Genomic DNA, 56611 nt, shown 5'->3' with positions numbered 1-56611 from the left:
CGCCTCCGCCAGCAGCGCCTTCCGGCCGGCGGCGTCCCGGCGGTCGGCGACGTCCGCGGGTGACGGGAAGAGGAACAGCGCCCGGGCGTCCGGCGCGCCGGCGGTGCGGTAGACGCCGACGCTGCGCCCCGGCGCCGGGTGCATCAGCTCGATCCCCTCCTCGCCGAACTCCCCTGGCACGGTGAAGATCGCGATGTGGTGCCCGAGCGGCCTCAGGTGGGCCGACTCCGGGCCGAAGGCCAGCCGCCGGACGTTCGAGTGCAGCCCGTCCGCGCCGATCACCAGGTCGAACGTCCGGCGCGGACCCCGCTCGAAGCTCACCTCGACCGCGCCGCCGGACGGAGTCAGCGCGGCGATCGAGTCGTCGAAGACGTACTCCACGTCGCGGGTGGCGTCGGCGAGGATCCGGGCCAGGTCGCCGCGCATGATCTCGGCGTCGTCGCCCTCCCGGCCGCCGAAGAGCGCGGCGTCCATGGTGGCGAGCTGCGCGCCGGTCGCGTCCACGAAGCGGGCGGACCGCATCCCGGTGTCATGCCGCTCGACCTGCCCGCGCAGGCCCATCCGGTCGACCACCTCGAGCGCGGCGCCGCGGATGTCCACCTTGTAGCCGCCGGCGCGCAGCGCGGGGGCGCGCTCCACGAGGGTCGGACGGAAGCCGTGGCGGCGTAGCCACCAGGCGAGGGCGGGGCCGGCGACGCTGGCGCCGGAGATCAGGACGGTCGTCATGCCGTTCACTGTACGAACGTGTTAGACAGTTGTGCAAGACATTTGTTTCAGGAGTCGACTAGGCTGTCGGCCATGGGAAACCGGGAAGACCTGCTCGCCGGTGCCAAGCGCTGCCTGATGGAGAAGGGGTACGCGGGCACCACCGCCCGAGACATCGCCGCCGCCTCCGGCACCAGCCTGGCCGCCATCGGCTACCACTTCCGCACCACGAAGGCGCTGCTCAACGAGGCCCTCTTCGAGGCGATGGCGGAGTGGGGCGAGGAGCTGCAACGGGCCCTCGCGGTGGACGCCGGTTCCGACGCCACCCCGGAGCGACGGTTCGAGGTGGCCTGGACCCGGATCATCGAGTCCTTCGCCCGGCTGCGGCCACTCTGGGCCATCCAGTTCGAGCTGATCGCCCAGATGGACCGGGCGCCCGAACTGCGCGAGGCGTTCGCCAACGCCAACCACCTCGCCCGGCTCGGCCTGGCCGAGGTCTTCCACCACCTCGATCCGGACGCCGACGAGGCACAGGCCCTGGCGCTCGGTTCGTTCTACCAGGCGCTGCTCGGCGGCCTGGCGGCCCAGTGGCTGGTCGACCCGGACCGCACGCCGTCCGCGGCGGAGCTGACCCGGGCGCTGCGCACGATCACCGCCGAGTTCAGCGGCTGAGCGGACCGGCGAAGAACGGGGTAGCGCGGGACCGGCGTCGGGTGATCTGATCCCTGCCGATGACGACACCGGACACTCCCGCCGCCGATCCCACCGCCGCCACCGCCGCGCCGCCGCAGGTGCGCCGCATGATCGTGCTCATGCTCGCCAACCTGGCCCTGAGCGCCCTGCTCGCCGGCCTGATGCTGGTCTTCCAGGAGCGGCTGCTGGACTACCAGCTCGCCCACCTCGACCTGCCCGCCGGCACCGACCTGGCCGCCGCCCGGGAGACGCTGCGGTCCTCGGTGTGGTCCCGCGTGCTGCCCGTGGCGCTGGTCGCGCTCGCCTACCTGGTGGTGATCCGCGGACTGCGGCTGGGCCGGCGCAAGGCGTACCGGCAGGTGATCTTCATCTCGGTGATCGTGCTGGTCGGCTCCGGCCCGACCCTGCTCCAGCCGTTCCCCTGGTGGGTGCGGGCCATCAACGTCGCGAAGGCGCTCGTGGTGGTCGCGCTGCTCTACCTGGCCAGCCGTCCCCAGGTCCGCGACCGGTTCGCCGCGACCCGCCGACCCCCCGACCTGGTCAACGGCTTCCCGTCCTGACCTCCCCGGCCGTCGCCGCCCCGCACCCGGCGCGGCGGCCGCTCAGAGCTGGCCGAGGCCGGCCGCCCGGGCCCGGACAGGAAGCTCACCGCCCGGCTGGCGATCACCGGACCAAGCAGCACCTCGCCGTTGGCGACCGCCCGGACCACCTGGCTGCTCGGCCGGCCGGTGGAGCTGGCGTACTGAGCCCGCGGCGCCGGCAGGCGGAGGGGGCCGGCGGGCGCCACGTCGGGATGGTCGGCCCGGCCGGTCGAGGGGGTCGGCCGACGTCCGGCCGGTCGAGGGGGGCAGGGCGGCGCAGGCCGGCAGCCGGTGGTCAGGGGCGACTGCCGGGTGCCGGGCGGCCTGGCTCAGCCGAGCTGCGGGACGACCTCGTGGGCGAAGAGCCGCATGGCCGCCAGGTCGGTCGGCTGGTGGAGGTAGAGGATGAAGTACCGGATGCCGGCCTCGACCAGCCGGCCGAAGACCTCGACCAGCTCGGCGGGGGTGCCGACGGCGCTGCCCGCGGCCACCTCGGCCCGGTCGCGCCCGTTCAGGTGCGGGGCCAGCCGGGCGGTCACCTCGGCGTCGGTTGCCCCGGTGAAGACGGAGAAGGACGCCGTCTTGAGGATGGCGTCGTAGTCGCGGCCCACGTCCGCGCAGTGCCCGGCCAGCACGTCCAGCTTGTGCCGGTAGAAGGCCGGGTCGGTGTGGTCGGTGAGGTTGCAGGCGTCGGCGTACCTGGCCACGGTCTTCAGCGTGCGCTTCTCGCCGCTGCCACCGATCATCAGCGGGATGTGCGGCCGCTGCACGCCGGTCGGGACGTTCTGCGCCGCCCGCACCGAGTGGTAGCGGCCCTCGACCGTGGCGACCGGCTCGCGCAGCATCGCGGTGACCACCGCCGCCGCCTCGTCCAGCCGGGTCAGCCGCTCCCCCGTCGACGGGTACGGCTGCTCGAAGCCGTACGCGTCGTACTCGCGCTGGTCCCAGCCGGCGCCGAGGCCGAGGAAGACCCGGCCGGTGCTCGCCGCGTCCACGGTGGCGGCCATCTTCGCCAGCAGCGCCGGGTTGCGGAAGCTGTTGCAGGTGACGAGCTGACCGAGCCGGACCCGCCGGGTCTCCCGGGCGATCGCCGCCAGGCTGGTCCAGCACTCGAAGGTGGTCTCCGGCGCGCCGGAGACGGCCTGCACGTGGTCGTAGAGCCAGACCGAGTCGTAGCCCAACTCGTCGGCCTCCCGAGCCACCCCGACCATCGCCTCGAACTGGTCCACCGGGTCGCTCAGGTGGGTGAGGTCCGACCGCCAGCCCTGGGGCAGCACCACGCCCCACCGTCCACTCATGCCCGCTCCACTCCCCCGTCGTCGCGGATCATGGTAGGCGGGCGTTGATCATCCCAGGGCGGCGGCCTTTCGACCGGCCGCTCGGCGCGGCCGCCTCGCCGGATGGCGGGGTACGCCGGGCAGGCACCTGCCCAGCGAGCGATATGCCTGAGCGGCATATTTATGACTCTCAGGTATATCGCTCACGGCAGTTGTTCTCCTCCGACGCCGAGCACGGCGGCCCGGCCCGGGTGCAGCGGCGCGGCCGGTCGCATCCGCCGCACCCGGTCGGCGCCGCCGGGACGGTGCCGGTCCGGTCGTCAGGCCACGCGGCGAGACGCGGCCGGTCGCCCGCCGAGGATCGGCGCGGCGGCCCGGCCGACGAAAACGAACGTGTCCCGGGCGGCGGCGACGGCCTGGTCCAGCTCCGGCGGGGACCAGTCGCGGGCGACCAGCGCGGCCCGGAAGTCCCGCCAGTCCCGGCCCGGCGCCATGCCGCTGCGGCGGAAGAACCGGGTCGCCGCGCCCTCGGGCAGGTCCAGGCGGCGTTCCACCACCGGGGTGATGACCCGCCCGCCCAGGGCGCTGCCGAGCAGGACGTACCGGCCGCCGACCGCGCGGGCCAGGCCGTCGAAGCCGGGGGCGTCGGGGCGCTCCAGGGCCGCCTCGCCGTCGTTCGGCTCCGCGCCCAAGGCGCGGAGGTCGGCCCGGAGCAGGTCGGTCGCCTCGCCGAGCCGGGGGTCGAGCCGCAGACCGGTCCAGTCGGCGGCGGCGAGCCGGCGCTCCAGGGGCTGCCACCCGGCGAGCATCGCGGACAGGACGGACGACAGGTCCGTCCGGGACCGGATCCGGCCGGGAAGGTCCAGATCACGCTCCAGGGCGAGATGCTGCTCCCGGGTGCCGGCGCGCAGCGCGGCCAGCATCGGGGAGATCGGCTCCGGGCGTCGGGGTCGGGCCTGCTCGGACATCGGGCAAGTATGCCCCGAGCTGCTACGGAGCCCGATGTGCGGCGCATTGCGCAGCGGAGGACCGCCCGTCAGCCGGCCGGCCTTCCCGTGCGGCGTCGGCGGATCAGCCGGACGCCGACGCTGACCACGGTGGTTCCGACGGCCGTCCCGACCAGGACCAGGACCGCACCCACCGCCCACAGGCCGGTGTCGTCCGTCGAGGCGGCGTGCGCCGCCCAGGCGATGGTGAAGGCGGCCGTCATCACCGGGGCCACCACCCAGGGACCGAGCAGCCACCCGCCGACGGCGGCGATGACGGCCAGGGTCAGGACGCAGCCCACCACCTGCCACGGCGCGTACGGGCCGCTGGTCGCGCCGGTCTCCGGGTCGACCGTGTAGCCGGTATCCCAGCCCAGCCAGGCCCACCACGCCCCGACCGTCGCCGCCGCGAGGATCAGGCCGCCGAGCAGGGTACGCACCGATGTCGTCGTGTTCACGGCCTGATCCTTCCGGCCGTCGGCCGGCCACGGATGAGTACGCCTACTCACGATCCTCGTCGGAGGAGCGCCGAGGTCAGGGCGCCGGTGCCGCAGCTCACTCTGCGGGTTCCGCCGCGGTCAGGCGGGGATTCGGGCCTCGTACTGGTCGTGGCGCGCGTACAGCTCGGTCCATTCCTGCTCGGTGAGCTCGCGACCTTCGCCGACGATTGCGGCGAGCTCCTCGATGGCGTGGATCCCGCCGGGTGGCACGTACAGGACGTCCCCGGCGGTGGCGTCGGTCCAGTTGTCGCCACGGCGGCCATGTCCCAGCGATAGAGGCCGAACTGCCCGTCGGTGGTCGGTCCGGTGGCCAGGTAGCCCACCCTCGTCCTGACCCCGGAGTACCGCGGCTGTGGATAGGACATCGACAACTCACCTCACCAACTTGTCGATCTCGTACGATGCCCACGGTACGGAGCGTTTGGCCCACTGGAGAGAGCCAATCTCACGTAATCCCAATGAGCCACCCCCGGCCGGGACCGGTGGGACGGCCATGACCTGGACGCCGGGCTGTCGTGCGCATCTCGGATCATGTGCCACGATCTTGGCCGTGCGTCTCTCGCTCGGCCTGCTCCTGGCATCCGTCGTGAGCGGTCTGTTCTCCGTTTCGGCGGCGCTGCTCGCCATGCCGGGCGCGGCACTGCAGTACGGCCTGGCCATGCTGATCGCGCTGCTCGGGTACGTGGCGATGGGGGGCCGGGATGTGCGCCGCGTGAGGTGGCCCCTCGTCGCCGGTATCGGGCTGCTCGCGGTGGTGGCGGCGATGAAACTGTTCTGGCACCAGGAGCAGGTCGGTGAAGCGGGCGGGCTGACCTACGGCCAGGTAGGCAGGACGGCCATGCTGGCGCGCTGGCGGGAGATGATCGACCAGGAGCGGCTTGCCACGCTGGGTCTACTGCTTGGCGTTTCCGGTCTCGCGGCCGGTGTGTTGGCGTTGCCGGCGCACGGTAGGCGGTGGCGGGGTATCGCGACGACGGTCCTCGCGCTGCTGCTACTCGCCTGGTTCGGGCTGAGCTTCGCGCGGAGGTTCGGCCGCTACCCGCTGCTCGACCTGCTCGGCGCGGTGTGGCCGGCGCTGCTCGGCGCCCTCCTGGCCATCGGGGCACTCGCGCTGTCCGGATGGCGGGCCGACCGGCATTGGCTGCTCCCGGTCGGGACGCTCCTGCTTTCGCTCTGGGTGACTCGCACCTGCTCGGATCTCGCGACGGCGTGGTCAGGCTGGTGGATGGTGGCCAACCCTGACGACCATGCCTTCCTGGAGGTGGGGGTGAGGGTTAGCACGTCGACGGAAGGCTTCCCGCAGGTGTCGCGGGCTGTAGAGGCGGCGATCACGCTCGCCGGCACGGGACTGGTGGCGGTCGGTGCACTGCGCAGCTCCCATGAGCCTGACGCTGGTTGAGCCGAGGCCGGGAACGTAGACAGGCACCGAGGGCGAGCGGATCTCGTCCTCGGACAAGGGGGCGGTCCTCGGCTGCAGGACTGTCACCGGGGTCGTGCGCCGTTTCTTGCCCGCCACGTCTGCTTCCCGATTTGCTGGGCGTCGGACGCATGACGACCAGTCCGGCGGCCCAGACGCTTCGGTGTAGAGCGTGAGGAGCTTGGCGCGGTAGCCTGACGATCATGGCGGACTGGGAGATTCGGCCGGCTTCGGTGGCGGACGTCGAGGCGGTAGCTGAGTTGCGGGCCGTGGTGCTGCGGGCGGATCTGGAGCGGCTCGGGCGGTACGACGAGCAGCGGGTCCGGCAGCGACTGCGGGACGGGTTCGCGCCGGCGCACACCTGGGTGATCGAGGTGGGCGGCGCGTTCGCCGGCCGCGTGTCGCTGCGGCCGGCCGAGGACGCCCACTAGGTGGCCGCCCACAAAGACGGTTCGACATCGCCGCCCGAGGCGGGGTCAGCTGGAACCGTTGCCGCCGAGGTACATGGGCCGTTCGAAGAAGGTCTCCAGTACGACGATGGTCTGGGTGCCGGTGACGCCGTCGACGGCGAAGACTCGTCGCAGCACGGCCTGCAGCTCCTCGGTGGTCGAGGTGCGGACCTTCACCAGCAACGACGCCGACCCGGCGATGATGTGCGCCTCCTGGATCTCGGGGATGTCCGCCAGCGCGTCGCGGGTCGGCGGGTCGCCCATCCAGGCGCTTCCCTGCAGCATGACGTAGGACAGGACGCCGCGGCTGGCCGCGGCTGGATCGACGTCGACGGTGGTACGCCGGATGACACCGCGCTCGCGCAGCTTGCGCACCCGCTCATGGGCCGACCCCGCCGACAGCCCGACCGCCTGGCCCAGGGACACGTACGACTGCGTGGCGTCGACCTGCAGCTGCGCCAGCAAAGCTCGGTCGATGCTGTCCATACGCGCTCCAAGATGTGAAACGGATAACTTTGCTGTTGACCATATCAGATTTGGCGGTAGAGGCTGCTTGTCGAACATCATCCTGAGGCGAGGAGACTTCGGTGGCTGAGACCATCCCTGCCCAGTTCCAGGTAATCGACGAGCGCTTCCGCTACTGCGACGGCGACTACGTCGTCGAACGCCTGCACACCGGCTCACGCAAATCGGAGGGCCCGGTGTACTTCCCGGCCGGGCGCTACCTCGTCTGGAGCGACATCCCCAACGACCGGCTCATGCGCTGGGACGAAACCACCGGCACCGTCGGCGTCTTCCGGCACTGCTCCGGGTACGCCAACGGCAACACCATCGATCGCCAGGGCCGGCTCATCACCTGCGAACAGGGCAACCGGCGGGTCACCCGCACCGAACACGACGGCACCATCACCGTGCTCGCCGACCGCTACCACGGCAAGCGGCTCAACAGCCCCAACGACGTCGTCGTACGCGCCGACGGCACGATCTGGTTCACCGATCCGATCTACGGCATCCACAGTGACTACGAGGGCAACAAGGGCGACAGCGAGTTCGGTGGCGCCTGCTACGTGTTCCGCCTCGACCCGGCCACCAGCGACCTGCGAGTCGTCGCCGACGACTTCTGCCGGCCAAACGGTCTTGCCTTCTCCCGCGACGAGCAGCGACTCTACATCGCCGACACCCGCCAGGAACCCAGTCACATCCGCGTCTTCGACGTCACCGCCGAAGGCGCCCTGACCGGCGGGAAGATCTTCGCCGAATGCGACTTCGGACGCTTCGACGGTTTACGTCTCGACGACGCCGGCCGGGTCTGGGCCGCAGCCTGGGACGGCGTGCACTGCTTTGACCCCGACGGCACCCTCATCGGCAAGCTGCTGCTGCCCGAGTCCGTCGCCAACCTCACCTTCGGCGGACCCAAACGCAACCACCTGTTCATCACCGCCGCCACGAGCCTGTACACGCTGCGCGTCACCGTCAACGGCGCCCGTTATCCTGAGCCGATCCAGCAGGTGCACCGGTGACCCGCCCGGACTCAGTGCGGACCGACGGCGTTGGCCCGGATCTTGACGCGGCTCGCCCGGGTCGCCGGCAGCATGGCTGACCAGGGCGTTTGCGTGGTGGGGCGGGCGGGACTCGAACCCGCGACCGAGGGATTATGAGTCCCCTGCTCTAACCCGCTGAGCTACCGCCCCGCTACCGGGCCGGATCGTAACCCGCCCGGTCGATCTCCGACCACCACCGAAACGGGCGGTGTCTCAGCGTCTCCGCCGCCGCAACAGCACGATGGGCAACGCGAGGATAACAGTGAGCAGCCAGCCCACCACGACCATGCCCCAGAGCCAGCTCTCGTCGCCGTCGGCCTCGTCGGAGATGAACATGCCGAGGGTGAGCAGCAGGGTGAGCCCGCCGACGCCGAGGGTGGCAAGGCCGCTGAGCACCATCAGCGGGACCTCCCACCAGGAGCGAGTGACCGGCGCGGGGCGCTGCTGCGGGTGCGGCCGGCCGGCGCCCGCGTACGGCTGCGGGATCTTCTCCTGCGGGCGGGCCGGCATGGGGACGCGCCGGTCGACGGCGATCTGCTGGTCGATCACCCCGATGGCACCGGGATGCAGGTCGAACAGGGTCGGCTCGATGTGCATGGAGATGGCGTCGAAGCCGATCAGCCGGCGGGCGCCGTCCGGCCAGGCGAGCAGGGCGGCGCACTCGGCGTAGCGGACGGTGAGCGGGCCGCCGGGGCCGACGTAGCTGACCCCGTCGATGCCGACCCGCAGCTCACCGTCGCCCTCCCGTTCCCGGTAGGCGGTGCCGGGCAGGGTGTGGGTGGAGCGGGTGGGCGCCTCAGCGAAGCCGGCCCAGTCGGCGGTGGTGCCGTCGGGCACCATCAGTAGTGCGCTGGCGGTGACCTCCTGGGCCACCTGGTGCAGGTCGGCGAGGGTGACGGTCTTCAGTTCGGCGCGCAACTCGTCGACGGTGCGGGTGGGTTGGCCGGTGAGCAGGTCCAGCGCCTGGCTGGGCAGCCGGGCGGCGTCCACCTCGGCGGCGGCGAGGGCGTCGTCCCGCTTGGCCACGGTGGCGTCCAGGTCGGCCTGTTCGATCCGGCCGACCCGCAGCTTGGCCAGCACGTCGATGAAGCCGCCGAGCACCGCGTCCTGCTTCTCGGGCAGTGCGTCGGCGAGGGCGCGCAGCGTGGCGTGGCCGTCGCCGCGGGGCTCGTACCCGGTGGTGATGGTGTAGGAGAGTCCGTCCTCCTGGCGCAGCGAGCGGTACATCTCGCGTTCCAGCACGCCGGCGAAGACGCCCGCGGCGGTCCGGCGCCGCACGACCGAGTCCAGCACCACGGCCCGCGAGCCGTTGACGAAGTACGCGGGGGTGCGCGGCAGCGCCGACGACACCGGCGGCACCGGCTGCCGAACGCCGGACGGCAGCGCCAGCCGCAGCCCGGCCGGCACCCGGTCCCCGGCGATCCAGAGCACCGCGTTCTCCCGGGTGAACCAGCGGGCCGCCCAGGCCCGCAGGTCGGGTTCGGTGATCGCGTGCAGCCCGAACTCGGGGTAGCTGGTCAGGCCGTGGTCGCGGGCGCCGTGCCGCCACAGCGGCACCGCGTCGACGGCCGTGTTGCCCCGGCTGCTCCACTCGGTGCGCAGGATCTCCTTCTCCACCTCCAGCCGGGCCATCGGCAGGTCGTGGATGGTGCGGCAGACGGCGGTGAGGAAACCGGCGATGTCGGACTCGGAGCCCTGCATGTAGAAGGAGGTGAAGATCGGCGCGGTGGCACCGTTGAAGTGGTAGTCGGTCAGGCCGAGCGGGGCGAGCGCCAGGTGTTCCAGCAGGTGGGTGATGCCGCTGCGGCCCAGCGTCTCGTCGGCGGTGCCGACCCGGAAGGTCAGCCCGGCCCGCATCGGCCCGGCGGTGGCGGCCATCAGGGTGGGCACCCCGTCCACGTCCAGTTGCCGGATCATCGCAGGACCCCCTTCGCGTACGCCTCGGCACGAATGTTGTCGAGCACCTGGGTGCCGCCCAAGTAGGACCAGGGGTGCTGGCTGCCCAGGTGGCCGAGGGCGGTGAGTTGGGCCGCGGCGGCGGGCCACTGTCCGGTCAGGCCGAACCAGAAGAGGAAGACGGAGCGAGTCGAGACCCAGCCGGGATCGTGCCGGAAGTTCGGGTGCAGCACCGAGCGCTGCCCCGCCGCCCAGATGTCCTGCACCAGCTGCGGATCCTGCAGGTACGCCCCCCGCTCGCCGTCGGTGTCGAAACACACGAACCGCTCCAGGTGTGCCTCGGCGAGCAGGACGGCGTTCTGTGCGCCCTCCGGGGCGGCGTGCATGCACTCCCGTGCGAAGTCGAAGACCTTCTCCCAGCTTCCGCCCCACTTCGGGCAGAGCTGCTGGAGGAGCCGGGACTGGGCCGACCGGTGGTGCGGCGCGTACCGGGCGAGCCGGTCGTAGCGGCGGCGTGCCTCCGCCTGTCCGAGGCTCAGCCCCATCGCGGTGGTGAGCCGCTCCTCCCAGGCGAGGACGTTGCCGGGTTCCCGGGCACACACGTCGATGAGGATCTGTTCGGCCTGCCGCAGGTGCTCGTGGAGCTGGGCGAACTGTTCCCGGCTGACGTCCTTCGCCAGTTTGTCCGTGCGGATCTTCCACCCGGCGTCGATCAGGTGCGCGGCGAGCATGGTGGCGGCGACGGTGTCGCCCGGCTGCCGGGCGAGCACGTGGCGGAGCCACTCGCCGATCCCGGCCTGCTCGTCGGCGAAGCCGGCCAGGAACGCCCGGCCGGCCCAGTCGCGGGGGTCGAGCAGCTGCCGCACCCGTTGCCAGTCGCGCGCGGCGAGCGCCGCGCGCATGTCGTTGACCTCGGGAAAGGCGGCGGCCGGGTCGAAGTCGATCACCGGGAGGGGTGCGGGCATGGCGGCGATCATAGGTGATCACGAGCCGGCCTCGAATCACCCGTCCAGCTCGGACACACCGTCCGGCCTGGGGCGGAGCGCGGCGAGGACGGCCCCGGCGGTGCGCCAGCCGCTGGCGAGCGCACCCTGGATGGAGGGGCTGTCCCGGTGGTCGCCGGCGACGAAGAGCCCGTCGCCGAGTGCGACGGGCTTGCGCAGCCGGCCCTGCGGCGGCGGCGCGGCGGGCAGCGCGTCCGGGATCGACACGGTGGTCAGGTGGGTCCAGTCGGCGGTCGGCCGTCCGTAGAGCCGGTCCAGCTCCCGCCGGATCACCGGCTCGGGCGGGGCCTGCGGGCCGACCACCGAGGTGGCCACCAGGTGCCGCCCGGCCGGCGCGTACGTCGGCGCCGCGTTGCTGAGCACCACCGTGTTGGCGACCAGTTCCCGCCGGTCGCCGTCGACCAGCAGGATCGGCTCGTCCAGCGGCGCGGTGTCGGCGGCGTGGTAGTAGGTGTGGTAGCTGTGCATGCGTACCCGGCCGAGTCGGGGCAGCAGCGTGCCCGCCGCCGGCGGGTCCACCGCGACCACGACGGCGCGGCAGTCGATGTCGCCGGCCTGGGTGCGGACCCGGCCGGGCGCGACCTCGGCGACCGGGGTGTCCAGCTCGATCAGGTCGGCGGGCAGCGGGGCGGCGATGGCGCGGGGCAGCGCGCCCATGCCGTGCGCGGGCAGGCCGATCCGGCCGCGGGCGAAGGAGCGCAGCACCATGGCCAGCACGTGGCTGGAGGTCTCCAGCTCCCGGTCGATGAGGACGCCGGAGAGGAACGGCCGGAGCAGCTCCTCGATGATCGCGTCGGAGAGGCCGGCCCGGCGCAGGGCCGCCTCGCTGGTGGTCTCCGGCGCGGTGAGCAGCCGACCGGCGGGCAGGGTGGCGCAGCCGGTGGCGAGCGCGGCGAAGCGCAGCCGGTCCAGCAGGGACCCGACCCCGGCGGTGGCGGTGCGGGCCGCCCCGGTGGGCTCGCGCAGCGGGTTGACCAGCCGGTCGAGGCGGTCGCCGCGGCGGACCAGCACCCCGGAGGTGAACCAGCCGAGGTCCAGCGTGCCCAGGTCGAGCAGGGCGCCCAGCCGGCGGTAGGCGGTGTTGAGCACCTGGAAGCCGCGGTCGAGCAGGTAGCCGTCGACCCGGTCGGTGGCGACCCGGCCGCCGAGCCGGTCGCCGGCCTCCAGCAGCCGCCAGGGCACGCCGGCACGGTGCAGCCGGCGGGCGGCGGCGAGCCCGGCCAGGCCGCCGCCGACCACGACCACGTCGGTCTCAGCGAGCACGGCCCACCTCCGCGCCGGCCCGGTCCCCCGCGCGGCTCGTCCGCGACAGCCGGCTCGGCCACCAGATCTTCGGCCCGATGTCGTACGCCAGGGCGGGCACCAGCAGCGACCGTACGACGATGGTGTCGAGCAGCACCCCGACGGCGACCGCCACACCCAGCTCGACCAGCACCACCAGCGGCAGCACGGCGAGCGCGGAGAAGGTCGCGGCGAGCACGATGCCGGCGGAGGTGATCACGCCGCCGGTGACGGCGAGGCCGCCGAGCACCCCGGCGCGGGTGCCGCGCTTGAGCGTCTCCTCGCGGACCCGGCTCATCAGGAAGATGTTGTAGTCGATGCCGAGGGCGACCAGGAAGACGAACGCGAAGAGCGGGAAGGACTGGTCGACGCCGGGGAAGCCCAGCAGGTACTTGAAGATCAGCGCGCAGAGCCCCAGCGTGGCCAGGAACGACAGCACCACGGTGGCGATGAGCAGCAGCGGGGCGAGCAGGGCGCGCAGCAGCAGGGCCAGGACGACCGCGATCACCACGAGCACCACCGGGATGATGACATTGCGGTCCCGGGTGGAGGCGTCGGCGGTGTCCACGTTGATGGCGGTGAAGCCGCCGACCACGGAGTCGGAGCCGGGCACCTTGTGCACCGCCTCGCGCAGGCCGCGGATGGTCCGTTCGGCGCCGTTGCTGTCCGGCGGGTCGGCCAGCGTCGCCTGCAGCTCCACCCGGCCGTCGACCACCTTGGGCTGCGCGTTGGGGTCGGGCGGGCCGGCCTGCCCCTGCTGGGTGACCGGGCGGACCGAGGCCACCCCGGGCACGCCCTGGGCCACCTGGGCCACCTGCTGCGCGGTCGCCTGGGTGGTGAAGATGGTGGCCGGGCTGCCGGTGCCCGCCGGGAAGTGTCGGGCGATCACCTCCTGGCCGGCGACCGAGTCGGTGCGGCTGGTGAACAGGTCGGACTGGCCGAGGGTGGTGGCGCCGAGCTGGCTGAGGCCCAGGGTGAGCGCGGCCAGCGCGACGGCGGTGACCAGCCACACGGTCCGGGCCCGGCGGGCGACGAAGCCGGCGATCCGGCTCCAGATGCCGTGCTCGGTCTGCGGGTCCGCCTGGTCCTTTCGGGGGGTACGCGGCCAGAACGCCCACCGTCCGCCGAGCACCAGCAGGGCGGGCAGGAAGGTGAGCATCACCAGCAGCGTGGCGGCGATGCCGAGGGCGGCGACCGGCCCGAGCGCCCGGTTGGAGTTGAGGCTGGACAGCAGCAGGCAGAGCAGGCTGACGATGACCGTGACGCCGGAGGCGACGATGGCCGGTGCGGCGCCCCGCCAAGCGGTCTTCATCGCGTCCCACGGCCGGTGGTGCCGGTGCAGCTCCTCCCGGTAGCGGGCGATGAGCAGCAGGGCGTAGTCGGTGCCGGCGCCGAAGACCAGCACGGTGAGGATGCCCTGCGCCTGCCCGTTGAGCTTGATCACGTCGTGCTTGGCGAGGAAGTAGACGAAGACCGACGCCAGCGAGTACGACATCCCGGCGGCGAGCAGCGGGAAGATCCAGAGCACCGGGCTGCGGTAGACGATCAGCAGGATGATCAGGACGACGACCAGGGTGACCAGCAGCAGTGGCCCGTCGATGGCGGTGAAGACCTCGATCAGGTCGCCGAGCAGGCCGGCGGGGCCGGCCACGTTGACGGTCAGCCCGTCGCGGTCCGGGCCGGCGATGTCGCGCAGTTCGTCGACGACCTTGCGGATCTGCTCGCCCTCGGCGGCGTCGATCGGGACGATCACCTGCACGGCCTGGCGGTCCTGGCTGACGATCGGCGGGGGCAACGGGCCCAGCACGCCGGGCAGCTGGGCGAACCGGGCCGCGTCGGCCCGCACGCGCTGCTCGTCGGCCGGGGTGATGCCGGAGGTCCGTTCGTAGACGACGAGCGCCGGTGTCGTCTCCTTCGCCACGAAGCCGGCGGAGAGGTTCTGGGCCCGGGTGGCCTCCGCGTCGGTGGGCAGGAACGCCGCGTTGTCGTTGGTCGCGACCTCGCCGAGCTTCCCCGAGTACGGCCCGGCGATCCCGCCGATGACCAGCCAGCCGAGCACGACCGCCACGGCGATCAGCGTGGCCGTCCAACGACCCCGTCCTTCGGCCATCTTCGCCCCTTGGAATCGACGCACCAATCGACGCAACGGGAGTTTGGTCGACATCGACCATCCTGCCGGCCGAGAGGTGACTCCGGGCCCAAACCGCCCGTCGAGGGCGCGTACGGGAGAAGGCGGCGCAACGGAAAACGCCCGCCGGCGGGGCCGACGGGCGCGTGCTGGAGCTGAGCTCCCCCGTTTGGACTCGAACCAAAAACCTGCCGGTTAACAGCCGGCTGCTCTGCCAATTGAGCTACGGGGGACCGTGCATCGCCCGGCTCACGGATCTCTCCGCGCCGTGCGACGGGGACAAGAGTACAGGACACCGGGGGGTGGTGCGCCAGGGGGTTACCGCACCGCCTCCCGCTCACCCCTCGGGATGCGGACCCGCCCCAGAATCGGACAAATCGTCATCTGGGCGCATGGAGGCATGAGCACGGAGCAGGATGGGTAGTTAGCCGCCGACAGAGGACGTAGGCGCGAGTGGGTCGTTCCCGGTCGGGGACGACAGCGCGTCAGGTACGAGAGGAGCCGCCATGCGCGGAAAGATCATGTTTCTTGGCGGGCTGGCTGCGGGATTCGTCCTGGGCGCCCGTGCCGGTCGGGAGAAGTACGAGGAGCTGGTGGTCCGGGGCCGCAAGGTGCTCGACCACCCGACCGTCCAGGAGGCGGCGGGTGTCGCGCAGGCTCAGGCGACCCGGCTCTACAGCGAGGGCAAGGACAAGCTCGGCCAGACCAAGCTCGGCGAGAAGCTCGGCGGCAACGGCAACACGTCCGAGCTGACCGCGGCCGACAAGCCGTTCGCCGGCACGCCGGCCACGGTGGGCGCCAAGGCCGGTTCGTCCGGCGCGGGTTCGTCCGCCTCGACCTCCGGGTCGTCGGCCACCACGAACCCTCGCCCCAAGCCGTCGGGGACGGGCACCAACGCCAGCACCCTCTGACCCGCACCGACCACAGCGGGCCGGCCACCTTCGGGTGACCGGCCCGCTGTCGTCCGTCCAGAACGGAACCGTCCGACTTTTGCTGATGGCGAACAAAAGTCCGAGCGGTTTATCTGAAACTTTCGCCTTGAACCTCTTCTCTTTCTTCCCGTGCGCAAATATCGTCCTGCGTAGAACCTGGCCAGGCTCTCGTCACCTCCCCAGCGACCTCCTCAGCCTCGTCCCGGCTGAGGCGGACCCGCCCGACCAGAGCGAGGTTCGATGCGCAGACCATTCGGCCGCAGGGCCGCCATCCACCTGAGCCTGCTCGCCCTCGTCGGCGCGACACTCGTCGCGACGGCGGAGCGGCAGCCGACCCCGGCGCAGGCCGCGCCGGCACTCGCCGCACCGGCGCCCGTCGGCAACGGCATCGAGTACAAGGTGCTCGTCTTTACCCGGTCGGCCACCGGCGGCGACCCCGCCGCCACCGCCGCCGGCGTCCAGGCCATCCAGCAGCTCGGGCGCGAGCGGCGCTTCACCGTCGAGGTCACCGACGACGCGCGCAAGTTCGACGACCCGCACCTGAAGCAGTTCCGCGCGGTGGTCTTCCTGAACACCGCCGGCGACGTGCTGACCGACACCCAGCAGGCCGCCTTCGAGCAGTATTACCGCGACGGCGGTGGCTTCGTCGGCGTCCACTCCGCGATCGAGGCGGAACCGAGCTGGTCCTTCCTCACCAACGTGCTGGGCACCCGGGCCACCGGCGCCGCCTCCGCGGTCAGCAAGGCCACCGTCACCGTCGCCGACCGGGTCCACCCCGCCTCCGAGACGCTGCCGCAGCGGTGGACCACCACCGACAGCTGGTACAACTTCGCGGCCAACGTCCGCGGCGTCTCGCACGTGCTGGCCACGGTGGACGAGAAGACCTACGCCGGCGGCACGATGGGCTACGACCACCCGGTGACCTGGTGCAAGGACTACCAGGGCGGCCGGTCGTTCTACACCGGACTCGGCGCCACCGCGGCGAGCTACGGCAGCACCGACCTGCGCGCCCACCTCGGCGGCGCGATCCAGTGGGCGGCCGGAGTCACCGACGGCGACTGCGGCGCGACCGTCCTGGCCAACTACCAGATGACGGTGATCGGGGCGCAGCCCAACGTCAGCGAGCCGATCGGCTTCGACGTGCTCCCCGACGGCCGGGTGATCCAGACCGACCGGCGCGGCGGCGTACGGCTGCACAACCCGGCGACGAACCAGACCACCGTGCTGGCCCAGATCCCGGTCTACACCAACAGCGAGGACGGGATGTACGGCCCGGCGATCGACCGGGACTTCGCCACCAACAAATGGGTCTACCTGTACTACGCGCCCCCGCTGGACACGCCCACCGGCAGCGCGCCGACCACCAGCACCGACCCGGCCGCCTGGGACGTGTGGAAGGGCTACTTCCAGCTCTCCCGGTTCAAGTTCGTCGACGGGGACACCCCGTCGCTGGACCTGAGCACCGAGCAGAAGATCCTCCAGGTGCCGGTGGACCGGGGGGCCTGCTGCCACGTGGCCGGTGACATCGCGTTCGACTCGAAGAACAACCTCTGGCTGGTCACCGGGGACGACACCCCGGCCGGCGGCGGCGGCTCCGGCGGCTTCTCGCCGCACAACGACTCGGTCAGCGCCACCGGGGTCTACCAGGCGCCCTTCGTCGACGCCCGGCGCAGCGCGGCCAACACCAACGACCTGCGCGGCAAGGTCCTGCGCATCACGGTGGGGGCGGACGGGACGTACACCGTCCCGGCGGGCAACATGTTCCCGGCCGGCACCGCGAAGACCCGGCCGGAGATCTACGCGATGGGCTTCCGGAACCCGTTCCGGATCACCCTCGACAAGAAGGACGTCGCCTACGTCACCGACTACTCCCCCGACTCCTCGACCGCCCAGGTGGGCCGGGGGCCGGCGGGCACCGGCCGGATGATGGTGGTCGACAAGCCGGCGAACTACGGCTGGCCGATGTGCGTGCAGCCGAACCTGCCGTACATCGAGATGAACTGGACGACCAATCCGATCTCGCCGGTCGCGCCCTTCGACTGCGCGGCGCCGAAGAACACCTCCCGGCACAACACCGGTCTGACCGACCTGCCGGCGGTGGAGAAGTCCGAGCTGTGGTACTCGTTCCAGGCGCCGACCCCGTGCCCGGAGTCGTACCTGTCGACGCCCACGCAGACCTGTCCGGTGCTCTTCCCCGAGCTCGGCACGGGCGGCGTCGGCCCGCACGGCGCGGCGAAGTACGACTACGACCCGAACCTGAAGTCGGAGACGAAGTTCCCCGAGTACTACGACGGCACGATCTTCTTCGGCGAGTTCACCCGGGACACCCTCAAGGAGGTCCGGCTGGACGACAAGGGTGACATCCTGAAGATCAACAATGTGCTGAACTGCGGCCAGGCGCCGACCACGCCGGCCAAGCCGTTCCTCTGCGACAACCCGATGGACATGCGCTGGGGCGCGGACGGCAACTTCTACCTGCTCACGTACGGGGACGGGTTCTTCAACATCAACCCGGACGCGGCGATGCTGAAGTTCAGCTACGTCAAGGGCCTGCGGGCGCCCACCGCCGTGCTGGCCGCGACCCCGACCAACGGCACCGCGCCGCTGACCGTCGCCTTCTCCAGCGAGGGCTCGAAGGACCCGGACCCGGCCGACTCCATCTCGTTCGCCTGGGACTTCGACGGCAACGGCACCACCGACTCCATCGAGCCGAACCCGACGCACACCTACACCACCAACGGCGTCTACACCGCCCGGCTGACGGTGACCGACTCCAGCGGCAAGACCGCGTCGGCGAACACCACCATCACCGTCGGCAACACCGCGCCGACCGTCACCGTCACCACCCCGCTCGAGGGCGGCTTCTTCAGCTGGGGCGACGACATCCCGTGGTCGGTGACCGTCACCGACCCCGAGGACGGGCCGGTCGACTGCGCCAAGGTCGAGGTGACCTTCGTCCTCGACCACGACCAGCACGGTCACGGTGAGGCCAACCAGTTCGGCTGCTCCGGCGTACTGCCCACCGACCCGGACGACGCCTCGCACGGCGGCTACATCTACGGCGTGGTCAGCGCGTCGTACACCGACGGCGGGGCGAACGGGCAGCCGGCGCTGACCACGGTGGACCAGCAGATCGTCCAGGCCAAGCGCCAGGAGGTCGAGTTCGCCACCGACGAGTCGGGCACCACGGTGGGCGCCAGCGCCGACACCGGCGGCGGGCAGCAGCGTGGCAGCCTCGACCCGGGCGACTGGATCGCGATCAACAACACCGTGAACCTGACGAACATGCAGTCGGTGACGCTGCGTACCTCCGGTGGCAGCGCCGCCACCGCCGGGCAGCCCCGGTTCGGCGTCCAGCTCCGGCTCGACTCCCCCACCGGCCCGCTGCTGACCACCGCCACGGTCAACGCGACCAGCGGCAACAACGCCTTCACCAGCACCACCGTGCCGCTCACCGATCCGGGTGGCTCGCACCGGCTCTACCTGGTCTTCACCACCGTCCCCGGCGGCCCGGCCAGCGGTTTCGGCAACCTCAACTGGGCCGAGTTCACCGGCCAGGGCATCGGCGTCACCCCGTGACGACCGCTCCGGGTGGGGCCGCCACCGGCGGCCCCACCCGGACCACCGGAGCACCAGTCCCCCATCACCAGTTAGCCACGGAAGGCAGCCAGCACATGAATGACACACAGCACGGAATGAGCCGTCGCCGGATGCTCGGCACCATCGCCGGCGCCGCCGGTGCGGTCGCCGTCGGCGCCGCCGGCTGGTCCCCGTCGGCCGCCGCCGAGGGCAACGGCCTGCTCGTCCCGACCGGCAAGCGCGGCATCATCCTCTACAGCGTCCGCGACCGGATCAGCGCCGCACCGGACACCTCCGGCGTCCCGTACGGCTTCGAGCGGGTGCTCGGCCGGCTCGCCGAGATCGGCTACAAGGAGGTCGAGTTCGCCGGCTACACCCAGAACACCGGCATCCTCGGCCGGCAGATCACCCCCACGGAGATCCGCAAGATCCTGGACGACAACGGGCTGCGGGCGAACGGCTCGCACGCCTCGGTGCCGAGCACGGTCACCCCGGACACCATCGCCGCGTTCGAGCAGACCCTGGACACCGCCGAGATTCTCGGCATGACGCACATCGGCACCGGCAACGACCCGACCGGCAGCAACTACCAGGCCGACTGGGACGCCGCCGCCGACCGGTGGAACACCTTCGGCGAGATGGCCGCCGCCCGAGGGCTGAAGCTCTACACGCACAACCACGACGCGGCGTACAACTTCCTGCAGGACAGCGGCCCGCTGGACGGACTGGGCCGGCCGACCCGGTCCTCCGGCATCCGGAAGCTGGAGTACTTCTTCGGGCTGACCAACCCGGAGTGGGTCTGGTTCGAGATGGACATCTACTGGGCGCACGTGGCGCAGTACCGGTACCGCAGCTACGTCGACCCGGACGGCGTGACGCAGACGAACGTCTTCGACCCGCTGGCCACGGTGGCGGCCCGGACCACCCGCTTCCCGCTGTTCCACGCCAAGGACGGCGCGTTCAACCCGGCCAACTCCGCCGGCTACGACATGGTGCCGCTCGGCCAGGGCGACATCGACTACGGCACCTTCTTCGCCAACATGGGCGCGAAGGGCTACCACAACCCGATGTGGGAGCAGGACAACGCGCCGGGCGGCAGCGCCGACCCGGGCCGGTCGCTGCGCTACGCGGAGATCAGCTACCAGCACATGTCGGGTCTGCGGGGCTGACCGACCCGACTGAAACACCGCAGGGGCCGCGCCCGGGAAACCGGGCGCGGCCCCCTCACGTCACGCGCCCGTGACGGGGGTGTGGAAGATTCGCCGATGGAGGTGATCGCGATGACGTTGATCGGACCGGAGAACCCGGACCAGGCACGGCTGCTGCGCCTGCTGCGCGACGACGGCCCCCGCTCCCGGGTCGAGCTCGCCGACGCCCTCGGGCTGAACCGGACCCGGTTCATCGCTGAGGTGGACCGGCTGACCGCCCAGGGGCTGGTGGAGACCGCCGGGCCGGCCGCGTCCCGGGGTGGTCGCCGCTCGTCCCTGCTGCGGATCGCCGGGCAGGTCCGCTTCGGCGCGGTGACCGTCCGGGCCGGGCAGCTCGACGTGGCGCTGACCGACGGCGAGCTGGCCGTGCTCTCCCGCCTCGGCGAGCCGGTCGACGTCCGGAGCGGGCCGGAGGCGGTCGTCGGCCGCGCCGTCGACCTGCTCGGCAAGCTCCGGGCCGAGGCGGGGCTGTCCCGGTTGACCGGGGTGGGCGTGGCCCTGCCCGGGCCGGTTGCGGTACGGGAGGGGGCGCCGCTCCCCGCGCCCGCCCTACCGGGCTGGCACCACTTCCCGGTCCGCGACGCGATCGCCGCCGAGCTGGGCTGCCCGGTGCAGGTGGACAACGACGCCAACGTCATGGCCCTGGGTGAGCTGCACGCCGGCACCGGCCGGGCGTTCGACGACTTCCTCTACGTCAAGCTCGGCAGCGCCATCGGGTGCGGGTTGGTGCTGGGCGGCACGCTCTACCGCGGCGCGACCAGCGGGGCCGGTGACATCGCCCACCTGCGGCTGACCGACGACGGCCCGCTCTGCGACTGCGGCAACAGCGGCTGCGTCGAGGCGTACTGCGGGGACGGTGCCCTGACCCGGGAGGCGCTGGCGGCCGCGCACGGCGGCCGGTCAACGGCGCTCGCCGACCGACTGGCGGAGGCCGGGACGTTGACCGCGGCCGACGTCGCGCGGGCGGCGGCGGCCGGCGATCCCGCCGCGCAGACCCTGGTCCGCGACGGCGCCCGCCGGCTGGGCCAGGTGCTGGTCGGCCTGGTCAGCTTCTTCAACCCGGCCATCGTGATCATCGGCGGCGCGGCACCCGGCATCGGGCCGGTGCTGCTCGCCGAGATCCGTGGGGTGGTCTACCGGCGCTCCACGCCGCTGGCGACCGGCAGCATGCCGATCGTCCTGTCCGACCTGGACGACCGGGCCGCCCTGGTCGGCGCGGCCCGCCTGATCAGCGACCAGGTCTTCGCGGCCCGCTGACCCGGGGCCGGCGGCGCCGGCCCCGGGTGGCGCGGGTCAGTCCCGGTTGCTGCTGAAGGCGGCGTCGAAGGCGGCCGCCGGGGCGTCGAAGGCGAGCCGGCGCACGAACTGGAGCGCCTCGGGTGCGCCGACCAGCCGGTCCATGCCGGCGTCCTCCCACTCGATCGAGATCGGGCCGGTGTACCCGATCGCGTTCAACGCCCGGAAGCAGTCCTCCCACGGTACGTCCCCGTGTCCGGTGGAGACGAAGTCCCAGCCGCGACGCAGGTCCGCCCAGGGCAGGTGGGAGGAGAGCCGGCCGCGCCGGCCGTCGCCGGTGCGGACCTTCGCGTCCTTGCAGTCGACGTGGTAGATCCGGTCGGCGAAGTCGAAGATGAAGTTGACCGGGTCCAGCTCCTGCCAGACGAAGTGCGACGGGTCCCAGTTCAGCCCGAACGCCGGGCGGTGACCGATCGCCTCCAGGGCTCGTTTGGTCGTCCAGTAGTCGTACGCGATCTCGCTGGGGTGCACCTCGTGAGCGAAACGGACCCCCACCTCGTCGAAGACGTCCAGGATGGGGTTCCACCGGTCGGCGAAGTCGGCGTACCCGCGTTCGATCATGGCCGGGGGCACCGGCGGGAACATCGCCAGGGTGTGCCAGATCGACGAGCCGGTGAAGCCCACCACCGTCTTCACCCCGAGCTTCGCCGCCGCCCGGGCGGTGTCCCTCATCTCGTCGGCGGCGCGCCGGCGTACCCCTTCGGGCTCGCCGTCGCCCCAGAGCCGGGCGGGCAGGATGTCCTGGTGCCGCTCGTCGATCGGGTGGTCGCACACCGCCTGCCCGACCAGGTGGTTGGAGATGGCGAAGACCTGGAGATTGTGCTTGGCGAGGGTGGCCAGCTTCCGCTCGACGTACGACTCGTCGGCGAGGGCCTTGTCGACCTCGAAGTGGTCACCCCAGCAGGCGATCTCCAGGCCGTCGTACCCCCATTCGGCGGCGAGCCGGCAGACCTCGTCGAACGGAAGGTCGGCCCACTGGCCGGTGAAGAGCGTGATCGGTCGCGCCATTGTCCTTCTCCCCTGTCGTGGTGGGGGATTCCGAAGCGGGCCGGGGCGAGGGCGACCGGGTGCGGGCGGCCACGCCGGAGCACCGGTGGGCGCGGTTGCGCGCCTGGGCCCCGACGGGTTGCGCCTCCCGTCGGGTCACCGGCCACCTCGCGGTCGCCGCTTTCACTCTAGGTCGGCCCCGCGTGGTTAGGAAGGGCTCGCCGGACCGGCTCGCTCCTCGCGCTCACGCTGCCTGCTCCTCGGGGGCGGGCAGTTCGGCGCGGACCAGGAAGCCGCCCTCGGGACGCGGACCGGCGCTGAACACGCCGCCGACGGCCTCGGCCCGCTCCCGCATGCCGAGCAGCCCGAGCCCGGACCCGGGACCCGCTGCCGGGGCGCCGGCGGCTGCCCGCTCCGGCCCGCCCGGCTCCTGGCCGGCGGGGACGGCCGCGGTGTCCGGGCCGTCGGTCGGCGCCGGGCCGCGAACGCCGGTCGAGGCCGGCCCGGGGACGCCGTCGTCGCGTACCTCGATGGTGACGCCGTCCGGGTCGTAGCGCAGGCGGACCGCGACGGGCGCGCCCGGCGCGTGCCGGTGCGCGTTGATCAGCGACTCCTGGATGATCCGGTAGGCCGCGACGTCGACGGCGCCGGGCAGCGGCCGGGGTTGCCCGGCGAGGGTCCAGCGCACCGGCTGGCCGGCGGCGAAGCCCTCGACCAGCGCGTCCAGCCGGTTGAGGCTGGGCACCGGCTCGGTGGCTTCCTCCTCCCGGGTCTGTTCGGCCCGCCGGGCCCGTTCCTCCAGCACCGCCACGTACGCCCGCCGGCTGCGCACCGCGTCACCTCCGGCGACGGCGACGCCGAACCAGAGCAGCAGCACCACGACGGCCGGGTCCCACCAGGGCACCCCCAGGGTGGCCACCGCTGCCGCACCGAGCACGAGGGCGCTCGTCGCGCCGGCGAGCCACGCGGTCCGCCGGTCGGACCGCGTGGCAACCGTGTACGCGGCGATCGCCACCGTGATCACGAAGGGGCCGCGCGCCTGGTGGGTGAGGAGCGAGAGCACCACGGTGGTGAGCGTGCCACCGAGCACGGGGAGCGGGTACCGGCGGCGGACCGCGATCGCGGCGCAGCCGATGAGCGCCAGCAGCACCGCTCCGGCGGTGAGCGGGTCGCGGGGCGGGCCGCCCGGTGAGTTCACCGGCAGCAGGCTGACCGCGAAGAGCAGCGTGGCCAGCAGTGCGTCGGCGAGCGTCGGGTGAGCCCGGGCGACCCGGCGCCACTGGGCGAGACGTCCCATGCGGTCAAGGTACGGCAGCCGGCCCGGCCGGGACCGCGTGCGTCCGCAGTCGGCTCGGCGGGTCGCCGGGCCGGTCGGGCCGATGCCGGTCAGCGGGTGGCGGGCAGGTCCCGGCAGAGGTCGCGGGGGAAGGTGGGCGCCGTGCGCAGCACGTGTTGGTCAGTGTCGGCGATGCACCGCGCGGGCCGCCAGGTCCGCGAGCGCCGACCGCGCCGGCTCCGTCAGGGGTTGCCGGTCCAGCGCGGCCGACGCCTGCGCCGCGCGCGCCCGGATCATCCGCTCCACCCGCTCCCGGGCCCCGGTGGCCTCGATGACCTCCCGCAGCTCGGCGGCGCCCGCCGCGTCCAGCGCCGGATTGCCGAACAGGGCCCGCAGCCGGGCCGTCCCGGCCCGGTCGGCGGCGGCCCGGGTCAGTGCCATCAGCACCGTGGGTTTGCCCTCGCGCAGGTCGTCCACGGTGGACTTGCCGGTGACCGCCGGGTCGCCGAAGACCCCGAGCAGGTCGTCACGGAGTTGGAAGGCGTCGCCGATCGGATCGCCGAACTCGGCGAGGGCGGCCACCGCGGCCGGGTCCGCGCCGGCCAGGGCGGCGCCGATCTGCAGCGGCCGGGTCACCGTGTACCGGGCGGTCTTCATCCGGATCACGGTCAGCGCGGTCGCCACCGAGCCGTCCCCGGCGGCCGAGACCAGGTCCAGGTACTCCCCCGCGATCACCTCGGCGCGCATCAGCGCGAAGACCGCGTACCCCCGGCGCAGCTGCTCGGCGCCCAACCCGCAGCCGTGGAACATCTCCTGCGACCAGGCGACGCAGAGGTTGCCGCAGAGCAGGGCGCCGTCCCGCCCGTGCGCCTCGGGGTCGCCCCGCCAGGACGACCGGGCGTGCAGGTCGGCGAAGTGCCGGTGCACCGTGGGCTGGCCGCGCCGGCGGTCGCTGCGGTCCAGGATGTCGTCGTGGATCAGCGCGAAGGCGTGGAAGAGCTCCAGCGCCGCCGCCGCGGCCATGATCGGCGCCCCGTCCGGGCCGCCGAAACCCCGCCAACCCCAGTAGCAGAACAGGGGCCGCAGCCGCTTGCCACCGGCCAGGACGAACCGGTGCAGGGCGGCGTGGACGGCCCCCGGGACGCCGTCCGACCGACCCGGCCCCTGCCGGTGCAGGAACGCCGCGAGCTCCGCGTCGAAGCGCGCCCGCAGCAGGGCCGGGTCGGTCGGTACGACGGTTACGGTCATGGGGCCTCCCGGGCCAGTCCGGCGAGCTGGAGCAGCAGCGCCTTCACGTCGGTCGCGGCCAGCCGGTCGCGGGCGGCGGACGCATCCGAGCAGAGCAGCACCGGCCCGTCCGCCGGGTCGGCGGGCAGCCGGCCGTGCGAGCCACGGACCGCCCCGGCACCGGCGTCCAGCCCGACCACGCTCATCAGGTAGCGCAGGCCGAGCTTCTTGCGGGCCAGCGCCACCGCCGCCCGGCGCTTCGCGACGGCCGGCGCCGCCGGGTCGAAGAACAACTCGGCCGGGTCGTAGCCGGGCTTGCGGTGGATCTCCACCAGCCGGGCGAAGTCGGGGGCGCGGGCGTCGTCGAGCCAGTAGTAGTAGGTGAACCAGGCGTCCGGCTCGGCCACCAGCACCAGCTCGCCGGAGCGGGCGTGGTCCAGGCCGTACCCGGCCTGGCCGTCGGCGTCGAGCACCTCGGCCACCCCGGGCAGCCCGGCGCAGAGCTTCGCCACCGCCGGCAGTTCGGCCGGGTCCTTGACGTAGACGTGCGCCACCTGGTGGTCGGCGACCGCGAAGGCCCGGGACGTCCACGGGTCGAGGTATTCCATGCCGGCCTGGGTGTAGACCCGCAGCAGCCCCTCGGCGCGCAGCAGCCGGTTGACGTCCACCGGCCGGGAGACGTCGGTGATGCCGTACTCCGACAGCGCCACCACCGTCGCGTCCTTGGCCCGCGCGGCCTCCAGCAGCGGGGCGAGCACCGCGTCCAGCTCGGCCGCCGCCGCGGCGGCCCGCGGCGAGTTCGGGCCGAAGCGTTGCAGGTCGTAGTCCAGGTGCGGCACGTAGACCAGGGTCAGGTCGGGTGCCTGGTCGGCCAGGATCCGCTCGGCGGCCCGGCAGATCCACCGGGACGAGGGCAGCCCCGCGCCCGGCCCCCAGTAGGTGAACAGCGGGAAGGTGCCGAGCGCGTCGGTGAGCATGTCGTGCAGCTCGGGCGGGTCGGTCCAGCAGTCCGGCTCCTTGCGCCCATCGGCGTGGTAGACCGGGCGCGGGGTGACCGTCCAGTCCACGTCGGCGCCCATCGCGTACCACCAGCAGACGTTCGCCACCGTGTAGCCGGGCTCGACCCGGCGGGCCGCCTGCCAGAGCTTCTCCCCGCCGACCAGCGCGTGGTGCTGCCGCCACAGCAGCACCTCGCCCAGGTCCCGGAAGTACCAACCGTTGCCGACGATCCCGTGCCCGGCGGGCGGTTCGCCGGTGAGGAAGGTGGACTGCACCGAGCAGGTCACGGCGGGCAGCACGGTGCCCAGCTCGGCGGCGAAGCCGGCCTCGGCGACCGCGCGCAGCCGCGGCATGTGCACGAGCAGCCGCGGGGTCAGCCCCACCACGTCGAGTACCACCAGCCGGCGGCTCATCGCCCGACCCCCGTCCCGGCCGGGGCCGCCAGGCCGACCGCGACCAGCTCGTCGCGCGCGAAGGCCAGCTCGGCGGCGATCCCGGCGGCCAGCTCCGTGTCGGTGCGCGGCCGCCGTGCCGCCGGCAGCACCCCCCAGGTGTACGTCTCGACGTCGAGGTGGTCGCAGCCGGCGGCCGGACCGGCGAAGAGCCCGGCGAGGGCGGCCCGCAGCACCGGCAGGGTGGACGTGAGCGGCGGCTCGGGCGGTGCGTGCAGCGGCACGTGATAATGCACCCGCCACGGGCCGGGCAGCTTCGCGTCCAGCGCGGCGTCCAGGTCGTCGGCCGCGTACGCCGGGTCGGCCGGGTCGGCGGCGGACGCGCAGCCGGCGGCCCGGGTCTGGTGCAGGAAGCGGGGTTCCACCCAGCGGCGCAGCGCCTCGGCCGAGCCGCCCGGGTCGGCGGCCTCGACGGCGGCGGAGACCTGGACCTTGACCACCGGCAGCCCGGCCGACTCCAGCCGGCCCAGCGCCTCGACCGGCTCCTCCCAGGCGCACGCGAGGTGCGCCAGATCGAGGCAGATCCCGAGCCGGTCGGTATCCATGGCTGACAATACCGCGCCCGCCTGTCCCGTGGACTCCACAATGCACCCCGGTTCCGGTTCGAAGCCGACCCGGATCGGCCGGCCGGTCTCCCGCTCCACGGCGGCCAGCCCGGTCGCCAGGTCGGCGAGCCGCCGCCGGGCCGCCTCCGCGCGGTCCGCGTCCCACGGCTGCCGCCAGGCCAGCGGCAGGGTGGAGACCGAGCCCCGGGCCGCGTCCTCGGGGAGCAGGTCGGCCAGCACCCGGGCCAGCTGCAGCGTGTACGCCAGCCGGTCGCGGTTGGTCCAGTCCGGGTGGTAGACGGCGCCCTTGACCACCGGCGCCTGGAACGACGCGTACGGGAAGCCGTTGAGGGTGACCACCTCCAGCCCGCGTACGGTCAGCTCGGCGCGCAGCCGCCGGCGTAGGGCCGGGTCGGCGGCCAGCTCGGCGGCGACCGGGGCGGCCAGCCAGAGCCCGAGGCCCAGCAGGTCGGCGTCGAGGGCCCGGCGGACCGCCACGGCGTACCGGTCGAGCTGGGCGAGGATGCCGGCCAGGTCCTCGGCCGGGTGGACGTTGGTGCAGTAGCCGAGGTGCACGGTGCTGCCGTCGGCGTGCCGGAGCCGCATCACTCGCCCCCGCGCAGGATGGAGTTGCCGGCGAAGGTCGGGGCGGGCGTCGCCAGGTCGCCGAGGTCGAGCCGGCCGGACTGGCCGTAGAACTCCACCGGGTTGCGCCACAGCACCCGGTCGACGTCGTCGTCGGTGAAGCCGGCGAGCAGCATCGCCTCGCCGGTGGCCCGGGTGAGCAGCGGGTCGGAGCGCCCCCAGTCGGCCGCCGAGTTGACCAGCATCCGCTCGGTCCCGTACGTCCGCAGCAGCTCGACCATCCGCGACGGCGTCATCTTGGTGTCCGGGTAGATGGAGAAGCCCAGCCAGCAGCCGGTGTCCCGGACCAGCTTCACGGTGATCTCGTTGAGGTGGTCGACCAGCACCCGGCCCGGCTCGATGCCCGACTCGGCGACCACCGCGAGGCTCCGCTCGACGCCCCGCGCCTTGTCCCGGTGCGGGGTGTGCACCAGGGCGGGCAGGTCGTGGCCGACGGCCAGGGCGAGCTGGCCGGCGAACGCGGCGTCCTCGGCCGGGGTCATCGAGTCGTAGCCGATCTCGCCGACCGCCACCACACCGTCCTTGTCCAGGTAGCGCGGGAGCAGGTCGAGCACCGGGTGGCAGCGCGGGTCGTTGGCCTCCTTGGGGTTGAGCGCGACGGTGGCGTGGTGCCGGACGCCGAACTGCCCGGCCCGGAACGGCTCCCAGCCGATCAGCGAGTCGAAGTAGTCGACGAAGGTGGCGGCGCTGGTGCGCGGCTGGCCCAGCCAGAACGCCGGCTCCACCACCGCGCGCACCCCGGCGGCGGCCATCCGCTCGTAGTCGTCGGTGGTCCGTGAGGTCATGTGGATGTGCGGGTCGAAGATGCGCATCACGCCTCCCTGGCGGTGGTCAGGTCCGAGCCGGCGCCGAGCCGGTCGAGCAGGTCGGTGGCGTCGGCGGGCATGGTGCGGCCGGCGGCGTGCCGCTCGGCGGCCAGCGCGGCCAGCATCGCCGCCAGCTCGCCGTCGGCCCGGCCGTCGAGGTCGTCGACGACGGCCAGCGGCACGCCGGTGAAGACGCACTTGAGCACCGCCTGCCGCCAGGCGGACTGCTCCAGGTGCCGGGCGTACGGGCCGAGGGCGGCGGCGACCAGCCGGGTGTCGTTGGTGCGGATGGCGTCGTGCAGCAGCGGTACGCAGGCCGCGCCGATCGGCAGCAGCGGCAGCGCCCGCAGCACGGCCCGCTTCTCGGCCGCGTCGCCGTGCTGGTAGAGGGTCTCCGCCGCCGCGGCGTGATCGGCGGGGAGCGCGGTGAGCAGCAGCGCCCGGGCGGCCTCGTCGACGGTCCAGCCGGGCGGGTCGGGCAGCGGCGCCCGCCCGCAGCGCCGCGCGGCGGCGGGGAAGAACCGCGCGATCGCCGCCGGTTCGGTGGCGACGCGGCGCAGCGCCGCGTCCAGCCACCGCGGATCGGGTACGCCCCGCAGCGCGGCGCGCAGTCGGTCGGGTGTCATGCCGTCTCCCCTCTGAGTCGGGTGGCAGGTGCTCAGCCACCGCCTTTGCTCTGCCGCACCCCAGGCAACAGCGGTTGTCCGGATATCGGACGCGGGGTGTTGCCGTCGCTGCAGCAGAGCAAAGGGGCCGAGTCGGTGGTCCGGCCCGGCGCGGGACCGGCCGGGCGGGACGCGCGGGCCGGCGGGGCCGCGGCGTCGGCCGTCCGGGCGGCGGCCCGGAGGAAGTCGAGCGAGCGAGCGGCCACGGCCGGCGCGGCGTGCGAATGCCGGGGCAGCTCCACCGCGACCAGGCCGCGGTAGCCGGCGTCGGCCAGCGCGCGCAGCACCGGCGGGAAGTCGATCTCGCCGGTGCCGAACTCCAGGTGTTCGTGCACACCTCGGCGCATGTCGTCGATCTGCACGTTGACCAGGTGCTCGGCGACCGCCGCCACGCACTCCGGCACCGGTGCCGGCTCCAGGCAGCGGCAGTGTCCGATGTCGAGGGTGAGGCCGAACGCGGGCGGCGCGCCGAGCGCGTCCCGCAGCCGCCGCCAGCCGGCGATCTCCTCGACCAGCATGCCCGGCTCCGGCTCGAAGCCGAGCGGCACACCGACCGCCGCCGCCTCGGCGCAGACCGTGGCGCAGCCGGCCACCAGCCGGTCCCACGCGACGGCCGGCGGCACCCCCGGTGGGCTCACCCCGGCCCAGCACGACACCGCCTCGGCGCCCAGGTCGGCGCCGATCCGTACCGCCCGGCGCAGAAAGTCGACCCGCCGGGCCGAATCGTCGTGCAGCAGCGTCGGGGCGTGCTTGCGCCACGGGTCGAGCAGGTAGCGGGCCCCGGTCTCGACCACCACCGCCAGGCCGAGCGCGGTCAGCCGTCGGTGCACGGCGGCGACCCGGCGGGCCAGCCCGGGGGCGAACGGGTCCAGGTGGTCGTGGTCCAGGGTGAGCGCCACCCCCTGGTAGCCGAGGTCGGCGATGACCGCCACCGCGTCGGGCAGCCGATGGTTGGCGAAGCCGTTGGTGCCGTAGCCGAACCGCAGCCCGGTCGGGCGGAGCGGAGCCTGCGCCACCCCCGCCGCGCCCGGTGCCGCCCGCCCGGTCATGTCGGCGACACCACCCGGGCAAGGCGGCGGCCCAGCGGGGCGGCGGCCGCGACGGCCAGGCCGAGCAGCCGGGCGCCGGCCCGGGCGGTCAGGGCGCCCTGCAACGCGGGCAGGCCGGTGATGCCGGCGCCGACCGCCGCCCGGACCCGGCCGGGTGACGGCTCGGCCAGCACCCGGGCCTGCGCGCCGGCGTACCGGGTGACGTAGCCGGCGGCGAGCACGGCCGGCACCGGACCGGTGCCGCCCAGCGCGCTCGCCGTGACCAGGGCGGTGCCGGCCAGGGTGGCCCGGGGCAGCCGCCGGTCGGCGCCACTGACTTCGCGGCGGGACAGCGCGGTGACCGTCCAGGTGTGCGCCGCCACGGTCAGCGCCGCCGGCAGCGCCCGGGCCAGCCGTACCCCCGCCGACGGGGATCCGCCACCCCGCGACGCCGGGCCGCCGGCACGGCGGGCGCCCGGAGCACCGGGCGGACCGGCGGAGGTGGCGCCGAGCAGCACGTCCAGCCCCCGACAGGCGGCCATCACGGCGGGACCGGCGGCGGTGTTCTTGGCCAGCAGGTCGTACCCCCAGACGGCGGTGGCGAGCGGCACCGCGACGGCCGTCGCCCGTCGGCCCCCGGCGGCGGCGGCCAGGGCGAGCCCGGCGGCGGTGAGGCCGGCGGCGAGCCCGAGCGCGGCCGGCGGGCTCACCCGGCCGGACGGGATCGGCCGTTCCGGCCGCTCGACGGCGTCCAGCCGCCGGTCGGCCCAGTCGTTGGCCGCCATGCCGGCCCAGTAGAGCAGCACCGACGCCCCAGCCAGCGCCGGCGTCCGGCGGTCCAGGACGCCGGCCGCCGCCGCACCCGCCAGCACGTCCCCCGGTACGGAGAGCGCGGCCGGCACCCGGACCAGTTCGGCGAGATCAGCGAGACCCGTCATCGTCGCCTCCCCGGTGCAGGCGGGCGACGAAGTCGTGCAGCAGGGCCCACTGCTCGGCGAGCGAGTGGGTCGGGGCGTCGAGCGGGTCCTTGAAGAAGAAGGCCAGCTCCGGCAGGGGGCCGTGCCGGCCGGCGGCGTGCGCGGCGGCGGCGAGTCGGGCCAGGTCGAGCACCAGCGGGGCGGCCAGCGCGGAGTCGCAGCCGTGCCAGGTGAACTCCATCCGCATCCCGGTGCCCAGGAATCCGGCGAAGGTGATCAGGTCCCAGGCGGTCTTGAAGTCGCCCAGCTCCTCGACGTGGTCGATCCGGGTGTCGCCCTGCGGGACGTAGCCGAGGGTCTCGCCCAGCACCCGCTGCTTGCTCGCCACCTTGGCCGCGTTCGCCGCCGGGTCCGCCAGGTTCGCGCCGTCGCCGCCGCCGAGCAGGTTCACCCCCGACCAGGAGCGGACGGCCAGGTGCCGCATCGCGAACATCGGCGCGAGCACCGACTTGACCAGGGTCTCCCCGGTCTTGCCGTCGTGCCCGGCGTACGGCAGGCCGCGTTCCGCGGCCAGCGCCGCCAGCGCCGGCAGCCGGGCCCCGGTGGACGGCGTGAAGTCGACGTACGGGCAGCCGGCGGTGAAGGCCGCGTACGCGTACAGCGAGCTGGGCGGTAGCACCTCGCCGGGGCCGGCCAGCGCGGTGCGCAGCGCGGCGGGGGCGAGGTGCGCCGGGTGCCCGACGGCGGCCGGTTCGGTGGCGCAGACGTTCACCACCACCACCCGGTCCAGCGCGTGCCGGTCCCGGAAGTCGGTCAGGTCCCGGACCACGGCGGCGGCCCGGTCGGCCTGGGTGCCCCCGGTCGGGGCGGGGCGCAGCGCCCGCTCGACGTCGGCCAGCTCCTTGGCGAGCGCGTCGACCAGCCGGCCGGGCAGCACGCCGGCGGCCGCCAGCGCCTCGGCCCGCTTGATCAGCGGGGTGGCCACCACGTCGTGGCCGCCGAGGACGAGGTCGGTGAAGGCGGGCAGGGCCGGCCCGCGCAGCTCGGGCAGCTCGGTGACGCAGCCGGTCGGGCCGGTCAGCCCGGCCCGCAGGGCGAGCGCCCCGACGATGCTGGTGGTCGCGACCGAGCCGCGTGCCCCCATCAGCCAGATTCCCGTACGCATCGTTGCTCCTTTCGTGGAACCTCCGTGCCGAGATCTCGCTGGTCGTCGGTGTGCCGATGGGCCCCGTCCGCCCGCGGCCATCCCGGTGTTGCGCCCGGGTCCGGCGGCGAAGTCGGCGGCAGCGCGCCGGACGGGGTCCCGGGCAGGTGTGGACGGACAGGGCTGGCAGGCAGGGTCGGTCGGCGTCCGGCCCTGCCTCCCCCGCGTCACCAGGTGGTACGCGTCCGCCGGTGCGGCCGGGGAATCCCGGTCCGGCCGCACCGGACGGCCGTGCTGCTCGTGCCGCGCCGGAGAAGCTCCGGTGGCACGCCCTCCGGGGCCGGCCTCGTCCCCGCCGCGGGGCGCAACCGCGGCCGGTCCCTCGCCGGCCGGCTCCGGAAAGTCGCTCGGGCGGCACCGGCGGGTCGGCCGGCGCCGCGACGGGTCAGGCGGCCAGTTCGGCCACCACGTCCGGCGCCACCTCCGTCCACGAGGAGCCCAGCTCCGCCGAGCGGGTCACCGCGTCCAGCACGAGCTGGACCTGCAACGCGTCGGCGAAGGAGGGTGCCGGGTCGACCCCGGTGGCGACGGCCTCCACGAAGTCCCGCATCTGGTGGGTGAAGGAGTGCTCGTAGCCGATGATGTGGCCGGGCGGCCACCACGCCGACATGTACGGGTGCTCGCCCTCGGTCACCAGGATCCGGGTGAAGCCCTGCTCGGCGGCGGGCCGGGTGGCGTCGTAGAACTCCAGCTCGTTGAGGCGCTCCAGGTCGAACAAGACGGTGCCGAGCGAGCCGTTGATCTCCACCCGGAGCGCGTTCTTGCGGCCGGTGGCGAACCGGCTGGCCTCGTACGTGGCCAGCGCGCCGCCGTCGAGCCGGGCGACGAAGGCCGCCGCGTCGTCGACGGTGACCGGGCCGGTGGCCTGGCCGTTGCCGTCCGCGTGGGCGGCCAGGCCGCTCGACCCGGTCGGCAACGGCCGCTCCTTGACGAAGGTCTCGGTCAGCGCGCTGACCCCGCTGATCCGCTGCCCGGTGACGTACTGGGTGAGGTCGACGATGTGCGCGCCGATGTCGCCGAGCGCGCCGGAGCCCGCCCTGTCCCTCTGCAACCGCCAGACCAGCGGGAACTGCGGGTCCACGATCCAGTCCTGCAGGTACGCCGCCCGGACGTGCCGGACCACGCCGAGCCGTCCGTCGGCGACCAGCTGCCGCATCATGGTGACCGCCGGCACCCGGCGGTAGTTGAACCCGCACATGGCGCGTACCCCACCGGCCCGGGCCCGGGCGGCGGCCGCCGCCATCAGTCGGGCCTCCTCGACGGTGTTGGCCAGCGGCTTCTCGCAGAGCACGTGCTTGCCGGCGGCCAGCGCGGCGATCGCGATCTCACAGTGGCTGTCGCCCGGCGTGCAGATGTCGACCACGTCGATCTCGTCGGACTCGACCAGCCGCCGCCAGTCCGTGGTGTGCGCCTCCCAGCCGAGCCGGCCGGCGGCGTCGGCCACCTTCGACTCGTCCCGGCCGCAGATGAGCGACATCCGGACCTGCGCCGGCAGGTCGTACACCCGGTTCACGGTGCGCCACGCCTGGGAGTGCGCGGCGCCCATGAACGCGTAGCCGACCATGCCGACCCGCAGGTGTCTGTCGTGAGTGGACAAGGTGGGTCTCCCCCCGTGTGTCAGAACCCGAGCTTCAGGTAGGTGCTCGCGTTCTCCTTGGTGATCGTCTCGGAGGCGAGGACGATCTCCTTCGGAACCTGGAGTTCCACCAGGTCGGACATGCCCTTCCCCTGCCCGATCAGGCGGGCCAGGGAGATGGCCGAGGAGGCCATCGACGGGCTGTAGGTGACGGTGGCCTTGAGCACCGTGTTGTCGGCCTGGATGTCCTCCATCGCCTTCTTCGAGCCGGCGCCGCCGACCATGAAGAACTCCTTGCGGTTGGCCTGGTTGACCGCGGCCAGGACACCGATGCCCTGGTCGTCGTCGTGGTTCCAGAGCGCGTCGATCTTCGGCAACGCCTGGAAGAGGCCGGTGGCCGCCTGCTGGCCCGAGTCGGCGGTGAACTCGGCCGGCCGCCGGTTGGCCACCTTCAGGCCGTTCGCGGCGAGGGTGTCGGCGAAGCCCTTGGAGCGTTCCTGGGTCAGCTCCAGCGAGTCGATGCCGGGGATCTCGCCGATGACCGGGTTGCTGACCCCCTTGGCCTTGAGCTGCGCGACGATGTAGGTGGCGGCGGCCACCCCCATGCCGTAGTTGTCGCCCTTGATCTGGAGCCGGTAGGCCCGCGCGTCGGGGAAGGCCCGGTCCAGGTTGACCACCGGGATGCCGGCCTTCATCGCCTCCAGGCCGAACGCGTTGAGCTCCTTGCCGTCGTGCGGCAGCAGCACGATCACGTCCGGCTTCTGGGAGATCAGGGTGGACAGCGCAGCGCGCTGGGCCGCCGCGTCGGCGCCGGCCTCCACGCTCTTGAACTCCACGTCCGAGTACGCCCCGGCCTGCGCCTTGGCGTTGTTGGTGATGGCGGCGATCCAGCCGTGGTCGGCGGCCGGGGCGGAGAAGCCGATGGTCACCTTCTTGCCCGGGTCGGCGTTGCCGCCGGCCGCGGCGGCCTTCGTCTGGGCGGCGGTCGGCGCCGCCTCGTTGCTGGTGCAGCCGGCGAGTACGACGCCGGCGGAGAGCGCGGCCCCGCCGAACAGCAACCGGCGGCGCGACAGGTCGCGACTGTGCTGGGTCATGACGACCTCCATGAATGAGGTGGTGGGGTGAAAATGGGTGTGGTTGTCCCGGCCACCGTCGCTGTCGAGGTGGCCGCCGGTGTCGCGGTGGGTCAGGTGGTGGTGGCCCGGTTTCGGCCGAGGAACTGGGTGAGGCTGCGGAACTGCACCTGCTGGATCAGGACGGCGGCGACGATGATGCCGCCCTTGACCATGTTCTGGGCCTCGGTGGAGAGGCCGTTGATGGCGAACAGGTTGGTGATGGTGGAGAAGATGACCACCCCGAGCAGGGAACCGATGATGGTGCCCCGCCCGCCGCTGAGCAGCGTCCCGCCGATGATGGCGGCGGCGATCGCGTCCAGCTCGTAGAGGTTCGCCATCGCCGCCTGCGCGGAGGTGGCCTGCGCGGTCAGCATCACCGCGGCGATGCCGCAGCAGAGGCCGGAGAGCGCGTACAGGTAGAGGGTGTGTCGCCGGACGTTGATGCCGGCGAGCCGGGCGGCCTCCGGGTTGCCGCCGACGGCGACGGTGCGGCGGCCGAAGGTGGTCCGGTTCAGCAGCACCCAGCCGGCGGCGACCACCGCGGCGAGGATGTAGACCAGCAGCGGGATGCCGAGCAGGTCCGTGGCGGCGATGCCGTTGATGAAGTTGTTGGTGGAGACCTGGGTCTGCTTGTCGGAGATCTCGGCGGCCAGCCCCCGGGCGGCCACCATCATGGCCAGCGTGGCGATGAAGGGCACCAGCCGCCCGTACGAGACGAGTAGGCCGTTGACCACGCCGACGGCCAGCCCGACGGTGAGCGCGCTGAAGATCATGCCGCCGGCGCCGTAGCTCTGGGTGGCGAGCGTGGTGGACCAGACGCCGGCCAGGGCGACGATCGCGCCGACCGACAGGTCGATGCCTCCGCCGATGATCACGAAGGTCATCCCGACGGTGACCACGCCGACCACCGAGGCGAGCTTGAGGATGGTGAGCGTGTTGCCCCACACCCAGCTCGCGTTCCCGTACAGATCGGGCCGGGTGAGGATGCCGATGACGACCAGCACCACCAGGGTCGCCAGCAGGCCCAGGTTGCGTTTGGCGCCCTCGCCGCCGTCACCCCGCCACCAGGAGAGCCGGCCGGCCCGGTCGGACCTCGCGGCCGCCGCGGTCTCGGCCGGGTCGACCGGCGGCGACTGCGCCGGCAGGTCCGCCGCCCGCTCCGGCGCCGCGGTTGGAGAGAGCTCGCTCATGCTGGCGCACCTTCCATGAGGGACCCCGCCATGACGAGGTCGAGCACGGTGTTCTCGTCGAGTTCGCCGGCCGGGGCCTCGCGGACCACCCGGCCCTCCCGCATCACCAGGACCCGGTCGGCGAGCCCCAGCACCTCGGGCACCTCGCTGGAGACCAGCAGCACGCCGACGCCGCTTGCGGCCAACTGCCGGATGACCTGGTAGAGCTCGGCCCGGGCCCCCACGTCCACGCCGCGGGTCGGCTCGTCGAGCAGCAGCAGCCGGGTGTCGCCGAGCAGCCAGCGCCCGACCACCACCTTCTGCTGGTTGCCCCCGGACAGGGTGCGCACCGGCCGCCTGACGTCGCGGGGACGCAGCTCCAGGGAATCGGCGATCCGGTCCGCCTCGGCCCGTTCCCGCCCGGCGTCGGTGAAGCCGAGGCGGGCGTACCGGCCGAAGGTCGCCAGGGTGACGTTGCGGTAGATCGGCTCGCCGAGCAGCAGCGCCTGGCTCTTGCGCTCCTCGGGAGCCATCCCCATGCCGGCCCGCACCGCCGCGCCGACGCTGCCGGGCCGCAGCGTACGGCCGCCCATCCGGACCGTGCCGGCCTGCGCGCGGCGGGCGCCGTAGATGGTCTCCAGCAGCTCGGACCGGCCCGAGCCGACCAGCCCGGCGACGCCGACGATCTCGCCGGCCCGCACGCTCAGCGAGACGTCGGCGAACTCGCCCGGCCGGGTCAGGCCGTCCACTCGCAGCAGTTCGGCGCCGTCCGGGTCGGCGGCCGGGCGGTCCGGGAAGACGTACTCAATGCTGCGGCCCGTCATCCGCGCCACCAGGTCGCGGGTCGGGGTGTCGCGCGCCGGCAGGTTCGCCGCGGTGGTCCGGCCGTCCTTGAGTACGGTCACCCGGTCGCCGATCTCGCGGATCTCCTCCAGCCGGTGCGAGATGTAGATGACCGCGATGCCCTGCGCGGTCAACTCCCGGATGATCCGGAACAGGTTGCCCACCTCGTCGTGGGCCAGCACCGCGCTCGGCTCGTCCATGATGATCAGCCGGGCCTCGTGGGAGAGCGCCCGCGCCATGCTGACGATCTGCTTGCCGGCGGCGGGCAGCGCCCGGACCATCCGTCCCGGCGGGATCTCCGGGTGACCGAGGCGGCCGAGGATCTCCCGGGTCCGGCGAGCCATCCGGCCGCGACGGACGAACCCGAACCTGCGCGGCTCGTGGCCGAGGAAGGCGTTCTCCGCGACCGAGAGGTCCTCCACCAGGTCGAGTTCCTGGTAGATGGTGGCGATCCCGGCCCGCATCGCGGCCTGCGGGTTGGCGAAGGCCGCTGGCTCACCGCGCCAGTGCACCTCGCCGGCGTCCGGCCGGTGCACCCCGGAGAGCACCTTGATCAGGGTGGACTTCCCGGCGCCGTTCTGCCCGAGCAGGCAGTGCACCTCGCCGGCGCGCACCTCCAGCTGCACCCCGTCCAGCGCGCGTACGCCGGGGAAGGTCTTGACCACGTCGGTGAGGCGCAGGACCACCTCGCCCGCGACGGTGTCCGCGGGGGCCTCCACCAGGGGTGCCTTCGTCACGACGGCCTCCTCGCTCCCGCGCGTCGGCGGCCGGCCCGGGCCGGCCGGTTCCGGGGTGTGTCCGGCGCCGGTGGCGCCGGTCGCGGGGCCGGTCATGACGCCTCCCCGAAGGCCAGGTCGCTGGCGAGCACGGCCGCCCCGGCCACCCCGGCGCGGGAGCCGAGCTCGGAGAGGACGACCGGCAGGTTGCCGGTGGCCAGCGGCAGCGACCGGCGGTAGACCACGCTGCGGATCTCGGCGAGCAGGATGTGCCCGAGCTGGGCGAGGCCGCCGCCGATGACGATCATCGACGGGTTGGTGAAACTCACCAGCCCGGCCAGGACGCTGCCGACCCGCCGGCCGCCGTCGCGGATGAGCTGGATGCAGGTGACGTCCCCCTCGGCGGCGCCCTGCGCGACGTCCAGCGCGGTCAGCGCGCCGCGAGCGTCGAGCCGCTCGGCGAGTGCCGGGGAGATGCCGGCGCGGGCCGCCGCGGTCGCCTCCTTGGCCAGCGCGGCACCGCTGAACAGCGCCTCCAGGCAGCCGAGGTTGCCGCAGGAACACATCGGACCGTTCGCGTCGACCTGGATGTGGCCGATGTCCCCGGCGCAACCGTCGGTGCCCCGGTACACCTCACCGCTGAGGTAGATGCCGCAGCCGATCCCGGTGCCGATCTTGATGAAGAGGAAGTCGTCCACCGAGTGGGCGACCCCGCCGTGCCGTTCGCCGATCGCCATGATGTTGACGTCGTTGTCGACCACCGCCGGGCAGCCGTGCTCCCGGGTGAGCAGCTCGCGGACCGGGAAGCGGTCCCAACCCGGCATGATCGGCGGCGAGACCGGGACGCCGTCGCGGAAGCTCACCGGCCCGGGCACGCCGATGCCGACCGAGTCGAGCCGCTCGTACGCGCCGTCCACCTTGGCCTTGTGCAGCAGCTCGCTGACTCGCTGGAGGGTCACCTTCGGGCCGGAGCGGATGTCGGCGGGCTCGGTGTAGGCGACCACCGGTTCGAGGCGGCCGTTGACCACCTCGACGTCGATCGAGCTGGCACCCAGGTCGACCGCGGCGAAGCGCAGGTGCGGGCTCAGCTCGACCAGGGTGGAGCGCCGCCCGCCGCGGGACGCGGCGAGCCCTGCCTCGGCGACGTAGCCGAGGCCGACCAGCCGCTCCAGCTCGGCGAGGAGGCGGGGGCGCGGCATCTGCAACCGGTCGCCGAGCTCCGCCCGGGACACCGCCCCCTCGTCCCGGAGCAACCGCAGCAGCCGTACGTGCAGGGGGTCCACCGTCCGCACCGGGACTCACCTCCGCATCGGAGTCGTTCACATCGACGCAACGGCGATGTGTCGTGTCCGACACAGTAGGAGCCTTCCGGGTCGCGTGTCCATAGCTTCGGCGCGATCCGAGCCAAACTTTTGTCCATCTGAGCAAAAGCGCGTAGTGGATCACGAAAAGCAGGGCGGTTCCGGCCCAGCTCACCTCGGCGCGGGCACCGTGCCACGGACATGCGACCGCCCCGCCGCGACGGGCGCGGGCGGGGCGGTCGACGGGTGACGGTCAGCGACCGGCCGCGTTGCGCTTCTTCTTCAGCTTGCGGTCGTCGCGCAGCTCGACGTACGGCTCCTCCTCGGCCGGGTGCCCGGCCTCGATGGCGCGCCCGCGCTCCAGTTCGGCGTCGAACTCCGCGCCGAGCAGGATCGCGATGTTGCTCAACCAGAGCCAGACCAGGAAGATGATCACGCCGGCCAGCGCGCCGTAGGTCTTGTTGTACGACCCGAAGTTGCTGACGTAGAGCGCGAAGAGGCCGGAGATCACCAGCCAGATCACCACCGCGAGCAGGCCGCCCGGGCTGACCCAGCGGAAGCCGCCGTGCCGGGCGTTCGGCGAGGCCCAGTAGAGGATCGCGAACATCAGGCTGACCAGGATGAGCAGCACCGGCCACTTGGCGATGTTCCACACCGTCACGGCCGTCGAGCCCAGCCCGATCGCGCTGCCAACCTGCTCGGCCAGGCCACCGGTGAAGACCACGATCACCGCGGCGGCCAGCAGCAGCACACCCACCAGCGCGGTCACCCCGAGCCGGATCGGCAGGGTCTTCCAGATCGGCCGGCCCTCCGGGACGTCGTAGATGGTGTTGGAGGCGCGCATGAAGGCGGCGATGTAGCCGGAGGCCGACCAGAAGGCGGCGAGCACACCGATGATCGCGGCGATGCTGGCCAGGCCGCCGGAGCGGCCCGCCTGCTCGATCGCCGCCTCGATGATGTCGCGGATGTTCTGCTGCGGCACCACCTGGTCGACAGTGTCCTTGACCCCCTCGGTGGCGCGGGTGCCGAGCAGGCCGAGCACCGAGATGAGCACCAGCATGCCCGGGAAGATCGAGAGGACGCCGTAGTAGGTCAGCGCGGCGGCCCAATCGGTCAGGCTGTCGTCCTGGAACTCCTTGACCGTGCGCTTCAGCGCGGCCTTCCACCCGGCGCCCGGCAGCTCCGTCGGGCTGTCCGGCCCCTCGTCCGGGCCGACCGGCCCGGAGCGCCCCGCCCCCCGACCCGCCCGGTCCAGGTCCAGGCGGTTCCGGTGCCGGTCACCGCCCGGGCCGCCGGGCTCGTCGGCGGCCCGGTGGCCGCCGGACAGGTCGGCCCGGTCCCGGGCCCGCTCCACGCCGTTGCGGGGCGCGGTGAACCCGGATTCGTCACGGCCGCGCCCGCCGCGGGCGGAAGACTCGTCGGAGGCCATCGCCCCTCCTCATGCTCGGCATCGTCAGGACACGACATGCCCCGAGGCAACGGGCGGTAACCACCTACTTGTAGAGCAACCTGCCCATCCGCCGGGAGGCCACGACGAGCCCGACCGCGGTCAGCACCAGCAGGTACGCCACGTCGAGCAGCCACGACCAGCCGGCCGCGCCGACGGAGATGCCCCGGATCAGGTGCACCGACCGGTAGAGCGGGGTCAGCTCGACGACCCAGCGCAGCACGGCCGGATACGCCTCCGCCGGGACGAAGGTGCCGGAGAAGAGGAAGAGGGTGAACTGGGCGGAGCCCATCAGGTCGAAATCCTGCCAGCTGCGCATGAACGTGGCGACGGCCATGCCGAGCGCGCCGAACGCGAAGCCGACCAGCACGGCACCCGGGAACGCCGTCACCGCCCGACCCACGGTGGTCAGGTCCATCGCGACCATCACGACCAGGAAGGCCGCCGAGTAGAGCGACCCCCGGATCATCGCCCAGCCCAGCTCGCCCAGGGCGATCTCGAACGGCTGCACCGGGGTCGCGATGATCCCGTCGTACAGCTTCATGAACTTCATCTTCCCGAAGAAGTTGAAGGTGGTCTCCGCCAGCGCACCGGTCATCGCCGACGAGGCCAGCATCGCCGGCGCGACGAAGCCGGCATACGAGACGACCCGGCCGCCGGGGAGCGTGAGGTCGCCGACCAGCGCCCCCACCCCGATGCCGATGGAGAAGAGGTAGAGCACCGGCTCCAGGAAGCCGGAGATGAGCACCAGCCAGTACGCGCTCCGCAGCGACGTGAAGTTGCGCTCGGCGACCGAGGCCGAGCGGCGGGGCGCCCCCTCGAAGCTGACCAGCCGGGGCAGGACGAGACCGACCATGACATCCCTCCCCTAGACGACGAGCTCGCGGCGGAACACGCGCCGGGCCACCAGCCAGCCGGCGACCGCCCAGGCGGCGAGGTAGAGCAGATGACCGGAAACCGACCACTGTGGCGCCACTCCGAGCGTGGCCGCCCGGCACAGGTCCACCGCGTGCCAGAGCGGCGTCGCGTACGCCAGCTGCCGCAGCCCCGACGGCAGCGACTCGACCGGGAAGAACACCCCGGCGAAGAGCGTCATCGGGATCACCGCGAAGCGGAACAGCAGCGCCAGCCAGCTGTCGCTCGGCACCCAGGCGCTGTACGCGAACGTCGGCGCGGCGACCGCCAGGCCGAGCAGCAGCACCACCGGCAGCACCGCCACCGCCCACGGCGAGCGCAGCGCCCCGAACAGGGCGGTCACCAGCAGGAACGCGGCCGTGCTGGTGAGCACCCGGAACAGCACGAAGGCGAGGTGGCCGGCGAGGATGTCACCCACCCGCAGCGGCGCCGCGACCTGGGCGAAGTAGGTCTTGATCCAGCGGAAGTTGCTCAGCACCGGCCAGGTCGACTCGCCGATCGCCACCTGCATCGCGGTGGAGGCGATCAGGCCCGGCACCAGCCAGTCGAGGTAGGACACGCCACCGACGCCCTGGTCGACGTAGGCGCCGACGCCGAACCCGAAGCCGACCACGGTGAGCGCCGGCAGCAGGAAGGACGAGAAGACCCCGGCCCGCCAGGTGCGCCGGTAGCCCACCAGGTAGTGCCCGAGCACCGCCAGCGCCGGCACCCGCGGCAACGCCGGCCGGACCCGCTCCGCCACGCTCACGTCGACCACCACCGGTACGCCTGGATTGTCCTCACACCAACATCTCCCTTGCTGTGACGGCAACGGCAGGGGCAAAGACGCCGAGTGGGAGCGCGACGAGCCCGGCCCGACGTCGGGGCAGAACATTCACGGCGAACCTCCTAACAAGGGGTGGATGGCCCACCAGCCGCGCCGGTAGGGGCTGGTGGTCAGTCGACCAGGGTGCGGCCGGTGAGGTGCAGGAACACGTCCTCCAGGCTGCTGCGCCGGACCAGCACGCTGGCCGGGACGAGGCCGAGCGCGGCGACCTCGGCGACCGCCGCGTCGCCGTCGGCGACGTAGAGCAGGATCCGGTCGGGCAGCACCTCGACCCGTTCCCCCAGCCCGTCGAGCTTGCCGGCGAACGCCTCCTGCGAGTCGGCGGCGAAGCGCAGCTCCACCACCTCCCGGGTGGAGTGCTGCTCGATCAGGGCGCGGGGCGAGCCCTCGGCCACGATCCGGCCGCCGTCCATCACCACGAGGCGGTCGCAGAGCTGCTCGGCCTCGTCCATGTAGTGGGTGGTGAGCACCAGGGTGACGCCCTGCTGCTTGAGCCGGAACAGCCGCTCCCAGACCAGGTGCCGGGCCTGCGGGTCGAGCCCGGTGGTGGGCTCGTCGAGCAGGACGATCTCCGGGTTGTTGACCAGCGCGCGGGCGATGGTCAACCGGCGCTTCATGCCGCCGGAGAGCGGCTCGACCTTGCTGTCGGCCCGCTCGGCGAGCTGGACGAAGTCGAGCAGCTCGGCCGCGCGCTCGCGGGCCACCCGGCGGGGGATGCCGAAGTAGCGGGCGTAGGTGGTGAGGTTCTCCCGGACGGTCAGCTCCGGGTCGAGGTTGTCCAGCTGAGGGCAGACGCCCAGCCGAGCCCGGATCGCCGGGCCGTCCCGGACCGGATCCATGCCGAGGATGCGCAGCTCGCCGCCGCTCGGCGGGGAGATGCAGCCGACCATCCGCATGGTGGAGGACTTGCCGGCGCCGTTCGGCCCGAGGAAGCCGAACGCCTCACCGGGTCGCACCTCGACGTCGATGCCGTCCACGGCGGTGAAGTCGCCGAACCGCTTCACCAGCCCCCGAGCCTGGATGAGTGGTTGAGCAGTGGTCACCGGCCGACCCTAGCGGTCGGGTCCGACACCCATCGACCGGTTAATCCCGGCACGACGTTGGGGACGCCCCCGGCCGAGGACCTCCACCCGGCGATCGTCGCCGCCTGGACCGACAGCGAAGCGGGGCGCCCTCGCATCGAGGGCGCCCGCTTCGCCGCGTGCACTAGGCCACCGCCTTGACGGCCGAGCCCGCCGTGGCCCGCTCCCGCGCGACGCGGCGGCGCCGGGTCGGCATCCCGAGCGTCGGGTTCGCGACGCCCCAGGCGGCGCCCTTGCAGACCAGTTCCTTGTAGACGGCGGCGAGCCGTCCGGTCAGTGCCGCCCGGACGGTGCGGTCGTCGGCGGTGACGTACTGGATCACGCCTTCCTTGCGGCCCAGCGAGATGCACTGGTTGAAGTAGCGGATCGGCATGTTCGGGAGCTTCCCGCCGGTCAGGCGCGCGGCGAGCGCGTCGGCGGCCTGCCACGCGACCGGGGTGCCCGAGGCGCACGACATCCGCAGCGGCTTGTTGCCCGGTCCCATCGCGTAGGCCGCGTCGCCGACGGCGTACACGTCGGGGTGCGAGACCGAGCACATGGTCCCGTCGACCACGATCTGGCCGGCGCCGGTGACCTCCAGGGCGGTCGCCTTCGCGATCGGGTGGACCGCGAAGCCGGTGGTCCACACGGTGACGGCGGCCGGGATGGCCTTGCCGTCGGCGGTGGTGACGCGGTCGGCTTCGACGCCGGTGACGGCGGCGTGCTCGTGCACGGTGATGCCGAGCTTGTCGAAGACCTTCCGCAGGTGCCCGCGGCCCTTGGGCGAGAGCCAGTCGCCGAGGCCGCCGCGGGCGGCGAGGGCGACGTCGAGGTCCGGGCGGGCTTCGGCGATCTCGGTCGCGGCCTCCAGGCCGGTGAGGCCGCCGCCGACGACGGTCACGGTCTGCCCGGCCTCCAGGCGGGCCAGGCGCTCGCGCAGCCGGAGCGCTCCGGGGCGGCTGGCGATCTCATGGACGTGCTCGGCGGTGCCGGGGACGCCTTGGGCGTTCCAGCCGCTGCCGAGGGCATACACGAGGGTGTCGTACTCCAGCTCCTCGGCGCCGTTCGCGTCGATGACAGCGACGGTCTTGCGGTCGACGTCGACGCCGGTGACCTTCGCGAGCTTCAGTTCGACGCCGGTGCCCGCGAACATCTCGCGCAACGGCCGGGGCTTGAGGTCCTGGCCGACCGCCAGCTGGTGCATCCGGACCCGCTCCACGAAGTCGGGTTCGGCGTTGACGAGGGTGATGGCGACGTCCTCGCGGTGCAGCCGCTTGGCGAGGCGGCCGGCGGCGATGGCTCCGGTGTACCCGGCTCCGAGGACGATGATGCGGTGCTGCATTTCCGTACTCCTGTCTGATGCGGGTTCGCCACTTGAACCGGGCGGCCCACCGTTTCCTGACAGGAACGCGATGTGAGGCACCTCACACGAGGGTCAGAAGGCCTTGAACAGCGGTTCCCCGTGGTCGGAGGCCGCGAACCGCTCGGCCGCGCGCTCCAGCTTGTCGGGGTTGACCTGGTTGCGGAACGCGGCGATGCCCTCGGCGGTGACCTCCAGGCACATGACGCCGACGACCCGGCCGGAGACGACCGCCACGACGGCGGGGTCGCCGTTGGCGGTCCAGGCGTAGACCTCCGGCGCGCCGCCGACGATGGCCCGCTTGGCCTCGCCGGGTTTGAACAGGCCCCACAGGAACTTCGCGACCGCGAGGGCGCCCTCGAACGCCTTGGCGCGGGCCGGGACCTTCCCGCCGCCGTCGCCGATCGAGATCGCGTCCTTGGTGAGCAGCCGCACGAGCGGCCCGGTCTGGCCGCTGGTGGCGGCCGCGAGGAACTCCTCGACTATCCGCCGGGCGGCGGCCTCGTCGATCTCGGTGCGGGCCTTGCCGTCCGCGACGTGCTTCTTGGCGCGATGGAAGATCTGCTGGCTGGCGGCCTCGGTGATGTCGAGGATCTCGGCGATCTCCCGGTGCGGGTAGTCGAAGGCCTCCCGCAGCACGTACACCGCCCGCTCGTTGGGGGAGAGGCGCTCCATGAGGGTGAGGACCGCGTACGAGACCGATTCGCGCTGCTCGGCGGTGTCGGCCGGGCCGAGCATCGGGTCCCCGGCGAGCAGCGGCTCGGGAAGCCATTGGCCCACATAGGTCTCGCGCCGTGCCCGCGCGGAGGTGAGCTGGTTGAGGCACAGGTTCGTGAGCACCTTCGTAAGCCAGGCCTCGGGGACCTCGATGCGGTCGACGTCGGCGGCCTGCCAGCGCAGGAACGTCTCCTGCACGGCGTCCTCGGCCTCCCCGGCGGAGCCGAGGAGGCGGTAGGCGATGGCCTCCAGGCGGTGCCTGGAGGCCTCGAACCGGTCGACGTCCTTCGCGGTCAAGGGCATGGCCCCGATCCTAGGCGGGCGGGGGGGTGGCAAACCGGCACGGACTTTTCCGATCATGGGAGTTCTCTACGCTTCCACACCGGAGGGTCCGTGCCTGCGCTGCCATCCTCGCTGTTGGAGCCAAGCCTGCACCCGGGGGCGGCCGGCTACTACCGGAGCGGCTGAGCCTCAGACGTCGGCGGGGACGGTCGCGGCGCGGGCGGCGGCGACCAGCCGATCGGTCTCGGCGGCCACCTCCTCGGCCCCGGTCGGGGTGCCCGGGTCGTAGCGGACCGTCCAGGTCAGCCCGTCCACGCCGGCCACCCGGCGGGCGGCGATCCGCCCGGCGCCGCCGGGCACCTCGTGGTGCCCGGTGTACGCCACCGAGCGGGTGACCCGCGCCCGCACCTGGTGCGGCAGCTCCCCGGGGTCGAGCAGCAGGTACGTCTCGGCCGGGCAGTCGGCCACCACCAGGTAGCCGTCCCGTTCGGCGACCCGCTCCGCCGGCGTGACGGTCAGCTCCCGCCCCGACCAGACCGCCTTGAGGATGTCGTGCCAGCCCAGCCGGTGCCCCCGGCCGGGCAGCCAGAGCCCGAGGTTGCTGGCCACCAGCACGCCGTCGCCTTCGCCGTTGCCGGCCGCGGCCCAGGCGAGCACCCGCTCGTCGGGCGCCAGCGGCGGCCGGTCGGCGGGCGGCAGCTTCGATTTGCGGTTGAACAGTCCCATCACAGTCCTCCCGCGGCCTGCTCGCGCAGCGCCCGCGCGTGCTGCTCCAGCGAGAGCAGTTCCCCGAAGAGCGCGAAGTACTCGTCCTTGTTGCTGACCGGGTTGATCCGTTGGACCTTGGACTTGAGGTCCTTGATCCGCGCGGTCACCGAACCCCACTGGAGGCGGGCCATGGTGATCGAGACGTAGCGCGGGTCGGGCTCGCCGTCGATGCGCAGCGGCTCGACGGCCAGCTCGCCGACGAGCGCGCTCGCGGCCAGGTCCTCGCAGGCGTCGCGGACCTGCTCGATCCAGACCGCGCCGCCCGTGGCCGCCGACGCGCCGCCGGCCGCCGCGATGGCCGCCCGCACCGCCACGTGGACGGGGTGGCGGTATTCGGTGGCCTCCACGGCGTCGAACATCGGGCCGGCCAGCACCGGTTCCTGGAGGGCGAGTTTCAGCGCCTCCCGCTCGACCATCGACTGCGGGCTGTCCACGGCCGGGGTGGCCGGGGCGGGGCGGCGCGAGGCGGGGGCATCGCCGGCCGGCTGGCCGTTCCCGGCGGCCAGCACGGCCCGCTGCACCGGCTCGATCTCCATGCCGAGGTCACCGGCGAGCTTGCGGACGTACTCCGGGCGCTTCTCCCGGTCCTTGATCTTGGCGACCAGCGGGGCGGCCCGACGCATCGCCTCCACCCGGCCGTCGACGGTGTCCAGGTCGTACCGGTTGATCATGTGGCGCAGCGCGAAGTCGACCAGCGGCTCGCGGCGGGCGACCAGGTCGCGGACCGCCAGGTCGCCTTTGGCCAGGCGCAGCTCGCACGGGTCCATGTTGTCGGGGCTGACCGCGATGAAGGTGCGCCCGACGAAGCGCTGATCGTCCTCGAACGCGCGCAGTGCCGCCTTCTGGCCGGCGGCGTCCCCGTCGAAGGTGAAGATGATCTCGCCGGCCACCGCGTCGGTGTCCAGCAGCAGGCGGCGCAACACTCCGATGTGGTCGGAGCCGAACGCCGTGCCGCAGGTCGCCACCGCCGTCGGAACGTCGGCCAGGTGGCAGGCCATCACGTCCGTGTAGCCCTCGACCACGACCACCTTGCCCTGCTTGGCGATCTCCCGTTTGGCCTGGTCGATGCCGTAGAGGACGTGCGACTTCTTGTAGATCGGCGTCTCGGGGGTGTTCAGGTATTTCGGGCCGTCGTCGTCGGCGAAGAGCTTGCGGGCGCCGAAGCCGATCACGTCGCCGGTGAGATCGCGGATCGGCCACATCAGCCGACGGCGGAACCGGTCGATCAGGGTGCCGGAGCGGGACGGGCGGGACAGCCCGCCGGTGACCAGCTCGTCGTGGGTGAAGCCCTGCTGACGCAGGTGCTTGGTGAGCAGGTCCCACGCGTCGGGGGCGAAGCCGCAGCCGTACCGGTCGGCGGCGGCCCGGTCGAAGCCGCGTTGGGCCAGGAACTCCCGGGCCGGGCGGGCGCCGGCCGTGGTGAGCTGGGCGCGGTAGAACTCCACCGCGGCCGCGTGCGCGGCGACCAGCCGCTGCCGCTGCCCCTGCTGCGGGCGGGCGCGCGGGGTGGACCGGTCGTCCTCCACGTACCGCAGCTGGATGCCGGCGCGGGCGGCGAGCCGCTCGACGGACTCGACGAAGCTCAGGTGCTCCGCGTCCATCAGGAACTTGATCGCGTCACCGCCGGCCCCGCAGCCGAAGCAGTACCAGACGTTGCGGGCGGGCGAGACGTTGAACGACGGGCTCTTCTCGTCGTGGAACGGGCAGAGCCCCTTGAGGTTGCCGCCGCCGGCCGACTTCAGCGTGACCGTGTCGGAGATGACCTCGGCGATGGAGGTGCGCTCGCGGACCAGCGCGATGTCCTCGTCCCGGATCCGCCCCGCCATCTCCGCCACCTCCTCGGCGTACATCCTGCCCTGCCGGACCGGGGATCCGGTGGTCGGGGGACGCCCGTGTGGCGAAGGACGCGGCGGCCCGCCGGACCGGCGGGCCGCGCGGTCAGGCGGAGCGGCCCGCGCCGCTTGTCACGTCGCCGATCCGGGGGAACGGCTCGATGGAGAAGACCACCTCGACCGGCACCTCGAAGAACGCGGCGATCCGCAGCGCCAGGTGCAGGCTGGGCCGGAACTCACCCCGCTCCAGGTAGCCGACCGTCTGGTAGTGCACGCCCAGCGCGTCGGCGAGCTGCCGGCGGGAGATGCCCCGCTCGGCGCGCAGCACCGCGATCCGGTTGTGCACGGTCTCGCTCATCGACGCCCTCTCATCCGACCCGCTGCATGGCCCGCTCCCGGCGGGCGGCCACCCGCGAGCCGGATTCCCGGCGGGCCATCCGACGCAGCACGACCGGCGCCAGCACGAGCCCGAGCACCGCCCACGCGCCGAGCACGCCGAGCGTCTCCAGGTGCCGCCAGGAGCCGTCGAGCTCGACCGCGGCCATGCCGTCGGGCAGCAGCGCCGAGCGCATCCCCAACCCTAGCCAGTAGATCGGGAAGACCTGGGCGACGTCCTGCAGCCACCCCGGGTAGCCGTTGATCGGGTAGAAGATGCCGGAGAGGGCGATCAGCCCCATGTTCGGCAGCATGACCAGCCCGAGGTTGCGCGGGTTCTCGATCAGCGCGCCGAGGACCGCGCCCATCGGCAGGGTGGCGACCAGGCCGAGCACCGCCACCCAGAGCAGGGTGAACCAGGCGGACGCGCTGGTCACCCGGAGCCCGTCCAGGAAGAACAGCGCCGGGACGAGCTGGATGAACATGCTCACCAGCGCCACCGTCGACATCAGGATGATCTTCCCGACCAGGTAGCCGAGCATCCCGTTCGGAGTGGCCTTGGCGCGCAGCAGGGTGCCGTCCTCCCGCTCGATGACCAGCTGCGAGGCGAGGACCAGCATGCCGCCGAAGGCCAGCCCCATGCCGAGGGCGCTGGGCAGCGTACGGGCGCCGAGGGAGAAGGAGGTGCCGGGCACCGTGGAACCGCGCATGAAGAACATGGCGGTCAGCAGGGCCGCGGTCGGGAAGAAGTAGTTCCACAGGTCCTGAGCGTTGGTGAAGGTGTTACGCAGCTCGATCGCGCCGCGCTGGACGCCGGCCCGGACGGCCGCCACGGTCGGGTTCATCGGTCGCTGCTCCCCTGCCGCCACACCCGGGTCGCCGTGCCGGCCCGCACCCCGGATTCCTCTTCGTAGACCAGTGCCATGTACGCGTCCTCCAGGCTCGCCCGGCGGACCTCCAGCTCCTGCACGGCGTCGCCGTACTGGCGGAGCAGGTCGCGGACGAAGCCGGTGGCGTCGGCGGCGGAGTGCACGAAACGCTCCCCGTCCCGGGTCCAGCGGATCTCCGCGTCCCCCGCGACCCGACGGGACAGCTCGTCCGGCGAGCCGTTGGCGACGATCCGGCCACCGGCCAGGATGAGGATCCGGTCGGCCAGCTTCTCCGCCTCGTCCAGGTCGTGCGTGGTGAGCAGGATGGTGGTCTCGTCCAGGTCGGCGAGACGGTGCACCAGCTCGTGGAACTCGCGCCGGGCGGCCGGGTCGAAGCCGACCGTCGGCTCGTCCAGGAAGAGCAGCTCCGGGCGGCCCACGATGCCGACCGCCACGTCGAGCCGGCGGCGCTGGCCGCCGGAGAGCTGGTGCACCCGCTTCCCGGCGTGCGCGCCGAGGCCGACCGTGTCCAGCAGCTCGTCGACCGGCCAGGGCCGGCGGATCCGGGCAGTCGAGTACGGCGCGTAGAAGTCGCCGAGGTGGGCCAGCAGGTCCCGGACCCGCCACTTGCCGTGGTCCCGCCAGGACTGGAGGACCACGCCCATCCGGGCCCGCCACCGCTCGTCGCCCCGGCCCGGGTCGCTGCCGAGGACGCTCACCTCGCCGGCGGAGCGCATCCGGAAGCCTTCGAGGATCTCGATGGTGGTGGTCTTGCCGGCCCCGTTCGGCCCGAGCAGGGCGAGGACCTCGCCGCGCCGGGCGGTGAACGTAACCCCGTGCAGCACGTCGACGCTGCCGTAGCGCATGCGGAGGTCGCGGACGTCGAGGACGAGGTGGTCGTCGGGTGGGTGGGGAATCGTGTCGACTCCCGGTAGTTCGACCGCCGTCATGACCGCTCCCCGAGGTGTGTCGGATCAGTACCGCGAAATGTAGCACTCCTACTACATTATGAGGTAGACCGACTCCGTCGGGAATCGGACCGCCGGGCCGCCGGCCCTTGCGGATCTTGGCTACGGTGGGGGCCGCGACCGCGAGGAGGAACGCCGGATGGCCCAGGACACGGACGTACCGCTGACCATCGCCCTCGCCGAGTACGAGCACCTGCGCGAGCTGAGCCGCGCGGTGCACGACCAGTCGGCGGCCCGGTTCACCTTCTTCCTCGCGGTTGCCTCCGCCGCCACCGCCGTCTCCGCGGGGCTGATCACCACCGGCAGCCCGGACGGCCGGGTGCGGCCCGCCGTCCTGGCCGGCCTCGGGGTGCTGGTCCTGCTCCTCGGGATCTCGGTCTTCGCCCGCCAGGTCGAGCTGAACGACCGGGGCCGCCGGTACGCCGTGGCGGCCACCGTGCTGCGCACCTACCTGGCCCGGCGGGCGCCCGACCTGACGGCGTACGTGATGATGCCGACGCTGGACGACCATGGCCCCTTCGCGCCGGAGCCGTTCCGGCGGCACTGGTTCCGTGACCTGGTCAGCCAGGCCGGCATGATCGCCCTGCTCAACAGCGTGCTGCTGGGCCTGGCCGCCGCCCTGGCGGCGCTGGCCGCCGGCCCGCCCTGGCTGGCGGTCACCCTGGCGGCCCTGGTGGTCCCCGGCTCGGTCGCGGCGCACCTGCGGGTCATCCGCCGCCGCATCGCCCGCTCCGCCGACCGGGTCGGCACCGTCCTGGCCGACCGTTGTCTCGCTTCCACGACGTGACACCGGCGCGGCCGGGTGTAGACCCGGGGCGCCGCGGGTCGACCTCCTGGGCGACTCGGTCGCCTGGTCGCTCGGCACCTGCCTGCCGCCGCAGGAGAAGCTGACCGTGAGCGTGCGCGCCGTGCAGGGCTGCGGCATCGCCCGCCTGCCGGAGCTGCGCTACCTCGGGGAACCGCATCCCAACTACCCGGGGTGCGAGCACTGGGACGACCGCTGGCGGCGGGGCGTACGCGCCGACGACCCGGACGTGGCGGTGATCCTGCTGGACCGCTGGGAGCTGATGGACCGCAAGCTGGACGGGCGCTGGCAGCACGTCGGCGACCCGGCGTTCGACCGGTACCTGACGGGGGAGCTGGACCGGGCCATCGGCATCGCGGCCGAACGGGGCGCCCACGTCACGCTGCTGACCGCGCCGTACACCCACCGGGCGGAGCGGCCGGACGGCGGGCTGTGGCCGGAGGACGGCGCCGACCGGGAGGACGCCTGGAACCGGCTGCTGCGGGCGGCCGCCGAGCGGCACGGCGCGACGGTGCTCGACCTGAACCGGCGGGTCTGCCCGGACGGGCGATTCACCTGGTAGGCCGGCGGGGTGCGGGTCCGCAGCGACGGCCTGCACTTCACCCCGGAGGGGGTGCAGGAGTGGATCGCCCCGTGGCTGCTGCCCCAGCTCTACCGGATCGCCGTGCGGGGCGGGTGACCGGCGGATCGCCGTGCGGGGCGGGTGACCGGCGCCGCCGCTCAGGCGACGGCCGCCACCTCTTCCGCCTCGACCTGGGCGTTCCAGCCGGCCTTCGTCGAGCGCCAGCCCTCGTCGTCCATGCCGAGCCGCCAGTAGCCGGAGATGGAGAGCGCCTCCCGGGGCACCCCGCGCTCGACCCGCAGCAGCCGGCGCAGCTCCTTGACGAAGCCGGCCTCGCCGTGGACGAAGGCGTGCACCGCGCCGGGCGGGAACTCCAGGGCGGTCACCGCCGCCACCAGCGCCTCGCCGACCGGGCGACCGGACCGGTGCAGCCAGGTCAGCTCCACCGCGGCGGAGCTGGCCAGCGGCAGCTCGTCGGCCGGGCCGTCGACCTCGACGAAGACCTTGGCGGGGGCGCCGACGGGCAGCCGCTCCAACGCGGCGGCGATCGCCGGCAGGGCGCACTCGTCGCCGGCCAGCAGGTGCCAGTCGGCGGCCGGGTCCGGGGCGTACGCGCCGCCCGGGCTGGTGAAAAGCACCTGGTCGCCGGGGCGCAGGGCGGCGGCCCACGGGCCGGCCAGTCCCTCGTCGCCGTGGTGCACCACGTCGACGGTCAGCTCACCGGTCGTCGGGTCCCAGGCCCGGACCGTGTACGCCCGCAGCCTCGGCCACTGCTCGCGGGGCAGGTCCCGCTTGAGGGAGGCCAGGTCCACCGGGTGCGGGTAGCTGACGCCGGCCGGCGGGAAGACGAACTTGATGTAGTGGTCGGTGTACGCGCCCACCGGCAGGCCGGCCAGCTCCGCACCGCCCAGCACCAACCGGATCAGGTGCGGGGTGGGCCGCTCGGTCCGCAGGAGCTGCGCGGCGGTGATCTTCTTCGGGCGCTCACTCATGCTGCTTAGGCTAGCCTAAGTCGCGCCGGCCACCCACTGCGATCGGAACGCGCTCAGCCGAGCCCGGGCCGGGCGCCCACCAGGCGGCCGTGCCAGGCCAGCGCGGCCGGGTCGGTGAGGGAGGCGACCTGGTCGATCACCACCCGCAGCCGGGCGGCGTCGTCCGGGGCGTCCCGCCACAGCAGGGCGAAGACCGGGTCCAACCCGTCCGGGGCGCGGTCGACCAGGGCGGCGACCAGCTCGGCGAGGATCTCCCGCTGGCTGGCGTACCGGGGGCCGGCGGCCGGGCGCCGCATCACGTACCGCAGGGCGATGCCCTTGAGCAGCGCGCACTGCGCCCGGATCCGGCGGGGCACCACAAGGTCGGCGGCGTACCGGCGGTGCGGACCGGGGCCGAAGCGCTCCTGGGTGGCGGCCACCACGGTCGACACGAACCGGCCGGTGAGCACGCTGGTGGTCGCCTTCAACGCCACCTGGGCCCGGTGGCTGCCGTCGTACGCGGCGAGCGGGGCGAGCGCCGGCTCGGCCACCAACTCGACCAGCACCCCGCCGAGGTCGTCCGCGGACTCCCCCGAGTACGCGGCCGCCACGTCGGCGCAGAGCGCCCGCCGCTCGTCGGCGTCCTCCAGCAACGGGCGCAGGCTGACGTACCCGCCGTGGATGCCGTCCTCCACGTCGTGCACCGAGTACGCCACGTCGTCGGCCCAGTCCATCACCTGCGCCTCCAGGCAGCGCCGACCGCCGGGCGGGGCGCCGGCGCGCAGCCAGTCGAAGACCAGGCGGTCGTCGGCGTACACCCCGAACTTGCGCTGGCCGGGACGGCGCGGCCACGGGTACTTGCTGACCGCGTCGAGCGACGCCCGGGTCAGGTTGAGCCCGACGGATCGGCCGTCCGGGGCGAGCACCTTCGCCTCCAGCCGGGTGAGCACCCGCAGCGTCTGCGCGTTGCCCTCGAAGCCGCCGCAGTCCGCGGCGAGCGCATCCAGCGCGTCCTCGCCGTTGTGCCCGAACGGCGGGTGGCCCAGGTCGTGCGCCAGCCCGGCGGTGTCCACCACGTCCGGGTCGCAGCCCAGCCGGGCCCCCATCTCGCGGGCGATCTGCGCCACCTCCAGCGAGTGGGTCAGCCGGGTCCGCAGGAAGTCGTCGGTGCCGGCGGTGTGCACCTGGGTCTTCGCCGCCAGCCGGCGGAACGCCGCCGAGTGCAGCACCCGCGCCCGGTCCCGTTCATACGGCGACCGCCCGTACCCGGTGTCCTTGGGCGCCTCGTCGATCAGGCGCGCCGCATCGTCAGACGGGCCGGCGCTCAACCGTCATCCCCGCTGCCGCACCGCCGCTGCTCGCGACTGCGGGGCTCGCAGACCCGGCTCACTCCTCGCGCTCCTCGCGCCACCTCTGTTCGCGACTGCGGGGCTCGCAAACCCGGCTCACTCCTCGCGCTCACGAAGCACGCAGAACTCGTTGCCCTCCGGGTCGGCCAGCACCGCCCACTCGACGTCGCCCTGGCCGACGTCGACATGCCGGGCGCCCATGTCGACCAGCCGCTCGACCTCGGCTTCCTGGTCGGCCGGGCGCAGGTCGATGTGCAGCCGGTTCTTGGTGACCTTGTTGTCGGCGACCGGGACGAAGACGATGCCGGGGAGCACGTCCGGCGCCCGGCGGATCTCCACCGCGTCCGGCTTGTCGGTGATCACCTGGTAACCGAGCGCCTCCGCCCACCAGTGGGCGAGCCGGGACGGGTCACGGGCGTCGACGGTCAGGCTCTCCCAGACGCTGGTCATGCGGCCACCCTCCCCGGTTGATCCAACAGTGCGCCCAGGTTACGCCCGGCCGCGTCGATCGGCGCGCCCGACGACACGCCGGGCCGGCGGCGGGGCCGCCGGCCGGCGCGCCGGCGACCCCGTGCCCGACCCTGATCAGCGGGAGTCGGAGCCGTCCGTCTCCACGACGGCGCGACCGGCCTCCAGCCGGGCCACCGGGACCCGGAACGGCGAGCAGGAGACATAGTCCAGGCCCACCTCGTGGAAGAAGTGCACCGAATCGGGGTCACCGCCGTGCTCGCCGCAGACCCCGAGCTTCAGCTCGGGCCGGGCGGCCCGGCCCTCCTCGGCGGCGATCCGGACCAGCCGGCCGACGCCCTCCCGGTCGATCGACTCGAACGGCGAGATGCCGAAGATGCCCAGCTCCAGGTAGCGCCAGAAGAACGCGCCCTCGACGTCGTCGCGGGAGAAACCCCAGCCCATCTGGGTCAGGTCGTTGGTGCCGAAGGAGAAGAACTGCGCCGCCTCGGCGATCTGCCCGGCGGTCAGCGCCGCCCGGGGCACCTCGATCATGGTGCCGATCAGCACCTCGACGCCGCTGTCCGCGACCACCTCGGCGATGATCTTCTCGGCCTCGGCGCGGACCGTCTCCAGCTCCTGCACGGCGCCGACCAGCGGGACCATGATCTCCGGCTTGGCGACCGCGCCGTCGCGGGTGACCGCGACCGCGGCCTCCGCGATCGCCCGGACCTGCATGGCGAACAGACCGGGAATGACCAGGCCCAGCCGTACGCCGCGCAGGCCGAGCATCGGGTTCTCCTCGTGCATCCGCCGGACGGCGGCGAGCAGCGCCTCCTCCTTGGCCACGTCCTCGCCCCGCTCCTGGGCGACCGCGACGTTGACGGCGAGCTGCTCCAGCGGAGGCAGGAACTCGTGCAGCGGCGGGTCGATCAGCCGGACGGTGACCGGCAGGCCGTCCATCTCACGGAAGATCTCCATGAAGTCGGCCCGCTGCAACGGCAGCAGGGCGAACAACGCGGACTCCCGGTCGTCGTCGGTGCGGGCCAGGATCAGCCGCTCGACCAACTCCCGGCGGTCGCCGAGGAACATGTGCTCGGTGCGGCACAGCCCGATGCCCTCGGCGCCGAACCGCCGCGCCCGCGCGGCGTCCGCGCCGGTGTCGGCGTTCGTCCGGACCGCCAGCCGTCGCTTGGCGTCGGCGTGAGTCATGATCCGGTGTACGGCCCGGACCAGCGCGTTGTCGACGTGCTCCGGCTCGAGACTGCCCTCGAAGTACTGCACCACCTCCGACGGCATGACCGGCACCTGGCCGAGGTAGACCTTGCCGGTGGTGCCGTCGATGGAGACGATGTCGCCCTCGTTGACGGTCTGCCCGGCCACGGTGAACTTCTTGGCCGGGACGTTGACGTCCAGCTCGTCGGCGCCGGAGACGCAGGTCTTGCCCATCCCTCGGGCCACCACGGCGGCGTGGCTGGTCTTGCCGCCGCGCGAGGTGAGGATGCCCTTGGCGGCGATCATGCCGTTGAGGTCGTCGGGGTTGGTCTCCCGGCGGACCAGGATCACCGACTCCCCCTCGGCCGCCAGTTCGACAGCCCGGGCGGAGGTGAAGACCACCTTGCCGGACGCGGCGCCCGGGGAGGCGCCGATGCCCTTGGCCACCGGCTCGAACTCGTGGTCGAGCTTGAACCGGGGGAACATCAGCTGGGCGAGCTGCGCGCCGTTGACCCGGTGCAGCGCCTCGTCCAGGTCGATCAGGCCCTCGTCGACGAGCTGCCCGGCGATGACGAACGCGGCGGCGGCGGTCCGCTTGCCGACCCGGGTCTGCAGCATCCAGAGCTTGCCGCGCTCGATGGTGAACTCGATGTCGCAGAGGTCCTTGTAGTGCTCCTCCAGCCGGGCCATGTACCCGAGCAGCTCGTCGTAGGACTTCTTGTCGATGCGCTCCAGCTCCTGCAGCGGCACGGTGTTGCGGATGCCGGCGACCACGTCCTCGCCCTGAGCGTTGGCCAGGTAGTCGCCGTAGATGCCCTGCGCGCCGCTGCCCGGGTCCCGGGTGAAGGCGACGCCGGTGCCGGAGTCGGAGCCGAGGTTGCCGAAGACCATGGCCACC

General features: G+C 73.2%; 50 protein-coding genes, 2 tRNA genes and 1 pseudogene (2 of these 53 cut by a window edge). 11 read left to right on the top strand and 42 right to left on the bottom strand.

Going from position 1 to position 56611, the window contains the following annotated elements; genetic code table 11:
• On the bottom strand, window positions 1–726 hold the 5' portion of the coding sequence (locus tag OG799_RS00815; RefSeq protein ID WP_406042055.1) for an FAD-dependent monooxygenase. It extends 483 nt beyond the left edge of the window; the window shows 726 of its 1209 coding nt (coding positions 1–726); its start codon is at window positions 724–726; its stop codon lies beyond the left edge, outside the window.
• 72 nt (window positions 727–798) lie between these two features.
• On the opposite strand from OG799_RS00815, the gene OG799_RS00810 reads away from it, so the two are divergent.
• Both OG799_RS00810 and OG799_RS00805 read left to right on the top strand, forming a co-directional pair.
• A complete protein-coding gene (locus OG799_RS00810; protein WP_406042053.1) occupies window positions 799–1377 on the top strand; it encodes a TetR/AcrR family transcriptional regulator in 579 nt (192 codons plus the stop codon).
• A gap of 59 nt (window positions 1378–1436) precedes the next feature.
• Window positions 1437–1958: a hypothetical protein gene (locus tag OG799_RS00805; RefSeq protein WP_406042052.1), complete on the top strand. Its 522-nt coding sequence runs from the start codon at window positions 1437–1439 to the stop codon at window positions 1956–1958.
• Window positions 1959–2308: 350 nt separating this feature from the next.
• Here OG799_RS00805 and OG799_RS00800 read toward each other — a convergent pair whose 3' ends face one another.
• The 4 genes from OG799_RS00800 to OG799_RS00785 all read right to left on the bottom strand — a co-directional run bounded on the left by OG799_RS00800 (window position 2309) and on the right by OG799_RS00785 (window position 4952).
• Entirely contained in the window at window positions 2309–3277 is a 969-nt protein-coding gene (locus OG799_RS00800; protein ID WP_406042050.1) for a TIGR03560 family F420-dependent LLM class oxidoreductase, read from the bottom strand.
• A 299-nt stretch (window positions 3278–3576) separates the two neighbouring features.
• Window positions 3577–4224 (bottom strand): biliverdin-producing heme oxygenase, encoded by a 648-nt coding sequence (locus OG799_RS00795; protein ID WP_406042048.1) that lies wholly within the window; start codon window positions 4222–4224, stop codon window positions 3577–3579.
• A gap of 68 nt (window positions 4225–4292) precedes the next feature.
• Window positions 4293–4700 (bottom strand): hypothetical protein, encoded by a 408-nt coding sequence (locus OG799_RS00790; RefSeq protein ID WP_406042046.1) that lies wholly within the window; start codon window positions 4698–4700, stop codon window positions 4293–4295.
• Window positions 4701–4820: 120 nt separating this feature from the next.
• Window positions 4821–4952 (bottom strand): hypothetical protein, encoded by a 132-nt coding sequence (locus tag OG799_RS00785; RefSeq protein ID WP_406042044.1) that lies wholly within the window; start codon window positions 4950–4952, stop codon window positions 4821–4823.
• Between the two features lie 340 nt (window positions 4953–5292).
• Here OG799_RS00785 and OG799_RS00780 point away from each other — a divergent pair, with 340 nt between their 5' ends.
• Window positions 5293–6141 (top strand): aminopeptidase, encoded by an 849-nt coding sequence (locus OG799_RS00780; RefSeq protein ID WP_406042042.1) that lies wholly within the window; start codon window positions 5293–5295, stop codon window positions 6139–6141.
• Window positions 6142–6362: 221 nt separating this feature from the next.
• Complete coding sequence (locus OG799_RS00775; RefSeq protein ID WP_406042040.1) at window positions 6363–6590, top strand: hypothetical protein; 228 nt, start codon at window positions 6363–6365, stop codon at window positions 6588–6590.
• 45 nt (window positions 6591–6635) lie between these two features.
• On the opposite strand, the gene OG799_RS00770 is transcribed toward OG799_RS00775, so the two are convergent.
• Window positions 6636–7094, bottom strand: coding sequence for an Lrp/AsnC family transcriptional regulator (locus OG799_RS00770; RefSeq protein ID WP_406042038.1), 459 nt, complete (start codon window positions 7092–7094; stop codon window positions 6636–6638).
• 101 nt (window positions 7095–7195) lie between these two features.
• On the opposite strand from OG799_RS00770, the gene OG799_RS00765 reads away from it, so the two are divergent.
• On the top strand, window positions 7196–8128 hold the full coding sequence (locus OG799_RS00765; protein ID WP_406042036.1) for an SMP-30/gluconolactonase/LRE family protein: 933 nt from the start codon (window positions 7196–7198) through the stop codon (window positions 8126–8128).
• Between the two features lie 94 nt (window positions 8129–8222).
• On the opposite strand, the gene OG799_RS00760 is transcribed toward OG799_RS00765, so the two are convergent.
• The 6 genes from OG799_RS00760 to OG799_RS00735 form a co-directional block, all read right to left on the bottom strand.
• Window positions 8223–8299: transfer RNA gene (locus OG799_RS00760), tRNA-Ile, on the bottom strand.
• Between the two features lie 63 nt (window positions 8300–8362).
• Window positions 8363–10066: a M16 family metallopeptidase gene (locus OG799_RS00755; protein ID WP_406042034.1), complete on the bottom strand. Its 1704-nt coding sequence runs from the start codon at window positions 10064–10066 to the stop codon at window positions 8363–8365.
• The gene (locus OG799_RS00750; protein WP_406042032.1) at window positions 10063–11010 is read right to left on the bottom strand and encodes a hypothetical protein; all 948 of its coding nucleotides are present in this window, start codon (window positions 11008–11010) and stop codon (window positions 10063–10065) included. The genes OG799_RS00755 and OG799_RS00750 overlap by 4 nt, the downstream gene beginning before the upstream one ends.
• Window positions 11011–11046: 36 nt before the next feature.
• The gene (locus OG799_RS00745) at window positions 11047–12312 is read right to left on the bottom strand and encodes an NAD(P)/FAD-dependent oxidoreductase (RefSeq protein WP_406042030.1); all 1266 of its coding nucleotides are present in this window, start codon (window positions 12310–12312) and stop codon (window positions 11047–11049) included.
• Window positions 12302–14440: an MMPL family transporter gene (locus OG799_RS00740; RefSeq protein ID WP_406042028.1), complete on the bottom strand. Its 2139-nt coding sequence runs from the start codon at window positions 14438–14440 to the stop codon at window positions 12302–12304. The genes OG799_RS00745 and OG799_RS00740 overlap by 11 nt, the downstream gene beginning before the upstream one ends.
• Before the next feature lie 178 nt (window positions 14441–14618).
• Window positions 14619–14691: transfer RNA gene (locus tag OG799_RS00735), tRNA-Asn, on the bottom strand.
• 273 nt (window positions 14692–14964) lie between these two features.
• Here OG799_RS00735 and OG799_RS00730 point away from each other — a divergent pair.
• From OG799_RS00730 to OG799_RS00715, 4 genes are all read left to right on the top strand, one after another.
• Complete coding sequence (locus OG799_RS00730) at window positions 14965–15369, top strand: hypothetical protein (RefSeq protein WP_406042026.1); 405 nt, start codon at window positions 14965–14967, stop codon at window positions 15367–15369.
• Between the two features lie 261 nt (window positions 15370–15630).
• Window positions 15631–18969 (top strand): ThuA domain-containing protein, encoded by a 3339-nt coding sequence (locus tag OG799_RS00725; RefSeq protein WP_406042024.1) that lies wholly within the window; start codon window positions 15631–15633, stop codon window positions 18967–18969.
• 95 nt (window positions 18970–19064) lie between these two features.
• Complete coding sequence (locus OG799_RS00720) at window positions 19065–20138, top strand: sugar phosphate isomerase/epimerase family protein (RefSeq protein WP_406042022.1); 1074 nt, start codon at window positions 19065–19067, stop codon at window positions 20136–20138.
• A gap of 111 nt (window positions 20139–20249) precedes the next feature.
• Window positions 20250–21434, top strand: a complete 1185-nt coding sequence (locus tag OG799_RS00715) for an ROK family protein (protein ID WP_406042020.1) — start codon at window positions 20250–20252, stop codon at window positions 21432–21434.
• Between the two features lie 36 nt (window positions 21435–21470).
• Here OG799_RS00715 and OG799_RS00710 read toward each other — a convergent pair whose 3' ends face one another.
• The 26 genes from OG799_RS00710 to OG799_RS00585 form a co-directional block, all read right to left on the bottom strand.
• Entirely contained in the window at window positions 21471–22481 is a 1011-nt protein-coding gene (locus OG799_RS00710; RefSeq protein ID WP_406042018.1) for a sugar phosphate isomerase/epimerase family protein, read from the bottom strand.
• A gap of 223 nt (window positions 22482–22704) precedes the next feature.
• Window positions 22705–23757: a sensor histidine kinase gene (locus tag OG799_RS00705; RefSeq protein WP_406042016.1), complete on the bottom strand. Its 1053-nt coding sequence runs from the start codon at window positions 23755–23757 to the stop codon at window positions 22705–22707.
• 159 nt (window positions 23758–23916) lie between these two features.
• Window positions 23917–24984, bottom strand: a complete 1068-nt coding sequence (locus OG799_RS00700; RefSeq protein ID WP_406042014.1) for a polyprenyl synthetase family protein — start codon at window positions 24982–24984, stop codon at window positions 23917–23919.
• A complete protein-coding gene (locus OG799_RS00695; RefSeq protein WP_406042012.1) occupies window positions 24981–26375 on the bottom strand; it encodes an alkaline phosphatase family protein in 1395 nt (464 codons plus the stop codon). Before OG799_RS00695 ends, OG799_RS00700 begins: the two co-directional genes overlap by 4 nt.
• Entirely contained in the window at window positions 26372–27565 is a 1194-nt protein-coding gene (eboE, locus tag OG799_RS00690) for a metabolite traffic protein EboE (protein ID WP_406042010.1), read from the bottom strand. The genes OG799_RS00695 and eboE overlap by 4 nt, the downstream gene beginning before the upstream one ends.
• Window positions 27565–28416 carry a TatD family hydrolase gene (locus OG799_RS00685; protein ID WP_406042008.1) on the bottom strand — a complete coding sequence of 284 codons (852 nt, stop codon included), beginning with the start codon at window positions 28414–28416 and terminating at the stop codon, window positions 27565–27567. Before OG799_RS00685 ends, eboE begins: the two co-directional genes overlap by 1 nt.
• Window positions 28416–29036 (bottom strand): EboA domain-containing protein, encoded by a 621-nt coding sequence (locus tag OG799_RS00680; RefSeq protein WP_406042006.1) that lies wholly within the window; start codon window positions 29034–29036, stop codon window positions 28416–28418. Before OG799_RS00680 ends, OG799_RS00685 begins: the two co-directional genes overlap by 1 nt.
• Window positions 29037–29068: 32 nt before the next feature.
• The gene (locus OG799_RS00675) at window positions 29069–30124 is read right to left on the bottom strand and encodes a sugar phosphate isomerase/epimerase family protein (RefSeq protein ID WP_406042004.1); all 1056 of its coding nucleotides are present in this window, start codon (window positions 30122–30124) and stop codon (window positions 29069–29071) included.
• On the bottom strand, window positions 30121–31041 hold the full coding sequence (locus tag OG799_RS00670) for an SCO3242 family prenyltransferase (protein WP_406042002.1): 921 nt from the start codon (window positions 31039–31041) through the stop codon (window positions 30121–30123). The genes OG799_RS00675 and OG799_RS00670 overlap by 4 nt, the downstream gene beginning before the upstream one ends.
• A complete protein-coding gene (locus tag OG799_RS00665; protein WP_406042000.1) occupies window positions 31025–32185 on the bottom strand; it encodes an inositol-3-phosphate synthase in 1161 nt (386 codons plus the stop codon). Before OG799_RS00665 ends, OG799_RS00670 begins: the two co-directional genes overlap by 17 nt.
• A gap of 424 nt (window positions 32186–32609) precedes the next feature.
• Window positions 32610–33821 (bottom strand): Gfo/Idh/MocA family protein, encoded by a 1212-nt coding sequence (locus tag OG799_RS00660; RefSeq protein WP_406041998.1) that lies wholly within the window; start codon window positions 33819–33821, stop codon window positions 32610–32612.
• A gap of 20 nt (window positions 33822–33841) precedes the next feature.
• Window positions 33842–34894 (bottom strand): substrate-binding domain-containing protein, encoded by a 1053-nt coding sequence (locus OG799_RS00655; RefSeq protein WP_406041996.1) that lies wholly within the window; start codon window positions 34892–34894, stop codon window positions 33842–33844.
• A gap of 92 nt (window positions 34895–34986) precedes the next feature.
• Window positions 34987–36105 (bottom strand): ABC transporter permease, encoded by a 1119-nt coding sequence (locus tag OG799_RS00650; protein ID WP_406041994.1) that lies wholly within the window; start codon window positions 36103–36105, stop codon window positions 34987–34989.
• Window positions 36102–37664, bottom strand: a complete 1563-nt coding sequence (locus OG799_RS00645; RefSeq protein ID WP_406041992.1) for a sugar ABC transporter ATP-binding protein — start codon at window positions 37662–37664, stop codon at window positions 36102–36104. Before OG799_RS00645 ends, OG799_RS00650 begins: the two co-directional genes overlap by 4 nt.
• A 92-nt stretch (window positions 37665–37756) precedes the next feature.
• The gene (locus OG799_RS00640; RefSeq protein WP_406041990.1) at window positions 37757–38935 is read right to left on the bottom strand and encodes an ROK family protein; all 1179 of its coding nucleotides are present in this window, start codon (window positions 38933–38935) and stop codon (window positions 37757–37759) included.
• A gap of 262 nt (window positions 38936–39197) precedes the next feature.
• Window positions 39198–40373, bottom strand: coding sequence for a YihY/virulence factor BrkB family protein (locus tag OG799_RS00635; RefSeq protein WP_406041988.1), 1176 nt, complete (start codon window positions 40371–40373; stop codon window positions 39198–39200).
• Between the two features lie 64 nt (window positions 40374–40437).
• A complete protein-coding gene (locus OG799_RS00630) occupies window positions 40438–41247 on the bottom strand; it encodes an ABC transporter permease (RefSeq protein WP_406041986.1) in 810 nt (269 codons plus the stop codon).
• 12 nt (window positions 41248–41259) lie between these two features.
• Entirely contained in the window at window positions 41260–42054 is a 795-nt protein-coding gene (locus OG799_RS00625; protein WP_406041984.1) for an ABC transporter permease, read from the bottom strand.
• Window positions 42055–42242: 188 nt separating this feature from the next.
• The gene (locus OG799_RS00620; protein WP_406041982.1) at window positions 42243–43175 is read right to left on the bottom strand and encodes an ABC transporter ATP-binding protein; all 933 of its coding nucleotides are present in this window, start codon (window positions 43173–43175) and stop codon (window positions 42243–42245) included.
• Window positions 43176–43338: 163 nt separating this feature from the next.
• Complete coding sequence (locus OG799_RS00615; RefSeq protein WP_406041980.1) at window positions 43339–44535, bottom strand: NAD(P)/FAD-dependent oxidoreductase; 1197 nt, start codon at window positions 44533–44535, stop codon at window positions 43339–43341.
• A gap of 93 nt (window positions 44536–44628) precedes the next feature.
• The gene (gene sigJ, locus OG799_RS00610) at window positions 44629–45573 is read right to left on the bottom strand and encodes an RNA polymerase sigma factor SigJ (protein WP_406041978.1); all 945 of its coding nucleotides are present in this window, start codon (window positions 45571–45573) and stop codon (window positions 44629–44631) included.
• 168 nt (window positions 45574–45741) lie between these two features.
• Window positions 45742–46278, bottom strand: a complete 537-nt coding sequence (locus OG799_RS00605) for a hypothetical protein (protein ID WP_406041976.1) — start codon at window positions 46276–46278, stop codon at window positions 45742–45744.
• Entirely contained in the window at window positions 46278–48170 is a 1893-nt protein-coding gene (dnaG, locus tag OG799_RS00600; RefSeq protein ID WP_406041974.1) for a DNA primase, read from the bottom strand. The genes OG799_RS00605 and dnaG overlap by 1 nt, the downstream gene beginning before the upstream one ends.
• Window positions 48171–48258: 88 nt before the next feature.
• Entirely contained in the window at window positions 48259–48510 is a 252-nt protein-coding gene (locus tag OG799_RS00595) for a helix-turn-helix transcriptional regulator (RefSeq protein ID WP_089013075.1), read from the bottom strand.
• 10 nt (window positions 48511–48520) lie between these two features.
• Entirely contained in the window at window positions 48521–49372 is an 852-nt protein-coding gene (locus tag OG799_RS00590; RefSeq protein WP_406041971.1) for an ABC transporter permease, read from the bottom strand.
• Window positions 49369–50346, bottom strand: coding sequence for an ABC transporter ATP-binding protein (locus OG799_RS00585; protein WP_406041969.1), 978 nt, complete (start codon window positions 50344–50346; stop codon window positions 49369–49371). Before OG799_RS00585 ends, OG799_RS00590 begins: the two co-directional genes overlap by 4 nt.
• A 157-nt stretch (window positions 50347–50503) precedes the next feature.
• On the opposite strand from OG799_RS00585, the gene OG799_RS00580 reads away from it, so the two are divergent.
• Both OG799_RS00580 and OG799_RS00575 read left to right on the top strand, forming a co-directional pair.
• Complete coding sequence (locus OG799_RS00580; protein ID WP_406041967.1) at window positions 50504–51151, top strand: hypothetical protein; 648 nt, start codon at window positions 50504–50506, stop codon at window positions 51149–51151.
• A 25-nt stretch (window positions 51152–51176) separates the two neighbouring features.
• A pseudogene (locus tag OG799_RS00575) lies at window positions 51177–51731 on the top strand (SGNH hydrolase domain-containing protein); the annotation flags it as partial.
• Window positions 51732–51889: 158 nt separating this feature from the next.
• Here OG799_RS00575 and OG799_RS00570 read toward each other — a convergent pair.
• The 4 genes from OG799_RS00570 to ppdK form a co-directional block, all read right to left on the bottom strand.
• The gene (locus OG799_RS00570) at window positions 51890–52723 is read right to left on the bottom strand and encodes a siderophore-interacting protein (protein WP_406041965.1); all 834 of its coding nucleotides are present in this window, start codon (window positions 52721–52723) and stop codon (window positions 51890–51892) included.
• 53 nt (window positions 52724–52776) lie between these two features.
• Complete coding sequence (locus OG799_RS00565) at window positions 52777–54030, bottom strand: deoxyguanosinetriphosphate triphosphohydrolase (RefSeq protein WP_406041963.1); 1254 nt, start codon at window positions 54028–54030, stop codon at window positions 52777–52779.
• Window positions 54031–54147: 117 nt separating this feature from the next.
• Window positions 54148–54501: a VOC family protein gene (locus OG799_RS00560; protein WP_406041961.1), complete on the bottom strand. Its 354-nt coding sequence runs from the start codon at window positions 54499–54501 to the stop codon at window positions 54148–54150.
• Window positions 54502–54636: 135 nt separating this feature from the next.
• Window positions 54637–56611 carry the 3' portion of a pyruvate, phosphate dikinase gene (gene ppdK / locus OG799_RS00555; protein ID WP_406041959.1) on the bottom strand. Its footprint extends 734 nt past the window's final position, so only the last 1975 of its 2709 coding nucleotides appear in the window; its start codon lies beyond the right edge, outside the window; the stop codon is at window positions 54637–54639.

Origin of the sequence: Micromonospora sp. NBC_00898 (assembly GCF_045207895.1) — a bacterium.
In the GTDB taxonomy this organism is placed as follows: Bacteria; Actinomycetota; Actinomycetes; order Mycobacteriales; family Micromonosporaceae; genus Micromonospora.
Note: the sequence above shows the minus strand (reverse complement) of the source record. Positions and strands in the feature narration are given on the sequence as shown.

Bases quoted from the DNA above. Each gene is read 5' to 3' on its own strand.
- OG799_RS00810 (WP_406042053.1), top strand. From the start codon at position 799: ATGGGAAACCGGGAAGACCTGCTCGCCGGTGCCAAGCGCTGCCTGATG.
- OG799_RS00805 (WP_406042052.1), top strand. From the start codon at position 1,437: ATGACGACACCGGACACTCCCGCCGCCGATCCCACCGCCGCCACCGCC.
- OG799_RS00800 (WP_406042050.1), bottom strand. From the start codon at position 3,277: ATGAGTGGACGGTGGGGCGTGGTGCTGCCCCAGGGCTGGCGGTCGGAC.
- OG799_RS00795 (WP_406042048.1), bottom strand. From the start codon at position 4,224: ATGTCCGAGCAGGCCCGACCCCGACGCCCGGAGCCGATCTCCCCGATG.
- OG799_RS00775 (WP_406042040.1), top strand. From the start codon at position 6,363: ATGGCGGACTGGGAGATTCGGCCGGCTTCGGTGGCGGACGTCGAGGCG.
- OG799_RS00770 (WP_406042038.1), bottom strand. From the start codon at position 7,094: ATGGACAGCATCGACCGAGCTTTGCTGGCGCAGCTGCAGGTCGACGCC.
- OG799_RS00755 (WP_406042034.1), bottom strand. From the start codon at position 10,066: ATGATCCGGCAACTGGACGTGGACGGGGTGCCCACCCTGATGGCCGCC.
- OG799_RS00750 (WP_406042032.1), bottom strand. From the start codon at position 11,010: ATGCCCGCACCCCTCCCGGTGATCGACTTCGACCCGGCCGCCGCCTTT.
- OG799_RS00740 (WP_406042028.1), bottom strand. From the start codon at position 14,440: ATGGCCGAAGGACGGGGTCGTTGGACGGCCACGCTGATCGCCGTGGCG.
- OG799_RS00730 (WP_406042026.1), top strand. From the start codon at position 14,965: ATGCGCGGAAAGATCATGTTTCTTGGCGGGCTGGCTGCGGGATTCGTC.
- OG799_RS00725 (WP_406042024.1), top strand. From the start codon at position 15,631: ATGCGCAGACCATTCGGCCGCAGGGCCGCCATCCACCTGAGCCTGCTC.
- OG799_RS00720 (WP_406042022.1), top strand. From the start codon at position 19,065: ATGAATGACACACAGCACGGAATGAGCCGTCGCCGGATGCTCGGCACC.
- OG799_RS00715 (WP_406042020.1), top strand. From the start codon at position 20,250: ATGACGTTGATCGGACCGGAGAACCCGGACCAGGCACGGCTGCTGCGC.
- OG799_RS00710 (WP_406042018.1), bottom strand. From the start codon at position 22,481: ATGGCGCGACCGATCACGCTCTTCACCGGCCAGTGGGCCGACCTTCCG.
- OG799_RS00705 (WP_406042016.1), bottom strand. From the start codon at position 23,757: ATGGGACGTCTCGCCCAGTGGCGCCGGGTCGCCCGGGCTCACCCGACG.
- OG799_RS00700 (WP_406042014.1), bottom strand. From the start codon at position 24,984: ATGACCGTAACCGTCGTACCGACCGACCCGGCCCTGCTGCGGGCGCGC.
- OG799_RS00695 (WP_406042012.1), bottom strand. From the start codon at position 26,375: ATGAGCCGCCGGCTGGTGGTACTCGACGTGGTGGGGCTGACCCCGCGG.
- eboE (WP_406042010.1), bottom strand. From the start codon at position 27,565: ATGCGGCTCCGGCACGCCGACGGCAGCACCGTGCACCTCGGCTACTGC.
- OG799_RS00685 (WP_406042008.1), bottom strand. From the start codon at position 28,416: ATGCGCATCTTCGACCCGCACATCCACATGACCTCACGGACCACCGAC.
- OG799_RS00680 (WP_406042006.1), bottom strand. From the start codon at position 29,036: ATGACACCCGACCGACTGCGCGCCGCGCTGCGGGGCGTACCCGATCCG.
- OG799_RS00675 (WP_406042004.1), bottom strand. From the start codon at position 30,124: ATGACCGGGCGGGCGGCACCGGGCGCGGCGGGGGTGGCGCAGGCTCCG.
- OG799_RS00670 (WP_406042002.1), bottom strand. From the start codon at position 31,041: ATGACGGGTCTCGCTGATCTCGCCGAACTGGTCCGGGTGCCGGCCGCG.
- OG799_RS00665 (WP_406042000.1), bottom strand. From the start codon at position 32,185: ATGCGTACGGGAATCTGGCTGATGGGGGCACGCGGCTCGGTCGCGACC.
- OG799_RS00655 (WP_406041996.1), bottom strand. From the start codon at position 34,894: ATGACCCAGCACAGTCGCGACCTGTCGCGCCGCCGGTTGCTGTTCGGC.
- OG799_RS00650 (WP_406041994.1), bottom strand. From the start codon at position 36,105: ATGAGCGAGCTCTCTCCAACCGCGGCGCCGGAGCGGGCGGCGGACCTG.
- OG799_RS00635 (WP_406041988.1), bottom strand. From the start codon at position 40,373: ATGGCCTCCGACGAGTCTTCCGCCCGCGGCGGGCGCGGCCGTGACGAA.
- OG799_RS00630 (WP_406041986.1), bottom strand. From the start codon at position 41,247: ATGGTCGGTCTCGTCCTGCCCCGGCTGGTCAGCTTCGAGGGGGCGCCC.
- OG799_RS00615 (WP_406041980.1), bottom strand. From the start codon at position 44,535: ATGCAGCACCGCATCATCGTCCTCGGAGCCGGGTACACCGGAGCCATC.
- sigJ (WP_406041978.1), bottom strand. From the start codon at position 45,573: ATGCCCTTGACCGCGAAGGACGTCGACCGGTTCGAGGCCTCCAGGCAC.
- OG799_RS00605 (WP_406041976.1), bottom strand. From the start codon at position 46,278: ATGGGACTGTTCAACCGCAAATCGAAGCTGCCGCCCGCCGACCGGCCG.
- dnaG (WP_406041974.1), bottom strand. From the start codon at position 48,170: ATGTACGCCGAGGAGGTGGCGGAGATGGCGGGGCGGATCCGGGACGAG.
- OG799_RS00595 (WP_089013075.1), bottom strand. From the start codon at position 48,510: ATGAGCGAGACCGTGCACAACCGGATCGCGGTGCTGCGCGCCGAGCGG.
- OG799_RS00590 (WP_406041971.1), bottom strand. From the start codon at position 49,372: ATGAACCCGACCGTGGCGGCCGTCCGGGCCGGCGTCCAGCGCGGCGCG.
- OG799_RS00585 (WP_406041969.1), bottom strand. From the start codon at position 50,346: ATGACGGCGGTCGAACTACCGGGAGTCGACACGATTCCCCACCCACCC.
- OG799_RS00580 (WP_406041967.1), top strand. From the start codon at position 50,504: ATGGCCCAGGACACGGACGTACCGCTGACCATCGCCCTCGCCGAGTAC.
- OG799_RS00570 (WP_406041965.1), bottom strand. From the start codon at position 52,723: ATGAGTGAGCGCCCGAAGAAGATCACCGCCGCGCAGCTCCTGCGGACC.
- OG799_RS00560 (WP_406041961.1), bottom strand. From the start codon at position 54,501: ATGACCAGCGTCTGGGAGAGCCTGACCGTCGACGCCCGTGACCCGTCC.